The sequence below is a fragment of the Paucibacter hankyongi genome (assembly GCF_037482915.1).
In the GTDB taxonomy this organism is placed as follows: Bacteria; Pseudomonadota; Gammaproteobacteria; order Burkholderiales; family Burkholderiaceae_C; genus Paucibacter_A; species Paucibacter_A hankyongi.
Map to the genome: position 1 here is coordinate 1 of NZ_JBBHJX010000021.1, position 57,671 is coordinate 57,671.

Here is a 57,671-nt window from a genome sequence, read left to right on the forward strand (position 1 = left end):
TGCCGCCGCTGACCCGCGCAGTGAGCAAGGAGGGGAGTCGGCTCGCCAGAGCCGACCCGGGCACCATGAGCACGGCGGCGGGACGGGCCGCCGGAGCCCGAAAAAAGGGTTTAAACCTCCGTCAAACGACGCGCCCCCGCACCCGGCAAGACCGCCAGCGAGCGGCCGATGCTGGTTTCGTAAGTCTTGGACTTGACGGTGCTGACGTAGTGCCAGTCGCAGCGGCATTGCTGGGTGGTGGCGGTGACCACCATGAAGCCGCGTTGGTGAGTGTTGGCGTACTTCAAGGGGCCAATGATTTGCTCGAGTCCACCGGCAACCGCCAGGGGGTTCTCGTTCGGGAAGTACTCTTCAAAACCGGGCGAGCTGACGCCGGGGGTGGCGAACTCCACGCCGACTTGATTACCTTGGTAGTCCTGCAAATCGCTGGCCCAGGCATTGTGGGTGTCGCCGGCCAGCACCACCAGGTTCTTGTTCAGGGCGCGGGCGGTGCCCAGCACGGTTTCGCGGGCAACAGCGTAGCCGTCCCAGGCATCGAGGTTGTAGGGGATGGCGGGCTGCGCAAGGATGGCTTTTTGCGTCGGCGTCAGCGCGGCCGGGTTGCTTTGCGCCAGAGCCAGCAAGGCCACATAGTCAGAGAAGCTGATCTGACCCAGCACCAGCGGCGCGGGGATGTTCATGCGCGCCATCAAGACCTGTTGGCCCAGCACCTGCCAAGTGGCGCTGCTGGCGGCCAGGCGGCCTTGCAACCACTGCGATTGCAGGCTGCCCAGCAACTGGCGCGCCGGGTTGCCCATATCGGTGGCGAACTGCTGCGCGTTGAAGCCGTTAGCGCCCATGTAGTTGCTGTAGCTGAGTTGCTTATCGCGTGCCAAGGCGCGGGTGTCCAGCATGTGCAAGTCCAGCACATTGCCGAATTTGAAGGAGCGAAAAATGATTTCCGGGTGGGATGCATCGCTGCGAATGGGCATCCACTCGTGATAGGCCTTCATGGCAGCGGCGCGACGCAGGGCAAAGTCGCCCTCGGTTTCGGGCGTATGGTTCTCTGCGCCATCCTTCCAGGTGTCGTTCGCGAACTCATGGTCGTCCCAAACGCAGATGAAGGGCAGGGCGGCGTGCACGTCTTGCAAGTCCACATCGCTGCGGTACTGGGCATAACGCTGGCGATAATCGGCTAGGCTCAGCAACTCGTTGACCGGGAGGGACTCTCGGCCCATCTGTTCGGCTTCACCGGAGGCATAGCCACCGCGTGGGTATTCGTAGATGTAGTCGCCCAAATGAACGGCGGCGTCGAGGTCGGCCATCTTGGCGGCTTCGGCATAGACGTTGAAGTAGCCGGCCGGATAGTTGGAGCAGGAGAAAACGGCCAACTTGACGGCGTTCAGACCCGATGCAGCCAGCGTGCGGGTGCGCCCGGTACGCGAGACCTGACCGTTGACCACAAAGCGATAGAACAAGCTCTTGCCGCTCGGCAGCCCCAGGGCATCGACCTTCACCGTGTGGTCGCGCTCCGCCAGCGCCTGGGCGCGACCGCGGCGCAGGACTTGTGTGAAGCCGTCGTCGCTGGCCACTTCCCAGGTCACCGCCACCGCGCTGCCCAGGGCCGGGCTGACGCGCGTCCAGAGCATCACCCGATCGGCGAGCGGGTCACCGCTAGCAATGCCGTGGGTGAAGGCGCTGTTGATCGTGCTGCTATTGGTCGCGGCGCGTGCCACTGCTGGGGCGGCCAAGCTGACCACGCTGACGTCGCGCAGGAAGGCGCGGCGATTGAAAGAGTTGCTGCTGTTGTGGGACATGACGGAACCTTGCGCTGGGTGAAATTGGCTTGCCTGACCCATCAAGGCCCGGCATGGCGCCGCAGCATAGGGACGGCCTGTGACAAGCGCGGGCTGGTCAAGCGGGCAGATCTGGGCCGATTGGCTCTCGGTCCGTTTGGCAGGGGTGCTGTGACCGAAGGCAGTCACGCCGGCTGTCTAAGCTTGCCGCCATGAGAGCTGCTAGAAGCGCTCTCACCTGCTGCCGCCCAGTAGCCCGCCCCGGGGCAGGCGAGTGGCAGTACCGATTCAAGCAGCACGCATGAGGAAGCAGTCCGTGAGCAGTTCCAAATTTCCGAAGCAAGCCCTGATGGCCCAACTGAGCGCTGCGTTGCTCTTGAGTCTGGCGTCCCTGGGTTCGGCACAGGCCTTGAGTTTGAAATCACAGTCGCTCAATGGCGCTGTGTTGGACAGCAGTTTTTCAACGCCGGATTTACTCGCCTTGGATCTGAGCTTTTTTGGCATGCAGCCGGTCAGCCTCGAATTTGAGGTCGAGGCTGCCGATGTGGGTCGCACAAAAGGCTTCAACGCGGTGCTGAAGGCGGTAGCCGGCGCCGATTTTTTGAGCGAGCTGCACCTGCAACTTTTTGGTGGCGCGAGCTGGGCGCCCGGCAGTGCATACACGCTCACGGCTCAAGACCTGACAGTGTCGCCGGTGAATGGTGACGCTGGCCATGTCAGCCTGCGCAGCGCCGGCTTGAATGAAATGTATCTCGGCGACCCATTTGCCGAGGGCAAGAACGACTGGCAATTGCAGCTCGGCAGCATGCAGCAGGGCGAGCGTTTGGTCCTGAACATCAGCCAAGTCAGCGCCGTGCCGGAGCCGGCAACGGCGGCCATCCTGGCCTTGGGGCTGGCGGGTCTGTACCTGCTCGGCCGCATGCGCGCGAAGCGCTGAAGCCGCGCATTCGCTGAGGCCGGGGCTCTTCGGCCCCGATTGGTGCCGCCGAATGCCGCCTCTCTCAGCGACTGTGTGAGGTCAGCCGGGCCAAAGGCGAGGCCATGCTGACGCCGGGCGCGGTGCGACTGCTCGTTGGTGTTTGCGGGTCGGCATTGCCCGTTGTATCTTGCGAGGCCGGTGGCAGCAAGTCCACACCATCCGGGTTGCGCCGCATCGCCACGCCGACCGCCAAGATGTCGATCACCAGCAGATGCAGGATGCGGCTGACCATGGGCACATGGGTGGCCACATCTTCTTGGTGATCGACGATCAAGGCCACGTCTGCCTTGCGCGCCAGCGGTGATTGGCCCGCGGTGATGGCGATCACAAAGGCGCCGCGTGCGTGGGCCGTCTCCATCACCTCCAGCAGTTCGGGCAAGCGTCCGCTATTGCTGATGACCACGGCCACATCGCCGGGCTTCAAAACATTGGCGGCCAGCACCTGCAGGCGCGGATCGGTGTAAGCCGAACTGGGCATGCCGAAGCGCAGGAACTTGAATTCCGCGTCCTGCGCCACCACGCCGTAGTGCCCGAGAGCGTAGAACTCGATGCGGCCGGCATGCAACAACAGTTCCACCGCGCGCGCGATCATGTCGCGGTTCAGCTGGCTGCGCACCTGCAAAATGGCCGAGGCGGTATTGCCCAGCACCTTGGCGCCCAGCTCCAGCATGGAATCATCACGGTTGACCTGGGTGTGGGTCACCGGCACGGTGCCGGTCAGGCCCGAGGCCAGGCGCAGCTTGAAGTCCGACAAGCCTTCGCAACCGAGCGTGCGGCAAAAGCGGATCACGGTCGGCTGGCTGACATTCGCAGCGCGGGAAATCGTTGCAATCGGGTCATTGAGCGCCGAGCGCGGATGCGCCAGCACATATTCGGCTACCCGCAACTCGGCCGGCGACAACTCGCCTCGTGCGCGCCGGATCTGACCCAGCAGGCCCGAGCCGGGCTGGGTTTGCAGCGTGCGTAGCTGCGCCTCAAGAATGGCCGAGGCGCCCTTGAAGGTGGCGTGCTCCGCGGTGATGACAAAGGTGGGGATGCCGGCCACATAGTCGCTGAAGCGGCCCTTGTCCTCGAAGCGGGTGCGAAACGGAGAGCGATCAAAAGCGGCGCCCAGGCGCGGCACGATGCCGCCGCCAATATAGATGCCGCCCAGGGCTCCCAAGGTGACCGCCAAATTGGCGGCCGCTGTGCCCAGCAGGGCGCAGAACACCTCCAGCGTCTCGACGCAAATCGGGTCTTCTTGGTCGAGAGCGCGCTGCGTGATGTCGGGTGCGCCGAGGTCCTCGGCTGGTGCTTTGCGATAGTCGGCCAGGGCGCGGTAAATCAACTCCAGACCGGGGCCCGACAGCAGGCGCTCGAAAGACACATGCGGGAACTGCCGCCAGGCGTGCCTGAGGATGGCGATTTCGCGCTCGTCGCGCGGTGCGAAATTGGTGTGGCCCCCTTCGGTGCCGAGCGCAATCCATCCATCCCCGGCCGGAATCAGCCCCGACACACCCAGGCCCGAGCCCGAACCCAAGAGACCGATGACGCTGGGCATGCGAGCTTCGCCGCCGCCGATCTGACGCACCTCATGAGCCGACAAGCGTGGCAAGGCCATGGCCAGGGCGGTGAAATCGTTGACCACCACCAAGGTGTCCAGACCGAGCCGAACCCTCATCTCTTCGATCGAAAACTGCCAGTGGTAATTGGTCATGCGCACTTGGTCGCCCTCGACCGGGTTGGCAATGGCGATGGCGGCGTGGGCGATCTGTTGCACATCCGGGGCTTCGGCCACCGCGCTCAAGCTGGTCAGATAGCTCCTGACGGCGGCATGAAAGTCTGCATGGTCGGCGCAGCGCAAGGACGCAATGTGGCTGAACTCGCCGGGGCTTTTTTCGAGGGCAAAGCGCGCGTAGGTGCCGCCGATGTCGGCGATCAAACGGGGGCTGTCAAAGCTTGACATAGATGGGGCGGTGCGGGCGGTGGTGGCGGGGATGGGCGTCAGCGTCGATAGAACGCACGGCTGCGAGTCGTTATTTGAGCGACATCGCCCTCAAACGAACACCTAGAGCTTGTTGCCGATTGCCTCGGGCTTGCGGCCTTGGCGCTGCATTATGAGGCAGATCGACGGGCCCTTGAGGCAGGGTCGCCCCGGGGGCGGATGCCCAAAAGGCGATGTAGTCCAGTGTCATTTTTCCGATGACTCATCGTGAATGTAGCTCGACTACATTGTGTTTACTCTGTCTAAGCCGGCGTTGTTTCAGGCGAATTGCTGCGCTCTACAGAGTTGATTCAGTGGTGAATGGTCACAAAGGTGAAGCTGATTGTTGAAAAAAGACGTGAACTTAGCCTAGGCTTGGGTAATCTGCTATTGCGGTGTGCGTGTAGTTTTGCTACCTTTCGTGCCTCTGGGTGTGAATAGCCAGGGTGTGCGAAGTCGGCTCGTGTGGCTGTGAATTGCGGGCGAAAGCCGGCTTCGCGTCGAGATCAATGAAGCGTTGCGGGTCGGGGAGGCTTGCGGCGCGAAAGGTTAAGAGTCGGAGGCTTGAGAACAATCGTGCAAGTTGCTTGCTTTGCTTGGAAAAACGCCGCCCCTCGCCGTGGCCTTGTGCTTGCGTGGGCTTGTGTGGAGGTGTTGGCATGAGTGCGACTTACCCCTGTCTGGTGGCTGATGTGGGGGGGACCAATGCCCGCTTCGGCTGGGTTGTGGCGGCCGGCGCGCCGGTTGCGCATATCGCGGTCTTGCCGGTGCATCAGCACGCGGGGCCCTTGGCGGCGACGCGGGCGTATCTGTTGGGCTTGCAGTCGAGTTTGGGTTCGGACTTTGCGGCGCCGCGCCGCGCTGCATTTGCGGTGGCGACGGCGGTTGCGGGTGATCGGGTTGACTTAACCAATGGGCATTGGAGCTTTTCTAGGCGGGAGCTCCAACAGGGCTTGGGTCTGGAGTCGCTCTTGGTGTTGAATGACTTTGAGGCGCTGGCTTTGTCTTTGCCGCGTTTGCAGTCCTCGCAGTTGCGGTCTTGGTCTTTGCTGGAGGCGGCGGCCGGGAGTGCCAAGCCTTGGCAGCCCTTGAGACCTGCTAAGTCAGATGCGTGCACCTTGGCGGTGATTGGGCCGGGCACCGGTTTGGGTGTTGCGGGGGTGACCTGGGTACGGGGCGATTGGGTTCCGCTGCCGGGTGAGGGTGGACATATGACGCTGGCGCCGGCCGATGACTTTGAAAGTGAACTGCTGGCCTATATGCGTCGCAGTTTTGAGCATGTCTCGGCCGAGCGTTTGTTGTCGGGCATTGGTTTGCCCTTGCTCTATGGCGCGGTGGCGGCTGTGCGGGGCCAGGGGGTGGCGCCGGCCCTGAGTTCCGAGTCAATCGTTGAGCGCGGCCTGGCTGGTGGTGACGCCTTATGCGTGCAGACGCTGGATGTCTTTTGCGCCTTGCTGGGTGGCTTTGCTGGCAATGTGGCCCTGGCTTTGGGTGCGCGCTCGGGGGTCTATATCGGTGGGGGCATCGTGCCTCGGCTGGGTGAGTTCTTCTTTGCCTCGCGCTTTCGAGATCGCTTCGAGGCCAAGGGGCGCTTTCATGCTTATCTGAATGCGATTCCGACGGCCCTGATCACTGACACCTTGGTGGCTTTGGGTGGTGCTGCCTTGGCGCTTGAGCAGGAACACGATTGAATTTTGGTGCTGGTTTGTTGTTGTAGTTTTGATAAGCACTGAATGTAGTGCGGCTACATAACCCGCCTGGATTTGGTCTTGAATTGGTCTTGTTTGGCGCAAAACCCTGTTTTCATGAGTGTTAACCCTTGTGAATTCTAGGAAATTCGCGAAAAAAATGAAGTAACAAAGCAACATTTAGGGTTTGTGCTTGTATGAGGTAAATCTAGTTTTGGTACAAATACGTTGTTAGACGTTGGGTTCAAGGACCCTGCGGCAGTGAACCGAAAAGCTGCCATGGGTTGTGTTGTTGGGTTTGGCTTGAGGAGACATTGAATGAATACTTCCGTAGAGAAGCGCAAGCAGTCCAAGGCTGTGAAGCGCGAAATTTTTAGCATCAAACCGGTGGCCCTGGGCTGCGGTTTGTTGATGTTGGCCACCGGTGCTGCTTATGCGCAGCAGGCCTCGGAAAAGCTGGACACAGTCACTGTGACCGGCATTCGAAAAGGCATTGAAGCGGCCATTTCGGTCAAGAAGAATTCGGATTCCATCGTCGAGGCCGTGTCGGCCGAAGACATTGGCAAGCTGCCGGACAACAGCATCGCCGAGTCGATCGCTCGCTTGCCTGGCTTGTCGGCCCAGCGTGTGGCCGGTCGTGCCCAGGTGATCAGCGTGCGCGGCTTGTCGCCCGACTTCGCCACCACCTTGCTGAACGGCCGCGAGCTGGTCAGCACCAGCGACAACCGCAGCGTTGAGTTCGACCAGTACCCTTCGGAACTGCTGTCCGGCGTGACCGTGTTCAAGACGCCTGACGCCGGTCTGGTGGGTCAGGGCCTGTCGGGTACCCTGGACATGCAATCGGTGCGTCCGCTGAACTTCGGCAGCCGTGTCGTGACTTTCAATCTGCGCGGCTCCAACAACTCCTTGGGCTCGGCCGCTAACGCCAGCGGCACCGGCAATCGCCTGAGCGCCAGCTACATCGACCAGTTCAACAACCGCACCCTGGGTATCGCGATTGGCTTCGCGCACCAGGAAACGCCGGTGGCTGAAAACCAGACCGGTACCTACGAACCTTACTTCGCCAACCCCACGACGACGGCAAAAGATGACCGTCATCGCCCTGGCGTGGCTGACGGTGTCTTCATGACCGACGGTGTCAAGGCCCTGCGCCGCAGCGGCTTCACCAAGCGTGATGGCGTGATGGCCACGGTCGAGTGGAAGCCCACCAGCGACTGGACCAGCACCCTGGACCTGTTCAGCTCCAAGACCAAGCAGACCGACACCGCCAACCAGTTCGAGTCGCATCTGTATTACAACGGCGACTATCCGTGCCAGCCCGCCTGTACCTGGACCAACCCGGTGGTGAATTCCAGCGGCACCCTGGTCGGTGGCACTGTGGCCAGCGTCTATCCGCTGGTGCGCGGCCAGTACAACCGCCGTGAAGACAAGATCAACGCCATCGGCTGGAACAATGCCTTCAAGCTGGCAGGTGTGGCTCTGTCGGCCGATGCCAGCTACTCCAAGGCCAATCGCGACGAGACCAATCTGGAAGTCAACACCCAGTTGGTGCCGGCCAAGCAATTGGACAGCCTGACCTTGTTGTTCCCCAACAATGGCTTCGTCACCATGAACCCGGGCCGCGACTACTCGGACCCGAGCAAGCTCTTCCTGCGTGACAGTATTTACGGCTCGGGCTATGCCCGCATCCAAAACATCGAAGATGAACTGGGCAGCCTGAAGTTGCTGGCCAAGGTGCCGGCACCAGACTCGATGGGCAGCTGGTTTGCCGACTTCGATCTGGGCCTGAACTATGTGGACCGCAAGAAGTCCAAGCACCAGCCTGAAGGCCCGATCACGCTGAAGGGCACCGAAGCGCCGATCTCGTCCGATCTGATCTACAAATCGGTCAACCTGGACTTTGCCGGTTCCAACCTGAGCTCCATCCCGTCCTTCAATGTGCCCGGCATTGTCGACAAGTACATGAACCTCTCGCCCAGCGAGACCGATGCCGCCTACAAGATCCCCGGTGCCTGGACCGCCAAGGAAAAGATCACCACCGGTTTCTTGAAGGCCAATATCGACTCCAACTGGGGTGGTGTGTCGGTGCGCGGCAACTTCGGCGTGCAAGTGCAGGCAGTGAACCAGTCTTCGCAAGCCAACTACTGGGACGCTGCAGCGCCCGCCGGCCAGAACGTCAAGCCCGTGGACGACGGCAAGACCTACACCGATGTGCTGCCTAGCCTGAACCTGGCTTTCGGCCTGGGCAATGACCAGACCGTGCGCTTTGCGCTGGCTCAGCAAGTGGCCCGTCCGCGTGTGGACCAACTGCGTGCCGCCATCAACTTCGGCGTGGACCAGTCCACCGGCAAGCCTGGCGCCAGCGGTGGCAACCCCCGCCTGGACCCCTGGCGCGCTGACGCCGTGGACATCTCTTACGAGAAGTACTTCGGCAACAAGGCCTACTTTGCGGCTGCAGCTTTCTACAAAAAGCTCAACAGCTACATCTACACGCAAAGCAATGCCTATGACTTCTCGAAGTTCATTGCCGGCTATGTGCCGCCCGCAGGCTCGCCCCCAGCACAAACCACCGGTCAGTTCGAGGCGCCTTACAACGGCCAAGGCGGCAATCTGAGCGGTTTGGAGCTGTCGGTGTCCTTGCCCTTCGCGCAGTTCTCGCCCATGTTGAACGGCTTCGGCTTGATCGCCAGCACCAGCATGACGAACAGCAGCATCAAGATCAAGGCCGACCCGAACAGCCAGTCTTCGGTGGGTGCTGCCGACATCTCGCTGCCAGGCTTGTCCAAGACCGTCAGCAACCTGACGTTCTACTATGAGAACAGTGGCTTCGAGGCCCGTATCAGCCAGCGTCGTCGCTCTGACTTCATCGGCGAAATCAAGAACTTCGATGCCTCGCGTTCTTTGCGTTATGTGGTGGGTGAGAACATCACCGACGCACAGATCGGCTACAACTTCAACGGTGGCAGCATGAAGGGCCTGGGCCTGACCTTGCAGGTGAACAACCTGACCGACTCGGCCTTCCGCACCTACTTCGGCACCAAGGATCGTCCGGGCGAGTACATCAAGTGGGGCCGCACCGTGATGCTGGGCGCCAGCTACAAGTTCTGATCTGACTCGCGTTTTCGAGCGCGGAATACGTCAAACTGAAGGACCCCTGCAGGCCGCAATGCCCGCAGGGGTCTTTTTCAATTTCGGCTCAGCTCTTGCGAGCGACGATCAATACAAAGACAAGTGGAGGAAGGACAAAATGACTAACAAGAAAAATGCGCGGCGTTCACAAGGCTTGAGTCGGCGCAGCGTTTTGGGCCTGAGTTTGCAGGCGGCCTTGCCGCTGCTCGGTGCAGCCCAAGTGCAGAGCGCAATGGCGGCGGACGCTGCTGCTCGAGCCCAGGCGGGAAAGCTGGACGGCAAAATCAGCGCCGAGAACTTTTTCCGCGCCCCCCAAATGACCGGCGCAGTGCTGTCGCCCGATGGCAAGCGCCTGGCCATGCGCACACTCGGCCCCGACAGCGTAAAAGGCCGCATGATCCTGACCGTTCTGACGCTGGAGAGCATGAGCCCGCAGGTGGTTTACAGCTCGGACGCGGCAGACATGAACAACTTCGTCTGGGTCAATAACGAGCGCCTGGCTTTTGATTTGACCGACCGCGAGACTCCGGCTGGCAAGATCGATGCCGCACCGGGCCTGTTTGGAGTCAACGCAGATGGCTCGGCCTTTAAACAACTGGTGGAGCGCCAGCGGGTCTGGGCCCGCAATGGCAATGACACCCAAAGCCTCGCCCCTTGGAACACCTTTTTGCTGAATGGCGAAACGCAGCGCCAGGGTGACGCGGTGCTGGCCGTGCGACCTGAAAGTTATGACGACAAAGGCGTGGGCTTCATCAAACTCTTGCGCCTGAACACCCGCAATGGCCGCAGCGAAGAGATCGAAGGGCCGCTTCACGCGGAGGGCTGGTGGGCCGACCCGCAGGGCAATCAGCGGGTGGCCCAGACCCGCGAGGGCGCCAAGGGCGCGATTCGTTGGCGTGACCCTGCCAGCGGCGACTGGCGGGTTTTGGCCGAGTTCGACGCCTTCACTGGCGGCGACTTGTCCGTCAGTGCGGTTGGCGGTGACGGCAAGTTGTATGTGAACGCCCGGCGTGGCCGCGATAAGCAAGCGATGTGGCTGCTCGACCCGAGCACCGGCGCCTGGTCGAGCGAGCCCCTGGCCGAGTCGCCGCAGTTTGATGTGCAGGCCGAGGTGATTGCCCGTCAGGACAAGGTCTTGGGCCTGCGCTTTCGCATCGATGCCGAAGTGACGCAATGGCTGGACGGGGAGATGCGGGGCCTGCAAGCGCAGATCGACAAGGTGCTGCCGCGTACCGTCAATCGTCTCAGCGTGCCTTGGCAAGGGGCATCGCCCTGGGTCTTGGTGGAGGCCTTTGCCGACATCCAGCCCACGCTGTATTTCCTGTTCAATCGCGAGACCAAAAAGTTCACCCGCCTCGGCGCCGAGCGCCCCGACATCGTGGCCAAGAACCAGGCCGGCAGCGATATGGTGCGCTTCAAGGCGCGTGACGGTCTGGAGATCCCGGCATGGTTGACGCTGCCGCCGGGCCTGGATGCGGCGTCCGCCAAGCAATTGCCTTTGGTGGTCTTGGTGCATGGCGGCCCCTTTGTGCGCGGGCCGGAGTGGCGCTGGGATGCCGAGGTTCAGCTCCTTGCGGCGCGCGGTTATGCCGTCTTGCAGCCACAGTTCCGCGGCACCCTGGGCTTTGGCTTGGCGCATCACCAGGCCGGCTGGCGCCAGTGGGGCAAGGCCATGCAGACCGATCTGGCCGATGCGGCGAACTGGGCCGTTGCCCAAGGCTTGGCTGACCCCAAACGCATGGCGATTGCCGGCGCCAGCTATGGCGGCTATGCAGCGCTGATGGGGGTCTTGCGCAATCCGGAGCTGTTCCGCTGCGCAATTTCTTGGGTGGGGGTGACCGATCTGGACCTGCTCTACAGCACCAACTGGGATGATGTTTCGAATGTCTACAAGATGCATGGCATGCCCAAAGTGCTCGGTGATCGGGTGCAAGACGCCGCCGACCTGAAGGCCAACTCACCCTTGACTCACGTCGCCGCCATCAAGCAGCCGGTACTCCTGGCCTATGGCAGTGCCGACCGTCGTGTGCCGCTGGTGCATGGCGAGAGCTTCCACAAGGCCTTGAAGGTTAACAACTCACAGGTGGAGTACATCGTCTATCAAGACGAGGGCCATGGCTGGCGTGTGCCGGCCAATCAGCTGGACTTCTGGAACCGCAGCCTGCGCTTCCTGGATCGCCATCTGGCCAAGGCCTGAGCCCTGAGCGCGAGCTCCGATGGCTCGGGCCTCAGTCGCTGATCAAGACCCGCCCACCCAAGGGCGGCACCTTGATTTGCAGCAGGCCCGGCGCGCCCAGTGATTTGAGCTTCTTTCCGGTTAGCGCGTCTTGCCAGCGCAGGCGCTGCAATCCGCTCAGATGCGGTGCTAGCTTCACCGCCAGGGTCTGGCTGCTGTCGCTATTGTTCAGCGCCGTCAGCGCCCAGCGCTTGCCGTCTTTGCGCAGCAGCACGATCACATGTTCGTCCAGATGCAGCGGTGCCTCGATGGAACCATGGCGCAGCACCCGGTGCTTCTGGCGCATCTGCGTCATGGCCTGCACGTCTTTGAGCAAGGCCTGATCGGGCTTGCCGCCCTGGTCTGCCCAAGGGTAGGGCGCCCGGTTGTAGGGGTCTTCGCCGCCGGCCACCCCAACCTCATCGCCGTAGTAGATGGACGGCGAACCCGGGAAGATCATCTGAAACAGAATCGCCAGGCGCAGGCGCTGCTTGGCCAGGGTCAGGTTTTGACCGTCCTCCTGATAGCCCAGGGCATGCAGGGCGCGTGCCTGGTCATGCGAAGACAGCAGATTCATCAGCGCATAAAAGGCTTGCGGCGGATAGGCCTCGCGCATCAGTTCGATATTGGCGTAGAGCTTGCGGGCGTCGCCGCCGGCGGCATAGTCCAGCACCGTGTTGCGGAAGATGTAATTCATGGCCGAGTCAAAGCTGTCGCCCAGGAAATACTTGCTGGCATCAAACCAAGTCTCGGCGACCGTCAGCGCATCGGGCTTGTGGGCCTTGATGGCAGCGCGCCACTCGCGCCAGAAGTCATCCGGCACCCAGGGCGCCACATCCATGCGCCAGCCGGCGGCGCCGCGGTCCAGCCAGAGTTTCATCACCGAGTCCGGTGCGCCATAGGCAAAGCGGCGAAAGGACGCTGAGCTCTTGTCGATCTCGGGCAGATCCTTGACGCCCACCCAGCCTTGGTACTGGTCTTCAGGCTTGGCCTGGCTGGGGTCGAGCTTGAACCAGCTGGCGTAGCTTGATGCCGGGTTCAGATGCCCATCGTCAAAAGCCCCGCCGGCCGGGTAGTTGCCAAAGCGGTTGAAGTAGGGCGAGTCGCTGCCCACATGGTTCAACGAGGTGTCGGGAATGACGCGGATGCCACGCTTGGCGGCCTCTTGGCTCAGGCGGACAAAGTCTTCATTGCGGCCAAAAGCGGGATCGACTTCTTTGTAGTCGGCGGTGTCGTATTTGTGATTGCTGGCGGCGCGGAAGACCGGCGTCATGTAAATCGTGTTGGCGCCGAGCTGCTGGATGTAGTCGAGCTTGTCGATGATGCCGGCCAGGTCGCCGCCGTAGAAGTCGTTGTTGTAGACCTCGTCGGAGCCGTCTGAGGTGCCAGGTTTCCAGGGCTTGTCCAGCCAGTTCCGGTGGAACTCCACATCCTGGTTTTGATAGTGGTCGCGGCCGGGGCGCGGGTCATTGTCCGGGTCGCCATTGCGAAAGCGGTCGGGGAAGATGGCGTAGTAGACCGCGTCCTTGGCCCAGTCGGGGACCTTGAAGTCGGCGGCGTAAACGGTCTGGCGATAGCGGCGGATTTTTTTCTCTGCCTCGGGCTTAGGCTCGATCTCGCCCGGCCCCATGCTGCCTTTTTCACGCGTCCAGAAGACGGTGTCGCGGTTGTTGTGCAGCACCAAGGTCTGGCCCTTGATCTGCAGCTCGAAGTGGTAGCCGTAGATGGCGGGCGAGTCAAAGCGGTGGCTGGCGCTCCAACGCTCGGCCTTGTCCTCTTTGGCCTTGTTCATGGGCAGGCGCGCCAGCTCGGTGTAGCTCAGCACCTCTTGATTGCCCTCGAGGCGGCGCTTGGCGATGACCAGCGTTGCTTTCTCCACGCCGGGCAGGGCGCTGAAGGAAAAACGCAGCGGCGTGTTCGGGGTGACCGCTCCAAAAGGGCTTTTGTCTGCGAGTTGGCGCGAATCAAATCGCACGCTCAAGGCGACACGATCGCTGATCTGTGGCGCGCTCGCCCGCTTCGGGATCTCGCCGGTATAGGGCTTGATGCTCAGCTGCGGCGCACCTGCGTCGGGCAAGTGCAGCAGCACTTGGCTCAGGCCGCCAAAGCGCTCGCTCAGGGCGCCGCCCTTGAGCACCAGCGCTGCGGCGCTGCCGCCAAAGTCGGCATCCGGCGACCAGTCTTCATCGGCGATTTTGAAGCTTTGCTCGCCTGTGATCTTGGCGTAGAGCTCATAACGGTCACACACATAGACGAAGCGATGCTCATCGGTGGCGCTCCAGTTGTTGAAAGTGCCGCGCAAAAACAATTCGCGGCTGCCGAGTGGGCTGGGCTTGCAGTTGCCTGGTTCTGCCTGAGCTGCCTGCCCGGCGCTCGCCAATAGCAAGGCCGCAGCCAGCAGCGGCCTCAAGTTCGCCGAGCGCTTCATCCTCAACCTTTCACACCGCCGGCCGTCAAGCCCGAGACGATCCAGCGCTGTGCCAGCAAAAACACCAGGGTGATGGGCAGGCCCGACAGCACCGCCGCAGCGGCAAAGTCGCCCCATAAAAAACGCTGGTCGTGCAAGAAGTATTTGGAGCCCACGGCCAGGGTCAGATTGCCTTCCTCGCGCAGCAGCACCGAGGCCACCGGGTACTCGATGATGGTGCCGATAAAGGCCAGCACAAACACCACCATCAGAATCGGCACCGCCATCGGCAGCAGCACGCGGCGGAAGGCCTGCCAATGGCTGGCGCCATCGACCTTGGCGCATTCCTCGATCTCGACCGGGATGGTTTCAAAGTAGCCCTTGATGGTCCAGATATGTGTGGCCACGCCGCCCAAGTACGCCAGCACCAGGCCGCCGTGGGTCTCGATGCCCAGCGCGGGAATGAAGTTGCCAATCGTCTCAAAAATGGCATAGATGGCCACCAGGGCCAAGACCGGCGGGAACATCTGCAGCAGCAGCATGCTGTTGAGAATGGGCGCCTTGAAGCGGAACCTCAGCCGCGCAAAACCGTAGGCCGCGGTGGTGGAAATCGCCACGATCAAGAAGGCCGAAATGGTGGCGACCTTGATCGAGTTCCACAGCCAGGTCAGCACCGGGAAGGGCGGTGCTACCCAGCTGCCATCGGCCGCTTGGTAGGGGATGCCAAGGGCCAGTTGCCAATGTTCCAGGCTGATTTGCGTGGGAATGATGCTGCCGGTGGCGAAGTTGCCGGGCCGCAGCGAGATGCTGACGATGGCCAGCAGCGGGAACAGCGTCAGCGCCAGAAACACCCACATCAGCGCATGCGCCGCCCAGATTCGCCAACGTGCTTGTTTGCCTCGAACGATTGCCATGGTGTTCTCTCGGTCCTCAATCAGTTGGACTGTGCTTTTTTCATCAAGCGCAGATTGATCAGCGACATGGCCGCGACCAGGAAGAAGATCAGCGTCGAGATCGCCGCTGCCAGGCCAAAGTCCGAGCCCGAATCCTTGAAGGCGATGCGATAGGTGTAAGACACCAGGATGTCGGTCTGCCCGGCGGGGATCTTGGTGCTCAGGTAATCGGGCCGGCCATCGGTCAGCAAGGCGATCAAGACAAAGTTATTGAAGTTGAAGGCAAAGGCGCTGACCAAGAGCGGTGCTAGCGGCTTGATGATCAGAGGCGCGGTGATCTTGAAAAAATTTGTCAGCGGCCCGGCGCCGGCAATGGCCGAGGCTTCGTACAAGTCCGATGGAATCGACTTCAAGAGGCCGGCGCACAAAATCATGATGTAGGGGTAGCCTAGCCAAACGTTGACGATCAGTAGCATCACTTTGGCCAACAGCGGGTCGGCAAACCAGGCCGGCTTGACGCCGAAGAGCGCATCCAAGATGGCATTGATCTCGCCGAAGTTCTGGTTGAACAAGCCCTTGAAGACCAGGATGGAAATGAAGCCTGGCACCGCATAGGGCAAGAACAGCAGGGTGCGATAGGTGGTGCGGAACTTCAGGTCCTCCCAGTTCAGCATCACCGCCAGCAGCATGCCCACGGCGGTGGCAATCGCCACCGTCAGCGCCGAGAACATCACCGTCCAGCTGAAGATCGAGAGGAAGGGGCCGCGGAACTCGGCGTCCATCACCATGCGGCGGTAGTTCTCCCAGCCCACCGTCACCTTGAAGCCGGGCTGTTGCACCTCGCCGGCGGCGCTCTCGAAATAGCCGGTTTTCAGATTGGGGCTGAAGACGGTTTGATCGCTCAAGCGCGTCAGGCTGCCATCGGCTTGGGCCTGCCAGTGGCGGGTGATGGGGCCGAACTCACGCAGCCCCAAATAGCGCAGCTCGCGCTCGGCGGCGCTGCGCCCCTCTTCGGGCGGCAGCTGCAGCTTCAGCCGCATCAAGGCCGCGCGGTGCTGGATCAACTCGCGCAAGGACAGGGCGCTTTGCAGCGGGGCGGCAAAGCTCTGGTTGGGCGATTGATTGGCCTGCGTGGCGCTGAGCATCTCCACGCTGAGTTCAGCCTTGGAGGGCTTCAGGGCCAGTGGCGGCGAGATCCAACTGGGCGCGCCGTCCTCGCTGCGCAGCACCAGGCGGAACTCAGGGCCATCGGCATGCAGGGTGAAGGGCTGGATCTGCGCTTGCACCGCTTCATGCTGGTCCAGCAAATACTCGCGCACCCGCTCTTGGCTCAGCAAATGAGCCGAGGAATAGTTGGTGAAGCCAATTTGCGCGGTGTAGATCAGCGGAAAGGCGATGAAGACCAACATGCCCGCAATGCCGGGGAAGAGGTAGCGGTAGGCAAAACCGGCGTTGCTGACATAAACGTAAAACGCAGCGGACAGCAAGGCCAGCACGCCCATGGCCCAGGCCGCTTGGCCGGCTGCATAGATCATGAAGACCAGATAGAGCGAGGCCAGCATGGCCAGGCCGGTCAGGGGCCAGCGCAGTTGGCGGGCGATGCGTTCCAGCGGCGTGGCGGGCAGCTTGCTGTAGGCGCTCAATGCGCCCAAGGACGCAGAGGAACCCAAGGAGGGTGAATGGCTTGCACTCATGAGTTTGGCTTCTTCATCGTCACTTGTTCAGCAGCATGCGGGCGGCGGCGCCGTCCAGTGCGTCTTTGGGGCTTTGCAAGCCATTGGTGATGGCCTCCAGAGCCGCGTCCATGGCGGTCCAGAAGCGCCCCACCTCGGGGATGTTGGGGATGGCTTCGCCGAGGCGGGCGTTCTCCATGCTGGCGCGGATCAAGGGGTTGACCGACAGCTCGGCGTAGAAGGCTTTGTTGGCGGGCACGCCGATGGGCACATCCGCGTCCAGCACCTTCAAGGCTTCGGGGCGCATCAAGTGGTTCTCGATGAATTCGCGGGCGATGTCTTTTTGCTGGCTGGGGGCGGCGATCATGCAGCCGAGCACGCCGACAAAAGGCTTGGAGGGCTTGCCCGCGACCACGGCCGGAATCGGCGCCACGCCGAAATCGATCTTGGCCTTTTTGGCGTTCTCCCAGGCCCAGGGGCCAGAGATCATCATCGCCACCTCGCCCTTGGCGAAGCCGCTTTCCATCTCGGCGTAGCGCGCGCCCTTGGGCATATGGCCGCCTTGCAAAAGCCGGGCAATCATTTCGGCGCCAGCCAGGGCGCCGGCATTGTTGACGCCCACCTGGCCGGCATCAAACTCGCCCTTGGCATCGCGGCCAAAGATCTGCCCGCCCGCGCCTGCCAAGAGCGCCCAGCTGAAAAAGCTCTTGTTGTAGTCCCACAAAACCGCATGCTTGCGGCCGCCGGATTCGGCTTGCAGTTTTTTGTCCAGCGCGATCAGCTCTTCAAAACTGGCCGGGGGCTTGGGCACCAGGGCTTTGTTGTAGATCAGGCCGGTGGTTTCGATGGCGATGGGGTAGCCCCAGAGCTTGCCCTGGTAGGCAAAGGCCTTCCAGGCCGTGTCTTCCACTTCGGCGTAGAGCTTTTTGCTAGGGCGCAGCGGCGTCAGCAGGCCGGACTTGGCCCATTCGCCGACGCGGTCATGCGGCCAGCAAAAAATGTCGGGGCCTTTGCCGGCGCCGGCGGCTTGCTGGAACTTGTCGGTGGCGTCCACCGGGTGCTCCACCACCACCTTGACGCCGGAGGCTTGCTCAAAGGCATTGCCGACTTTTTGCAGGCCGTTGTAGGCCTTGTCGCCGTTGATCCAAACCAAGAGCTTGTGCGGTGTGGCAGCATGTGCTGCCCAACTGGCGCCCAGGCTCAGCAGCAGCGCCGCCCCAAGTTGAGTCGGCCTCATGCCGGCACCCCGGCCAAGCGAGTGAAGGCCAGGCCCGCCGCATCGAACACATAGCAGGCCTCGGGCGGCATGCTCAGGCGAATGTCTTGGCCGGCCTTGATGCGGGTGCGGCCGTCGAACTCGCAGGTGAGCGCATCTTCCACGCCGGGGTAGGCGCAGTAAGCATGGGTGGCGCTGCCCAGCGACTCGACAAAAGTCACCGTGCATTGAATCGGGTTGACTTCGCCGCCGACCACAAAATGCTCAGGCCGCAGGCCCAAGGTGACCTTGTCGCCAGGCTTGCCGCGCGCGGCGTTGACGGCGGCGTGCACAACCGCGCCGCTGGCTAGGCGCAGGCTGGCACCTTCGGCGCTGGCTTCCACCAACTCGGCCTGCAAGAAGTTCATCTTGGGCGAGCCGATGAAGCCGGCCACAAAGAGATTGATCGGGTGCTCGTACAGCTCCAGCGGTGTGCCGACCTGCTCGATCTTGCCGGCCGACAAGACCACGATGCGGTCCGCCAGCGTCATCGCCTCCACTTGGTCGTGGGTGACGTAGACCATGGTGGTCTTCAAGTCTTCATGCAGCTTGGCGAACTCATAGCGCATGCGCACCCGCAGCGCCGCGTCCAGATTGGAGAGCGGCTCGTCGAACAAAAACACCTCGGGTTTGCGCACGATGGCGCGGCCAATCGCCACGCGCTGGCGTTGGCCGCCGGAGAGGTCTTTGGGCTTGCGGTCCAAGAGATGTTCGATGTGCAAGATCTTGGCCGCGCTCTTCACGGCGGCGTCGATCTCGGCCGGCGGCACCTTGGCCAGCTTCAGGCCAAAGGCCATGTTGTCGTACAGATTCATATGCGGGTAGAGCGCATAACTCTGAAACACCATGGCAATACCGCGCTCGGCCGGCGGCACCTCATTGACCAGGCGGCCGCCGATGCGCAGCTCGCCGCCAGTGATTTCTTCCAGGCCGGCAATGGTGCGCAAGAGGGTGGACTTGCCGCAGCCCGAGGGGCCCACGAAGACCATGAATTCGCCATCGCGGATTTCAAGGTCGATCCCGTGCAAGATCTTGACGTCGCCATAGGCTTTGGCCACGCCGCTCAGCTGAACATCTGCCACATCTGTCTCCGTGCGAAGGCGCGGGCGCTTTCGCTTACTGGTGATTCTTGTTGACTTCTTGGGCACTCTGACTTGCGGTCTGGGTGCCTAATTTGTAGAGAATATACAGCTGAAAATGTAGTTCAACAACAGATCTATCACCTAGATTTTTGGCTGGTTTGCTGATAAATCAAGGGCTTGCAATAAACTTAGGGCTTTCCCGATGTAGTGAAACTACACAAAACTTCGGGACTCAGCGATACTTTGTGCAGTTTTGAATGACGAGCCTCCGTCGCGAGGCGCGAGTCCAATTTTTCAGCCCATCCATTGACGCCCGACCATGTTGACAGCACTTGCAAAAAAAATGGCCACAGCAATGACTCCGCAATCTCCCTCCGCCCAGCCCGACGCGGCACAGCAAGCCTTGGTGGCGCAGTTCGAGTCCGCCTATCGGCTTGAGTTGGCACAGTCGGCCCCGGCTCAAGGCTCGGCCTCGGCGGCTGCGGCCCTGCGCGCAGCGGCCACGGCCGCCCGCTCCTTGCTGGCCGAGCGTTGGGCGCAAACCCAGGCCGAAGATGCGGCCCGTGGCAGCGCGCACCCGGTGCGGCGGGTGCACTATCTGTCGATGGAGTTCTTGATGGGCCGCGCCTTGTCCAATGCCTTGGCTGCACTGGGCCTGGAAGCCGACTTGAGTCGTGTCTTGGCGGCTCAAGGCCAAAGCCTCGGCCAGGTGCTGGAGCGCGAGCCCGATGCGGCCTTGGGCAATGGCGGCTTGGGCCGCTTGGCCGCTTGCTTCTTGGATTCATTCGCGGAACTGGGTCTGCCGTCTTTTGGTTACGGCCTGCGTTACCAGTACGGCATGTTTGCCCAGGCGATTCAAGACGGGCGCCAGGTCGAGGCGCCCGATGACTGGATGCGCCATGGCGCCCCTTGGGAAGTGCCGCGCGTTGAAGTGCGCTACAGCGTGGGCTTCGGTGGCCGCGTGCAGGTGGACGAGGGTGGCCAGCGCCGCTGGTTGCCCAGCGAAATGTTGGAGGCGCAGGCCTATGACTTCATCGTGCCGGCGCATCACAGCCAGCGGGTCTCGACCCTGCGCCAATGGCATGCCAGCGCGGCCCAGCCGATTGACTTCAAGGCCTTCTGCCAAGGTGACTATGCCGCCGCAGCCCGGCACCGCGTTACAGCCGATGCCTTGAATTGGGTTTTGTACCCCGACGACAGCAGCGAAGCCGGCCGCGAGTTGCGCTTGAAGCAAGAGGCCTTCTTGGTCAGCGCCTCCTTGCAAGACGTGATTGCGCGCCATCTGCGCGAGGCTGGCAGCCTGCAAGGCCTGGGCTTGGGCAATGCCATCCATTTAAACGACACCCATCCGGCCTTGGCGCCGGCTGAGCTGATGCGCTTGCTGATGGACGAACAGGGCCTGGGCTGGGATGAGGCCTGGACCATCACCCGTCAAGCGGTGTCCTACACCAATCACACCCTGATGCCCGAGGCGCTGGAGACTTGGCCGGTGCGCATGTTCGAGGCCTTGCTGCCGCGTCATTTGGAAATCATTTACGAGATCAACAGCCGCTTCCTGGCCGAGGTTCGCGCCAAGTTCCCGGGCGACGATGCGCTGCTCTCGCGTGTGTCTTTGATCGATGAGGGTCAGCAATATGGAGGCGAGCGTCGAGTCCGCATGGCCGCCTTGTCCATCGTGGCTTCACACCGCGTCAACGGCGTGGCCGCGCTGCACTCCGAGCTGATGGTGCAAACCATTTTTGCCGACTACGCCGCCATCTTCCCGGGCCGTTTCCATAACGTCACCAATGGTGTGACGCCGCGCCGCTGGCTGGCCCAGGCGAACCCGCAGCTGGCCAGCCTCTTGGATGCACGCATTGGCCAGGGCTGGCGCCAGGATTTGTCGGAGCTGCGCCAGCTGACGCCGGCCGCTGCGGACGCCGCTTTTCAGCAGCAGTTCAGCGCCGTCAAGCGCGCCAACAAGCAGCGACTGGCGGACTTGATCCGCCGTGAGCTGGGCATTCAGGTGAATGTGGACAGTCTCTTCGATGTGCAGATCAAGCGCATTCACGAGTACAAGCGCCAGCTGCTCAATATCTTGCATGTGGTGGCACGCTACCAGGCCATTGTTGCCAATCCGGATGGCGTGGACGGCAAGCCCTGGGTGCCGCGCACCGTCATCATCGCGGGCAAGGCGGCCTCGGCCTACCTCACGGCCAAGTCCATCATTCAGCTGGCTCATGATGTGGCGCGCGTGGTCAACAGCGACCCGCGTGTGGGCGACAAGCTCAAGCTGGTCTATCTGCCGAACTATGGCGTCTCGCTGGCCGAGGTGATCATTCCTGCGGCTGATTTGTCGGAGCAGATTTCCACCGCCGGCACCGAGGCCTCCGGCACCGGCAATATGAAGTTCGCCCTCAACGGTGCGCTGACCATCGGCACTTGGGACGGCGCCAATATCGAGATGGCCCAGGCCATGGGCGTGGAGAATATGTTTGTCTTCGGCCTGCGCACCGAAGCGGTGGCGCGGGTCTTGGCCTTGGGCTACGACCCGCGCCTGTATGTGGAGCAGAACGCGCAGCTGCAGCGCGTCATTCAAAGCATTGCCGAAGGCGAGTTCTCCTCCGGTGATGTGCAGCGTTATCGCGCGTTGACCGAGATGCTTTTGAACCGCGATGCCTACCTGCTGATGGCCGACTTTGCGGCCTATGTGGACAAGCAAGCTGAGGTGGATGCGCTCTATCGCCAGCCCGAGGCTTGGCTGCAGCGCGCGGTCTTGAATGTCGCCGGCATGGGCGACTTCTCCAGCGACCGCACCATCGCCGAGTATGTCGAACGCGTCTGGTCTGTGAAGAGCTTGGGCCTGAATCAGCCGCGCGCCTGAACCCCATGTTGAGCTCGGCCGAAGTCGATGCGCTGTTGGCGGCGCGGCACGCAGATCCCTTCTCGGTCTTGGGTCTGCATGCCGATGCGGCCGGCCGCCTGTGGCTGCGCGCTTTGCTGCCGGGTGCCTTGTCGGTTGAGGTGATCGACGCCGCCAGCTGCAAGCCCGTCGCAGCCTTGACGCTTCGTCATGCCGAGGGCTTGTTCGAAGCGCCCATGGGACGTCGTCGCAAGCGTTTTGACTATCGGTTGGCGGTGCGCTGGTCGGCCGATCATGCGGAGCAGATCCTTGCAGACGCGTACGCCTTCGGCCCGCAATTGTCGGAGCCAGATCTGCAGCGCTTTGCCCAAGGCCAGCATCCGCGCTCCTTCGAGCTGCTGGGTGCACATCCGCTGACGCAGACCGATGCCGGCGGTGATGTGGCCGGTGTGCGCTTTGCTGTCTGGGCGCCGCATGCGCAGCGGGTCAGCGTGGTCGGCAGCTTCAATGTCTGGGATGGCCGCCGCCACCCGATGCGCAAGCGCCATGAGGCGGGTGTGTGGGAGATCTTTGTGCCGCAGGCGGCCATGGGCGATCTCTACAAATTCGAGCTGCTAGGCCCGGCCGGTGAGTTGTTGCCGCTGAAGGCCGACCCCTATGCCCGCGCCGCCCAGCTGCGGCCCGAGACGGCCAGCATCGTGGCTGCGCCCCTGAATCCGCCGGTGCGCCTGCCGGACGAGCGCGCGCAGGCGAATGCGCGCCGGGCGCCGGTGTCTATTTACGAGGTACATGCCGCCTCTTGGCGGCGCGGCGCCGCGCAGTTCCCCACATGGGATGAACTCGCGGCCGAGCTGCCCGACTATGCGGCGGATCTGGGCTTTACCCATGTGCAGCTGATGCCCATCAGCGAGCATCCTTTTGATGGCTCCTGGGGCTATCAAACCCTGGGCCTGTTTGCGCCGAGTGCTCGCTTCGGCCCGCCCGAGGGCTTTGCGCGTTTAGTGCAGGCCTGCCATCAGCGTGGCTTGGGCCTGCTGCTGGACTGGGTGCCGGCGCACTTCCCCAGCGACGCCCATGGCTTGGCGCGCTTCGATGGCACGCCGCTGTTTGAATACGCCGACCCGCGCGAAGGCTTTCATCGCGACTGGAACACGCTGATCTACAACTTTGCCCAGCCGCAAGTACGCCAATTTCTGGCGGGCAATGCCCTCTACTGGGCCGAGCGCTGGGGCGTGGACGGCCTGCGGGTCGATGCAGTGGCCTCGATGCTGTACCGCGACTATTCGCGCCCGGCCGGGGAGTGGGTGCCGAATGTGCATGGCGGCAATCACAACCTGGAAGCCATCTCGCTGATGCAGCGCATCAATGAGCAACTCGGCCTGGATGCGCCGGGTGCCATCACCGTGGCGGAGGAGTCAACCAGCTTCCCCGGCGTGTCGGCGCCGACCTCGGCGGGCGGCCTGGGCTTTCACTACAAATGGAATATGGGCTGGATGAACGACACCCTGCGCTATATGCAGGAGGACCCGATTCATCGGCGCTGGCATCATGACAAGATGACGTTTGGCCTGGTCTATGCCTTCAGCGAGAACTTTGTGCTGCCGATCTCGCATGACGAGGTGGTGCATGGCAAGGGCTCCATGCTGGGCAAGATGCGCGGCCCGGCGGACGATGTCAGCCAGTGGCAGCAATTCGCCAATCTGCGCGCCTACTACGGCTTTATGTGGGGCCACCCCGGCAAGAAGCTCTTGTTCATGGGCCAAGAGTTCGCGCAACGCAGCGAATGGAATCATGACGCCGAGCTGCCCTGGTCTTTGCTGGACGACCCGCGCCACGCCGGCGTGCAGCGCCTGATTCGTGACCTCAACCAGCTCTATCGCGCGCAGCCTGCCTTGCATCGGCTCGACTGCGAGGCTGCCGGCTTTGAATGGCTGGAAGCAAGCGACGCCGAACAATCGGTGTTGGCCTGGTTGCGCAAGGATGAACAACACGGAGAAGATTCCGCGGCTCCCGTGCTGGTGGTCTGCAACTTCACACCGGTGCCGCGCATCGGCTACCGCCTGGGCGTTCCCCTGACGCCGGGCCAGGGTTGGAAAGAAGTTTTGAACACCGACTCCGCTCACTATGGCGGCAGCAATCTGGGCAATCCGGATCAGGTCTTGCAGCCCGAGGCGGTGGCAGCGCAGGGCCATGCTCAGTCCATCAGCCTGAATCTGCCGCCGCTGGCTTGCCTGTTCTTGATGCCTACTGCTTTGAATCTCTGACCATGCCCACCGATTCACTTTTGCCTGCTTCACTGGCGCCGGGTCGCCATGAACCCTTAGGCGCCACGCCGCGCGACGGCGGCGTGAACTTCGCCGTCTTCTCCGAATCGGCGACCGCCATCGACTTGTGCATTTTTGATGGCTCCGGCCAGCGAGAACTGCGCCGCTATGCCTTGCAAGGGCCCGATGATGGGGTCTTCCACGGCTTTCTACCCGGCTTGGGCGCGGGCCTGGTTTACGGTCTGCGGGCCCATGGGCCGTACAGCCCCGAGCATGGCCATCGCTTCAATGCCCACAAGCTCTTGCTCGACCCCTATGCCCGCGAGATCGTCGGCCACTTCGCCTGGGCGCCAGAGCAACATGGCTATGAGCTGGGCCATCCGGATGGGCCGCGCTCCTTCGACACCCGCGACAACGCCTTGCAAGCACTGAAGGCGAGGGTGGCGCAAGCCTTGCCGGCCGACAGCAGCCCGCGCCTGAATGCGCCGCGCCACGCCACCGCTGACCTGGTGCTTTACGAGGTGCATGTGAAGGGCTTCTCGCAGCAGCTGCAAGCGGTGCCCGAGGCCCTACGTGGCAGCTACGCCGGCCTCGCGCATCCGGCCTCGGCCGCGCATTTCAAGGCCTTGGGCGTGACGACCTTGTCTTTGCTGCCGGTGCACTTTCATATCGATGAACCGCATCTGGCCGATCTGGGCAAACCGAACTACTGGGGCTATAACACCCTGGGATTTTTCAGCCCCGACCCGCGTCTGGCGCAGCGCGCGCATCGCGAGGACCCGGCCGCCGTGCGCGAGGAGTTCCGCGCCATGGTGCGCGAGTTGCATGCGCAAGGCCTGGAGGTGGTGCTGGATGTGGTCTACAACCACACGCCCGAGGGCAATGAGTTTGGCCCCACGCTGAGCTTCAGAGGCCTGGACAACCGCAGCTACTACCGCCTGGTTTCTGACGATAAAAGCCGTTATGAAAACGTCAGCGCTTGCGGCAACACTTTGAATTGCGCTCACCCGCGCGTGGCTCAGCTGGTGCTGGACTCGCTGCGCTATTGGGTCAGCGAGATGGGCGTGGATGGCTTTCGCTTCGATCTGGCGCCGGTGTTGGGACGCACGCATCATGGCTTTGATCCGCAAGCCGCTTTCTTCGCCGCCTTGCGCCAAGACCCGGTCTTGGCCCAGGTGCATTTGATCTCCGAGCCCTGGGACGCCGGCCATGAGGGCTACCAAGTCGGCCGCTTCCCTGGGCGCTTTTTGGATTGGAACGACAAGTTCCGCGATGCGGTGCGCGGCTATTGGCTGCGCTCGCAGCAGCCCAGCGTCGGCCGCGGCGAGTTGGCGCGGCGCTTCATGGCCTCCAGCGACTTATTCCACCATGGCTCGCGTCGGCCCACCGCCTCGGTGAATTTTGTCTCTGTGCATGACGGTTATGTGCTGGCCGATGTGGTGAGTTATTCCACCAAGCACAACCATGCCAATGGCGAGAACAACCGCGACGGCCGCGACGGCGAGCTCTGCGCCAACTTCGGCCATGAGGGGCCGAGCGAAGACGCCGCCATTCGCGCCACGCGCCTGCGGGTGCGCCGCGCCATGCTGGCCACCTTGGCTCTGGCCCAGGGCACGCCCATGCTGTGCGCCGGTGACGAGATCGGTAACAGCCAAGGCGGCAATAACAATGCCTACTGCCAAGACAATGCCATCACCTGGCTGGACTGGGCGCAGGCTGAAAGCGACACGCAAGCCTTTGTCGCTGCGCTGCTGGCGCTGCGCCGCGCCGAGCCCTTGCTGCGGCATGAGCAGTGGTTTGCCGCTGCTTCTGCAGACGCGGCTGAGGCCTCGGCGCCCAGCTTACGCTGGTTCTCGCCGCGCGGCGCGGAGATGCAGCAGCACGACTGGTTCGATGCTTCGCAGTCGGCCTTTGCGGCGGTGTTTTTTGAAGCGCGCAAGCCTGCGGAGGCGGCCGCTGCGCCGCGCCTGATGGTCTTGTTCAACCCCGAGCCCGAGGCTCAGGCTTTTTCCTTTAGCCTGGGGGCTTGGCGCCTGGTTTTGGACAGCAGCGGCGACTTGCTGCCTGACACGATGGTTCAGTCCGATTCACCCGCTGTCACCCATTTGAATGTTCCCGCGCGCAGCCTCCTGGTGCTGCGCCATGTTTGAGAAGAAAGCTCTGAGACGATGAACCTCAATCAACGCTCCGCCGGTGTGCTCTTGCACATCACTTCGCTGCCTGGCCCGCATGGCATGGGTGACTTCGGGCCCGAGGCCTTTCACTTTGTCGATTGGCTGGCCTCGGCCGGTCAAAAGATCTGGCAATTGCTGCCGACCACGCCCATCGGCCCCGGCGACAGCCCTTATCAAGGCGTCTCGGCCTTCGCGGGCAGCCAGTGGATGGTGGCCCTGGAGCCTTTGATCGCAAAGGGTTGGCTGGCCGCGCCGAGCGCCGCTGATTTGGCTGGCTTTGACGCCAAGCAGGTGAACTACGGCCAGGTCTTGCCCTGGCGGGAAAAGCAGCTGCGCGCAGCGGCGGCAGGCTTCTTCGCAAAGGCCAGCGTGGCCGATCAAGAGGCTTTTGCCGCCTGGTGCGCGGATCAGGCCAGCTGGCTGGATGACTACGCCTTGTTCATGGCGATCCGCTCGCCGCTTGGCGGCCAAGCCTGGTGGACCTGGGCGCCAGCCCTGGCTCGCCGTGAGCCTGCCGCCCTGGCGCAAGCGCGTGTGACGCATGCCGAGGAATATCGCTTCTGGCAGTTTGTGCAATGGCAGTTCGATGTGCAAAGCGCGGCCCTGAAGGCTTACGCCAATAGCAAGGGCGTGGCGCTGATGGGCGATTTGCCGATCTTTGTGGCGCATGACAGCGCGGATTGCTGGAGCCGGCCGGACCTGTATGAGCTGGACGATCAGTTCCAGACCGCGGTGGTCGCCGGAGTGCCGCCGGATGCGATGTCGGTGGCCGGCCAGCGCTGGGGTAACCCCTTATACAACTGGGCCCGCATGGCGGGTGAGAACTATGCGTGGTGGACGGCGCGGGTCAAGCGCGCATTGAGCCAGGCCGATGTGTTCCGCATCGACCATTTCCGTGGCTTTGCCGGCTACTTTGAGATTCCCGGCAGCAGCCCGGATGCACGCCAGGGCCAATGGCGCACCGGCCCCGGCAAGGCCTTGTTTGACGCGATTGAGAAGGCCTTGGGTCAATTGCCCATCGTGGCCGAAGACCTGGGCTTCATCACCGACGATGTGCATGCGCTGCGCGATGGCTGCGGCTTCCCGGGCATGAAGATTTTGCAATTCGCCTTCGGTGTGGACGGCGCGCAAGTGGCGCAGGGTGCGGTGGCCGACCATGAGTTCCTGCCGCATATGTGGCCGCGCAACTGTGTCGCTTACACCGGCACTCATGACAACGACACGGTGCGCGGCTGGTGGGACAGCGCCTCGCCGCAAGAGCGCTCTTTCGCGGGCTCTTACTTGGCTTGCGGCGCGCACGATGTGCACTGGGCCATGATCCGCGCTTGCTGCAACTCGGTGGCGAATATGGCGGTGTTCCCGCTGCAAGACGTCCTGGGCTTGGGCAGTGCTCACCGCATGAATGTGCCGGGGGTGTTGGGCGGCAACTGGGGCTGGCGTTTCAGCTGGGACATGGTGGGCGCTGAGCCGACTCGGGTGCTGGCCTTGATCACCGCCGCGAGCGGGAGAGCCCCAATGGCGATGATGCAATTGCCGCGCTGAATTTGGCGAGTACATAATCCGCGCAGTTTTGTAGCCAAGGGCGATGCCGGTGTTGGCCGGCGTCGCCCTTTTTTCTTGCCCGATCTGAAGCGCGATGAACACCACCGAGATTTTCTTGATTGCCATGCTGCTCATCCTCAGCGTGCCGTATCTGATTTGGCGACTGTGCCGTACCGACTACTTCGCGCCCTTGGTGGTGGTGCAAATCATTACTGGCATCTTGTTGGGCCCAGGCGTCTTGGGGGCGGCGTTTCCGAGCTATTACGAGTTCGTCTTCAATCCGTCCGTGATCCAGTGCCTGAATGGCATTGCCTGGTGGGCGGTGATGCTGTTTGTCTGGATTGCCGGCATTGAACTTGATCTGAAGGCCGCCTGGCAGCACCGGCGTGAGAGCGGGATCACTGCTGGCCTGGCCTTGGGCATGCCCTTGGTCTTGGGCTGTGGCGCCGCGATGGTGATGCTGAGCTCCTCGCAAGGCGGCGGCTGGATGGGGCCCAAGGCCTTGACCTGGCAGTTTGTGTTGGGCGTGGGCATGTCTTGCGCGGTGACGGCCTTGCCGATCTTGATCCTGTTGATGGAAAAGCTCGACATCTTGCGTCGGCCGCTGGGTCAGCGGGTGCTGCGTTATGCCAGCGTGGACGATGTGGCGATCTGGGGCGTCTTGGCGCTGATCTTGATGGATTGGCACCGGGTGGGGCGCCAAGCGGCTTTCATCCTCGCCTTTGTGGTGGTGGGCGTCTTGTTCCGCCGCTTGATGCAGCGCCTGTCACAGAGCGACCGTTGGTTTGTGGGCCTGATCTGGTTGACGGCCTGCGCATTCGGGGCCGATTGGTCGGGCCTGCATTACATGGTGGGCGCCTTCCTGGCGGGCGCCATCATCGATGCCGATTGGTTTGAACAAAAGCAACTCGACAGCCTGCGCCATCAAGTCTTGCTGGTCATCATGCCGGTGTTTTTCCTCAGTACCGGTCTTCGCACGCAGTGGAATGTGGGCGGTGCGGCGGTTTTCATTGCAGCTGCCTGGCTGTTGCTGGCCTCGGTGGCCGGCAAGCTGATCGGCGTGCATATGGCGGGCCGGATCCTGGGTTGGCAAAAAGGCGAGGCCAGCCTGATCGGTTGGCTGCTGCAGACCAAGGCTCTGATCATGATCATCTTTGCCAATATCTTGCTGGACAAGCAGATCATCACCAACGAAACCTTCACCGCGCTCTTGTTGATGGCGGTGGTCAGCACCATGCTGACCACGCCCATCGTGAAGCCGATGCTGCGCCGCATGGGCGATCTGCTGGGGCGCAGCGCCTGAGGTGATGGTGCAGGGTGTGAGCTTTAGGGTTTGAACAGCCAGAGCACGCCCTGTTCAAACTCACTGGCCCAGAAAGCCTCGTTGTGGCTGGCGCCGGGCGTCACCTTGATCGAAAGGTTGTTGGCCGGGTGGCCGGCTTTCAAAAGGCTTGCGTGCACGGTCTGCATGTTGTCCACCATATCGCGGCCTTCTTGGTCGCCCGACAGCAGGTAAAGCCGCGCATCGGGCGCCGCCGGGTGCTGGGCAAAGTAGTCGAGCGCGCTGCGCTGGCCGATCCAGTAAGACGGTGAAATAACGCCAGCGCGGCCGAAGACGCCAGGGTATTGGGTGATGGCGTAGTGCGAGATCAGGCCGCCCATGGAGCTGCCCATGATGGCGGTGTTGCTCGGCTCGGGCAGGCTGCGGTAGTCGCGGTCGATGGTGGGCTTGATCACCTTGACGATGAAGTTCAGATAGGCCTGGGCTTCGGACTTGCCAAACTTCGGGTTGTCCCAAGGGTTGAGCTCGCTCATGCGCTTGTCTTGGCCGTTATCAATGCCGACCACGATCAGCTCCAGCTTGCCGGCGCGAGCCAAGGCATTCAGGGTCTCGTCCACCTTCCATTCGCCAGCGTAGGCGGTGGCGTCGTCAAAGAGGTTTTGGCCGTCGTGCATGTACAGCACCGGATAGCGCTTGCTAGAGCTGGCATAGCCCGGCGGTAGGTAAAGGCGCACTTGGCGAAGCCGTGCTAGGCCCGGAATCTCCAGCAACTGCGGCAGCACCGAGACATTGGCTTGTGCGCTGCTGGGGCGCTGCTCGGTCGGCCGGGCTGCTTCAGCGCTGGGGGTCTTGCTGCAGGCGCTGAATGTCAACGTCAGCGTCAAAGTGAGCAGCAAAGCCAGGGTGCGACTTATCCAGGAAACTTGGGGCATGGGCTTCATGGCAAGACCTCGTAGACCTGGACCGATCGTGCGCTCACGGTGATGCGGGCTTGGCCGTTCGCATCGGCGCTTGTTCCTGGTTTTCCCTTTGATTGGGGTGGCGGCTTGGGGAATGCGGCCTTGAGTTGCGCGCGCCTGGGCAAGGCCGGGATCGTCATCAATTGCTCGGTCTCGCCGTAGTTGATCAAGACCACGTTGTGCGCTTTGGCATTCAAGCGGCGCTGAAAACTCAGCGTTTGTCCTTGAACCTGTGGGTGGAGATAGGCTCCAGTTGCAATGGCGGGAAGGCTGTTCCGCAGCTTCAGCATGGCTTTGTAGAAATTCAGGATCGAGCCCGAGTCGCGCTGCTGTGCCTGGGCGTTATGGCTTGCAGCATTGGGGGAGATCGGGCGATAGGCTTCGGCCTTGGGTGTAAAGCCAGAAAGCTCAGGGGTCCAAGACATCGGCGCGCGCAACGGCTCGTCGCCGGGCAGGCCTTTGACGCCGGCCATGCCGATTTCTTCGCCGTAGTAGATGAAGGGCGTGCCGGGCAACAACAGATAGGTGGCGGCGGCCAGCTTGTAGCGAGTCTCGTCGCCGGCCAGTTGGTCCCAGATCCGCTCGCCGGCAAAGATGTCGTGGTTGGCCAGCATGGTGGCCATGCTGGGCGGCGCCGTCACGAAGTAGTCGGCCACTTGTTGGATGGCGGCAGCCTCGCCCTTGGCGGCCTTCAGTATCTGTTGCTCCAGGCCAAAGGCAAAGGCACTGCCGCAGACCTCGGGCGCGGCATAGGCTTTGGGTTCGGCGGTGGCTTCGCAGACCGTGTAGCGCTGCGGGTAGCTTTTGATCAGGTCTTGAAAATCCTTGGTCAGGCGGCGGCTCTCGGGCTGATCGTTCCAGTTCACCGCATCGTTCTCGATCATGTGCGGCACCGCGTCGAGCCGAAAGCCGTCGAGCCCGCGATTTAGCCAATAGCGCAAGCTGCTGCGGTGGTAGTCCACCACATCGGGCTTGCGCAGATTGAAGTCCGGCATATGCGGACCGAAGGTGGCGAAGTAATGGCTGGAGTTGTTTTCGGCGCCAGGGTACCAAGGGTTCTTGCCCCAGATGTCCCAGCCGCTGGGGGCCGGGTCTTGCCAGACAAACCAGTCGCGGTAGGGGCTGCTCTTGCCCTGCAAAGCCGACTGGAACAGCGGGTGTTGCGAGGCGCTGTGGTTGAGGATGTAGTCGATGATGATGCCGATGCCGCGCCGGTGGGCTTGCCGAATCAACTCGTCAAAATCGGCCAAGCTGCCGTATTGCGGCTCAATCGTTCGAAAGTCGGTGGTGGCATAACCATGATCACGGTCGGCGCTGGCGGTGATGGGCATCAACCAGATGCCTGTGATGCCCAAGTCCTTCAAGTAGTCCAGTCTTTGGATCAGGCCGCGCAAGTCGCCGATACCGTCGCCATCGCTGTCCTGATAGCCGCGTACAAAGATCTCCATGAAGGCGCCGTGCAGCCAGTGGTCGCGCAAGGTGCTGCTTGCTTTCTTTTGCGATTCGATATGACGCAGGTCTGGTGCTGCTAGGGCGGCATCGGCGCCAGCCAAACCGGTCCAGAGCGCCAGACAGAGAGCAAGGCGCGCTAAGCCTGATTGTTGGGGTTTGCAGAGTAATGTGTGTAGCAAAATTACGCTCTCTGGATGGGTTTCTCGCTTGAGCATAGGTTAATGCAGTTGATTATGGAATACCTGCAAACCATTTGCGTGTAGTTTTGCTACTATCTTCGCGTCGAATAGGAGAAGCTGGATGATGCGGTTGAAGCAGGTTTGCAAGCGAGTCAAAGGGCCATTGCATCGCTTGCCGTGCCTTGTGCGGGTGTTGCTGCTGCTCGGGGCGCAGGCCGGTTTTTCGCTTTGCGCCGCAGCGCAAGAAAGAGCGCCGACGCCGGCTGCGGTGCAGCCCGCATCGAAGAGCTTGGAGGCCTCGCGTGAGGACTGTGATCGTCCCGAGCCTCAGCGGCTCTTGCATGCGGCCGCCATGCAAGGCGCAAGCGCCGTGGATGCGCGGGCCTACTGGTTGAGCAGTCGTTTGATTCAGTGGCCGCAAGCTGCGGGCGCTACGCAGCCGGCCGATGTGCATTACAAGCTCTATTACTCCGCCCGCGGGGACTTGCTGTATCGGCCGGGGCTGGCCATCGCCTCAGCCGATCAAGAGGTGACGCTGCAGCGGTCCGATGCGGCCTTGCCGGCCGCGGTGCAGGCGCGCTTCAAGTTCATTGCAGACGGCCCGCGACTGCAGGTGCCCGAGGCACAGGCCGCGCAGTTGGGGCATTGGTTGCAGGGACAGGTCTTGCTCGTCAAGGAAGACGCCTCTGGGCGTGTCTTGGACGCCACCGCCTTACAGACGCCCGGTGCTTTGGATGATTTGTACGCCGCGGCGCAGGGTGAGTCCGAGCTGGGTGTTGCCTTGCTCAGCGCGCCGCGTAAGCGGCCCAAGGCGGCCAAGCTGACCCAATTCAAACTTTGGGCGCCGACGGCCCAGGCCGTCTCGCTGTGTCGTTATGCCAATGGGCATAGCCGCTCTGTGGCGCCGGCCCAGGCGCTGAGTCGCGACGATGCCAGCGGCGTTTGGCGTTTGGGCATGGCGGAGGATTTGAGCGGGCAGTACTACAGCTATTTGGTCGATGTGTGGGTGCCGGGCGTCGGTGTGGTGCGCAACCGTGTGACCGATCCCTATTCGCTCAGCTTGACGACCGATTCCAAGCGCAGCTATGTGGCCGATCTGAACGCGGCGCCCTTGAAGCCGGCGGGTTGGGACCGAAGCCCTCGACCCGATCGCGTTCGGGCGCAGACCGATATGGTCATTTATGAGTTGCATGTGCGTGACTTCTCCATCAATGACGCCTCGGTCAGTGCGCCCCATCGCGGCAAGTACCTGGCCTTCACCGAGCCGCAATCGCAGGGCATGCGGCATCTGCGCGCTTTGTCATCGGCCGGCTTGACGGACGTTCACCTCCTGCCCATCTTTGATTTGGCTTCGGTACCCGAGGCCGCCTGTGTGTCGCCCACGGTGCCCGCTGCCGCGGCCGACAGCGAGCATCAGCAAGCCGCGGTAACGGCGGTGGCGGCTCTTGACTGCTTCAACTGGGGCTACGACCCCTTCCATTACAACGCCCCCGAGGGCAGCTATGCCAGCGATGCCGGTGACGGCGCGCGCCGTATTTTGGAGTTGCGCCAGATGGTGCAAGCGCTGCACCGTGAAGGGCTACGGGTCGGCATGGATGTGGTCTACAACCACACGGCCGCAGCCGGTCAGCATCCGCAGTCGGTGCTGGATCGCATCGTGCCGGGCTATTACCAGCGTCTGGACGCCAAGGGCAGGATTGAGCGCTCCACCTGCTGCGACAACACCGCCACCGAGCACGCCATGATGGCTAAGCTGATGATCGACTCGGTGGCCTTGTGGGCGCGCGAGTACCGGCTTGATTCCTTTCGCTTCGACCTGATGGCGCATCAGCCGCGCGCGGTGATGGAGGCTTTGCAACAGCGCGTCAATGCGGCGGCGGGGCGGCCGGTGCAGTTGATCGGCGAGGGCTGGAATTTTGGCGAGGTGGCCAACGGCGCGCGTTTTCTCCAGGCTTCGCAGCTGTCGCTGAACGGATCCGGCATAGGCACTTTCAGTGACCGGGGGCGCGATGCCGCGCGCGGCGGTAGCGCTGGCGACAGCGGTGACGCGATCATTCAAAACCAGGGCTGGTTGAACGGCTTGGTCTATGCGCCGAATGCGCTGGCGCCCCAGCGTCCGATGTCTGATTTGATGCAGGCGGCTGATTTGATTCGCGTTGGCTTGGCTGGTTCGTTGCGGGACTACCGCATGCAAACTTGGCGCGGTGAGCAGCGCCGCTTGGCCGAGATCGCCTATGGCGATCAGCCGGCCGGCTATGTCTCGCAGCCCGGCGAGGTGGTCAATTATGTGGAGAACCACGACAACCAAACCTTGTTTGACAGCCATGCGCTGAAGTTGCCGCGGGACACCTCGCGCCATGATCGCGCCCGGGTGCAGCTGCTGGGCGCGGCCTTGACCGCATTCAGCCAAGGAGTGGCCTACTTTCATGCCGGCCAGGATGTGTTGCGCTCCAAGTCCTTGGACCGCAACAGTTACGACTCGGGAGATTGGTTCAACCGGCTCGACTGGAGCTACCAAGACAATCACTTTGGCAGCGGCTTGCCGCCCAAGATCGACAACGGCGAGATGTACCCGCGCCTGCGCGAGTTCTTGGCCGACCCGTCCATCAAGCCTGGCCCGGCCGACATCGCCTGGAGCCGGGATGCGTTTCGTGATGTGTTGAAAATCCGCGCCAGCTCCACCTTGTTCAGGCTGCGCAGCGCCGCCGAGGTGCAAAAGCGGCTGCACTTCCTGAACACCGGCCCGAACCAAAACCCAGTGCTGGTGGCCGGCTTGTTGGAGGGGGCGGATCTGCCTGGGGCGGGATTCAAGCGCCTGCTCTATGTGATCAATGTGGCGCCCAGCGCGCAGGCGCTGCAGTTGCCGCAGGACTTGGGGCCTGACTGGGCTTTGCACCCGGTGCATCTGGCTCCCGAGGCGGCCGACAAGCGCCCGGCGCAGGAGGCGCGATGGGACCGAAACAGCCTGCTTTTGCGCGTGCCGGCGCGTACGGCCTTGGTGCTGGTCCAGCCCTAAGTTCTGGCCGCACGGTTTCGTGTGATGAACGGTGGGAATAGGGTGGCCAAACGCATGGCGCCGAAAGGTGGCCCGCAGTAGGATCAGATGCAGGTCAAGCCCGCGCTGCATGGTGCATTCGGTGCAGCCCGGTGTTTGTTGCTCATGTCCCTGACTGTTGTTCACCGCAAGGAGTTGCCATGAAATCTTGGTGCACCTCGCTGATCGGTGTGTTGCTGAGCCTGTTGCTGTTCGGCTGTGCTTCCGGGCCCCCAGGCCTTGTGGCGAAGCCGGTTCAGCTCTTCCATGACGAGCTGTTCAAACCGCTCGCTGCTCCGATCGATCCGGCGCGGGTTTTTGCCCTCAGCCCGGCGATGGAGGAGTATCTGGATTTCGACATTGCCCGCGCCTCGCGAGGCAAGGGCTCGCGCCAGGGGCTGCTGGACGCGCTTTACAACAAGAGTCTGCTGCAGCTGGAGTACGACGACAGCATGACGCGCGACGCTGCGCAGGCCTTCGCCGAGCGACGCGGCAATTGCCTCTCGCTGGTCATCATGACGGGGGCGTTTGCCAAGCGCCTGGGCTTGCCGGTGCGCTACCAGAGCGTCTATGTCGAAGAGGTCTGGAGCCGCAACTCGGACATGTATTTCTTGTCCGGCCATGTCAATCTCAGCTTGGGGCGGCGCGTTGCCGACACCAATTTCACGACCTTGGGCAGTGAGATGTTGACGGTCGACTTCATGCCGCCGGAGCGCGGCAAGATGCAGCACACGCGCGAGATCAGTGAAGAGGCGGTGATGGCCCTGTTCATGAACAACCGCGCTGCCGAGAGTTTGAAAGAAGGGCAGGTGGACGAGGCCTATTGGTGGGCTCGCGAGGCCTTGTCGGTGGACCCCAAACAGCTGGCGGCCTACAACACGCTGGCCGTCATCTATCGCCGCAAGGGGCACCCCAACTTGGGCGAGCCGGCGCTGCGCCATGTCTTGCACGAGGAACCGGCCAACACGCAGGCGATGTCGAATTTGGTCTTGGTGATGGGGGATTTGGGGCGGCCCCAAGAGGCGCAAGCCTATGCCAAGCGACTGGCTGAGTTGCAGCCCTATCCGCCCTACAAATACTTCAATCTGGGCATTGAGGCGATGAAGGTGGCCGACTACGCCAAGGCCCGCGAACTGTTTGGCAAAGAGATCGAGCGCTCAGCCTATTTCCATGAGTTCCATTTTTGGTCGGCGCTGGCCAACTACGGCCTGGGCGATTGGGTGGCGGCGCGGCAGCAAATGGCGTTGGCGATGGAGAACAGCACCACCGCGCGGGACCGCGAGCGCTACAGCTCCAAGCTGGATTTACTCAAGCTCAAGCGCAAGCCTTTTCCTTGAGGCTTTCCTTGAGTCTTACCGTGAGCCATTCCTGAGTCGGGCCGCCGGGGTCGCTGGCCGAATCGACTTAGCCCAGTGGAGCCAGGCCATGCCGGGCGCGTGCACGGGCGCAGGCCTCGTCACCAATGCCCATCGGCGCACGCAGGCCAAACTCACGGCAGGGTGCCGGTCGCCATTCATAGATGCCGCAACCGGCCTTGACACCAACTTGGCCCACCAGGGCGGCGCAGCGTGGCTGCGCATGGTCGGTGCCGCGCATGCGGGCCAGGCTGTCGGTCAGCTCAACCGTCAGCCCGTCGGGGACGCAGCCGCCTTCGCTCAGCAATTCTTGGCGCGCGAAGTCGACCCTAAAGCTGGCGCAGCAGGCGCCACAGCGCACACAGGGGTTGTCGGCTTCACTCATCTGGGTGGCCTTCAGGTATTGCGGCTGGCTTCGCGTACCACGGTCACGCTGCAGACCGACTGGGTCACCACTTGAGCCGAGACGCTGCCCAAATAGCGCCGCAGGGTGGACGCGCCGCGGGCGCCCATGACGATGTGATCGGCGCCGTTCTTGCCTGCGAATTCGATGATGGCGTCGGCCGCGTCGGGGGCCTCCAGCACATGAAAAGTCAGACGGCCGTCCTCCAGATTCAGCGCTCGGCTGATCGGTCGGGCCCAATGGCGCAGCGCGATCAGTTGCTTGACGTGCACGCTCTTGCCTTCCTTGTCGGTCAACTCATCCATGCCAATGCGGTTGGTTTTCATCACGCTGACGCAGGCCAGTCGCGCGCCCGGTTCGGTCTGCACGATGCGGCGCACCGTCTCGCGCAATTGTTCGAGCAGGGCCGGGGTGGCGTGTTGGATGTCCACCGCTGCCATGATGATGGGGCTGCGCGCCACTTGTTCGGTGGCGGTGGCCTGTGCCACCGGTTCGGTGCCAAGGGCAAAGAACCAGCGCTTCAAGGTTCGCAGGCTGCCGCTGGTGCTGACTTTTTGCGCCCTGGCGGTCAGAGCCACGCCTTCGGGGTGCTGCAGATCCAGCGCCAGTTGCGCCGCGCTTTGGTAGCGGCGCTCGGGCTTGACCTCCAGGCAATGCAGCACGATCTCTTGGAACCAGGGCGGCAAGTCTGCATCGATGGCGCGCGGCGGCACCGGTTCGACATACAAACGCCGGCGCAACCCGCGCACCGAAGAGGGCTGGCCAAAGGGGCGTTCACCGGTGGCCAGGTGATAAAGCATCACGCCGAGCGCAAACAGATCGCTGCGCGGGTCGTTGCGCACAAACTGCACCTGCTCGGGTGACATATAGGGCCCGGTGCCCATCGGCAGCGAGAACTCCTCTTCCAGCAGATCGGGCAGGTGGTCGTGTCTGGAAAGTCCGAAGTCGACCAGCACGGCGGTGCCGTCGGGCCGGAACATGATGTTGCTGGGCTTGATGTCCAGATGGACCACATGTTGGCGGTGTAGGTCCTGCAAGGCGGTGGCCACCTTGATGCCGATGTCGATGACCTCATCCAGCGGCAACGGCGCCTCATCCAGGCGCGGGCGCAGCGAATGGCCTTCGATACGCTCCATCACGATATAGGCCTGCCTTGTCCAGTCGCCACGGGCCACAAACTTTGGGACATGCGGGCCATTCAGGGCCGGCATCAGCATCTGCTCGACCTCGAAACCGACGATGGTGGCAGGGTCTTCGCCGCCCTTGATGCGCGGCACCTTCATGATCAAAGGGTGGTTCTCGCCCTCGATTGGTTCGAGTCGGGTGACCCGCCACAGATTGGCCATGCCACCCTGGTGCATGCGCTCCTCAAGCTGGAAGCCATCCAGCACCAGACCCGGCTCCAGGCTGGCGATCGGGGATGGCAGGGTACTGGCAGGTCCGGCGTCCGTGTGGGGCATGGGCAAATTCCTGATCGGAAGTAAAGGCAAGCTCAGGGGGCAAGACCTGGCACCATTGATCCTACTCGCCCTTCAGCAGGCGCAGGGCTAGGCGCTCTGGCAGGCCTGCCGCGCGAATACTGGCCGCCGCCGCTTCGACGTCGTAGGGCACGCGCTGAAAGCTCAGCTCGGCGCTCACGCTGTCAAAAATGGCGTAGCAGGCGGCGGGGTTGCCGTCACGCGGTTGGCCGCAGGAGCCAGGTATGGTCAGCCACTGGCGGTTGGGCAGCAAGGGAATCGTCACGCCGGGTGCCGGCGTGAATTCTCCGGCCTTGCCCGTGCCCGAGAGGTGGTAGAGCATCGGCTCATGCATATGGCCGCAAAAGGTAAAACGGGCCTCGGTGGCATGCAGGCTGCGCATCGCTTCGATACGGCCTTGGATGTACTCCCAGCCGCTCGGGTCAAAGGCATTGGCATGCACGAATAGGCGGTCTTCGCGGCTGACGGTGAGCGGCAACTGGGCCAGAAAGCTCAGGTGCGCCGAGCTCAGGCGTGCATGGGTCCATTCGACCGCCGCGCGGGCATCCTCTCGCATCGTCGGGGCCACCCCCTTGGCCACGGCAGCATCGTGGTTGCCCAGCACGGCCACCGCGCCGGCGGCCACCAAGGCCATCACCTTGTCCAGCACCCAGGCCGGGTCGCCGCCATAGCCGACAAAGTCGCCCAGCAGTGCGTAGTCGGTAACGCCGTGAGCCTGAGCATGCTCAAGCACGGCGGAGAAAGCTTGAGCGTTGGCGTGCAGATCGGTGATGAGGGCAATTTTCATGGCAGGCGGAGCATGCCATGTTTGCCTGACGTCGGGCTGATGCCGGCGTCAGGCGCTTCCCCATCTTCCCTCAGGGATTTCCTTAGGGGCGTTCGGCTCAATCAGACGCTGCGAGCGTGCATGCGCTTGTTGCGAGCCACCAGGCCCAGCAGACCTAGGCCGGCCAGCAGCAGGGCGTAGCTCTCGGGTTCAGGCACCGGGGCGTTGATCGACAGGGCGACGAACTGGGTGAACTGGTTGCCGCCGAAATTGTTGTCCGACACCAGCATCAGCGTTTGCTTGCCGTCCACCACGGGGCCCAGGGTGATGCCTTCGATATTGTCCAGCGCCAAGGTGGAACCGTCATCGTTCTTCAGCGTCGACAGGTCCAGCAGCAATTCCTTGCTCATGGCGGTGAAGTTCTGGCCCTGCAGCGAGTCCAGGCTTGACACATCGGTGGCTTGGCGGGCATCGGCGTAATACAGGCGGATGGTGTTGCCGGTGGGCTTGCCATCGGTAGTAGCGGCCACGCCTGGTGTGGCGGCGCCAACGCCAAATGAGCGCTCGATGGCGATGAACTGGCGGTCGCCGACGGCGATCAGGTCGGTCAAGCCATTGGTGGCAAATTGGCCGGGCACCGGCGGCAGCACCACGGGAGCGACTTGGTATACATACTCGGCGCCGGACTTGCCGGTATTCAAATCAAAAGAGAGCAGGCGCGAGTTGCTGCCGTTGTTGACGGTGGCGGGCAGATCGTCCTGGCTCAGCGCGTTCTCGGTGGCGGTCCACAAGGTCTTGCCGTCTTGCGACAAGGTCAGGCTCTCAAAGGCCAGGTTGTTGTAGATGCCGCGGTCACCGGCGCTCAGCCCACCGTTCGAGCCGGCCGGCTTGAAGCGGTCGGGTACGCTGAATTCACCGGCATAGCTGCCGTTCAGGTTCATGCTGCGCACGGTCGGGTCTTGGAAACCGGCGGCTGCGCGCTGACCTTCGTTGGTCCAGTAGATCCGGTTGCGAGCGGCATCAAGGCGCAGGCTCTCTGGGTCGACCTGATTGGTGCCGAAGGCGCTGCCATCGGCCTTCAGGATGGTGGTCACAGCATTGAAGCTGACGCCTGCACTGTTGGCGGTGGCGCTGCGCTGGAACTTGCTGATGTCCAGGCTCAACTCATAAAAGCGAGCGGGGTTCAGCGCGCTGCGGTCATCGCTGATGGCCAGGTAACGACCGGTGGCCGCGTTGTAGTCGATGCCCGAGAGGCCGCCGACGGTGGTGCCGGCATAGCTGCGGCCGGTTTCGACGATTTGCTGGCCGAGGTAGCTGAGCGAGATGGTTTCAGCTTGGGCAGCGCCGAGGCTGAGCAGGGCAGAGGTGAGGGCGATGAGTTTGTTCATGGCGTGAGGTCTGGGTGTCAATCTCAGGCCCGGAATGGGCTTGATATGACACTCAGCCTAACGGCGCAAAGTGACAGACTGTGTTTGCGCTTTTGCGGGCAAGTGATCCGTTTGGATCGGTGCTTGCGTGCCCTAGCTGTTCAGCCGATGCGGCCGAGCAAAAGGTACTCCATGAGTGCCTTTTGAACATGCATGCGATTGTGGTCTTGGCCGCGCCTTTAGGCGCTTCACTTTGCGGGGCAAAGTGAGCCAAGCCCAAACAGAATGCGCCCTTGCGGGCTCGTCTCGGCCTTCAGCCGATCCGCCCGAGCAGAAGGTACTCCATGAGTGCCTTCTGCACGTGCATTCTGTTTTCAGCCTCATCCCAGACGACGGATTGGGGGCCGTCGATGACTTCGGCGCTGACCTCTTCACCACGGTGGGCGGGCAGGCAGTGCATGAAGAGTGCATCGGGCTTGGCCACGCCCATCATCTCGGCATCGACGCACCAATCGGCAAAAGCCTCGCGGCGTTTGTCGTTCTCGGCCTCGTAGCCCATGCTGGTCCAGACATCGGTGGTCACCAGGTCGGCGTCGCGGCAGGCGTCCAAGGGGTTCTTGAAGACCTTGTAGCAGTCACTGTTCTGGATACCGGCCACGGCTGGATCGATCTCGTAGCCGCTCGGCGTGCTGACATGCACGGTGAAGCCCAGGATCTCGGCCGCTTGCAGCCAGGTGTTGGCCATATTGTTGCCGTCGCCGACCCAGGCCACCACGCGGCCCTTCAGGCAGTCCACATCAACGATGCCGCGCTGGTTCATGCCGCGCGCTTCGATGAAGGTGAATAAGTCGGCCAAGATCTGGCAGGGGTGGTACTCGTTGGTCAGGCCGTTGATGACCGGCACGCGCGAGTGCGCGGCAAAGCGCTCGAGCTTGGTGTGCTCGAAGGTGCGGATCATCACCAAGTCAACCATACGGCTGATGACGCGAGCGCTGTCCTCGATCGGCTCGGCGCGGCCCAACTGGCTGTCGCCGGTGGTCAGGTGCACCACCGAACCGCCCATCTGGTACATGCCGGCCTCAAAGCTGACCCGAGTCCGGGTGCTGGCTTTTTCGAAAATCATGGCCAGTGAGCGATCGGCCAGTGGCTGGTAGCGCTCGTAGTTCTTGAAGCGGCGCTTGATGATGGCGGCGCGTTCGAACAGATGCGCGTACTCCTCGGCGCGGAAGTCTTTGAATTGCAGGTAATGGCGCATCAGGCCCGCTCCGGGCTTCATGCTTGAGGCTCCGACAAGAAGGCCTTGATCAGCGGGCACAAGATGGCGGCAATCTGAGCAGCCTCGTCGCTGCTGAGAATCAGCGCCGGCACCAGGCGAACCACCCGGTCGGCCGTCACGCTGATCATCAAACCGGCCTCGGCCGCCTTCAGCAGCAAGGCGCCGCAGGGGCGATCCAACTCAATGCCCAGCATCAGGCCCTGGCCGCGCACTTCCACGACGCCAGCCACACCGGCCAAGCCGGCCTGCAGGGCGGTCTTCAATTCAGCGCCGACCTTCTCGGCATTCGCCAGCAGGCCATCCTCGGTCATGATCTTCAGCGTCTCAACGCCGGCGCGCATGGCCAGCGGGTTGCCGCCGAAGGTGGTGCCGTGGTTGCCGGGCTGCATGACCTTGGCGGCACGCGGGCCGCAAACCACAGCACCGATCGGAACGCCCGAGCCCAGGCCCTTGGCCAGGGGCATCACATCGGGTTGAATGCCGGCCCACTGGTGCGCGAACCATTTGCCGGTGCGGCCGATGCCGCATTGCACCTCATCCAGCATCAGCAGGATGTCGTGCTCGTCGCAAACCTGGCGCAAGGCTTGCAGGAATTCGATCCGCGCCGGGTTGACGCCGCCTTCGCCCTGGATGGTTTCCAGGAACACGGCGGTGATGTTCGGATGCTCGGCCAAGGCGGCGCGCACGGCCTCGATATTGTTCAAGGGCACGCGCACAAAGCCGGGCACCAGCGGGCCGAAGCCCGCATGGATCTTTGGGTTTGCGGTGGCCGACAGGGTGGCGATCGAACGGCCGTGGAAGGCGCCTTCAAACACCATCACCTCGGGCTTGTGGTTGCCGCGGTCATGGCCAAACTTGCGGGCAATCTTCAGCGCCGCTTCATTCGCCTCCAGGCCGCTATTGCAGAAGAAAGCATTGGTCAGACCGGATAACTCACAAAGCCGGCTGGCCAATTCCTCTTGCAGCGGCACATGGTAGTAATTGCTGGTGTGAATCAGCTTGGCCACTTGTTCCTGCAGCGCCGGCACCAGGCGCGGGTGTGCGTGGCCCAGGGTGTTGACCGCAATGCCGCCCAGTCCGTCGAGATATCGTCGGCCCTTGACGTCCCAGACCCAGCAACCTTGGCCATGCGACAGCGCGATCGGCAGGCGGCCATAGGTTTGCATCACATGCGGTTCGGACGGCAAATCAGACGGAACTACGGGGGCGTTCATCAACTCTCCATATCGAGCGGGGTGGAAAAACCGGTGCGTCGGCCCCTGTTGACCGGGGCCGGATGTGTCGGCGCATTCTAAGGGGCGAGAACCCTGCTGCTTCTGACAGGGGGCTGACGCGTGCGAATGTCCTGTCTTGGTAACTGAGCGGCGCTGCGGCGCTGCTCAAGCAAGGCACAATACGGCCTGTCCAAAACCGTTGTTCTTGCCTCCAATCTGCCCAGCCAAGGTCAGAATTGGGCCTGCAAGGACGTGAGTCATCTTCCCTCAGCATGAGTCAGCCTCCAACCAAACCGCGTGAAGTTTTCATCCAAGGTGTCACGTTGGCTGGCCGTACTTTTCGCCCCAGTGACTGGGCCGAACGTTTGGCGGGGGCCATGTCTTGCTTCCGCCCCGGCGGCACGCGTGGAGGCATTGGCGCCTATATCGGTTATTCGCCCTTGTGTGTGCCCCGTGTCATCAACGGGATCAAGTGCGTGATCGTCAACGAAGAGCTGAAAAAGCTTGAGCCGATGGCCTGGGACTTTGTGATGAACTTCGCCCGCGACAACGAGTTGCAGGTGGCCGAAGCTTGTTTGCTGCCGGACCCAGCTTCGGGTAACAAGCCCGCGGCTTGATCAGGCGGCTCGGTCCCGGCGCGCGCGCAGCAGCGCCAGCAGTTCAACCATGCCCACGAACAAACCGCCTGCCATCGCCAAACGCGAGCGCAGCGTGGGTTTGAATTGCAGGTGTGTGTTGCTTGACATGGTGTTGTGGGCGAGCGGTTTTTGCTGAGCTTATTGCTTGCCTGTGACGAAGAGATGTCAGAGGCGCAAGCGCCTAAGTTCTCAAGTCCCCCGGTAACTCAGTGCTCACGGTAGTTCGCCCCTTGCATCTGCGGCTATGCTCGCGCCCTTGGGAGAATGGGCGTCGACGGCCACAACAAGGGGCGAGAGGTGGAGCAAGTGCCGGCCATGGCCGAATACGCAGAGCTTGAGCGTTTGCTGGAGGAAGGGTCGCCCTTTTTGCAGCGCCAACAGCTGTGCGAAATACGCGTCGCCGATCAACGTCTGCCGGTGCACGCGTTTTCTATGGGTAACGCCGATCCTGCCGTGCCCGCGGTAGGATTTTTTGGCGGCGTCCACGGGCTTGAGCGCATCGGTGCCGAGTTGGTGGTTGCTTTTCTGGCCAGTCTGGTGTCTCGGCTGCGTTGGGACAGCAGTCTGCATCAGATGTTGGCGTCGGTGCGTCTTGTCTTTGTGCCCATGGTCAACCCGGGAGGCTTATGGTTAGGGACCCGCGCTAACCCGCAGGGGGTGGATTTGATGCGCAACGCGCCGGTCGATGCCGGGGCGGCGGCCCCGCCTTTTTTAGGTGGGCAAAGATTCAGCCCCAAACTGCCTTGGTACCGCGGTGCGGCGGATGCCCCAATGGAGTTGGAAAGTCTGGCCTTGGTTGATTTTGTGGAGCGAGAATTGCTGAGTCATGCGCACTCGATTTCGGTCGATTGCCATTCGGGCTTTGGCTTGGCCGATCGAATTTGGTTTCCGTTTGCGCACACGGCCAAGCCGATTGCGCATCTGGCCGAAATGCATGCGCTGTGCCAAATCCTCGACCAAACCCATGCGCAGCACCGTTATGTGTTCGAGCCGCAAAGCCGCCAATACCTGACGCATGGCGATCTGTGGGATCACCTCTATCAGCGGGCTTGCGCGCGCGGAGCTTGCATGCTGCTGCCTTTGACCTTGGAGATGGGGTCTTGGATTTGGGTTAAGAAAAACCCGCGCCAATTGTTTTCACGGCGAGGCATGTTCAACCCCTTGATCGAGCATAGGCAGCAGCGCGTGTTGCGCCGCCATATGGCTTGGTTGGACTTTGTGATGCGGGCGGCGGCCGGTATGCAGCGCTGGCTGCCGACGCAGGCGCAGCGTGCCTGGCATGAGGAGAGGGCCTTGAATCGTTGGTATCGACACGGGGTGCTCGCGGCATGACGGCGCCTGCGACCTGGGTCTTGTTGCGCGGGCTTGCGCGAGAGAGTGGCCATTGGGGCGTGTTTCCTGAGCATTTGCGGGCGCAAATCGAATCGGAGCAAGGCGGCGTGCGCTTATTGATGCTGGACTTGCCGGGCAATGGCTTGCTGCATGCCGAGGCCAGCCCCGTGCACGTCTCGGGCATGGTGGAGTCGTGTAGGGAGCGTTTGCTCAAGATGGGTGTGACCGGCCCGGTGCATCTTTTGGCCATGTCCTTGGGTGCCATGGTGGCCAGTGACTGGGTGGCGCGCTATCCGCAGGAGGTCAGTGCGGCGGTCTTGATCAATACCAGCTTGCGCCCCTTCAGTCCGTTTTACCGCCGCTTGCGGCCGCTCAATTACCTGAAATTCCTGCTGCTGAGTCTGTCGAACTTGAGTCGGCGTCAGCGCGAGGCGAAGGTGCTGCGCATGACCACCAATTTGCAGGCCCGCCCCGAGGAGGTCTTGGACCATTGGGTGGCGCTGCAGGCGGTGCATCCGGTGAGCTTGCTTAATACTGCGCGTCAGTTGCGGGCGGCGGCGCGTTTCAAGGTCGGCGTGCTCAGGCCCAAAGCGCCGGTGCTGCTCTTGTGCAGCAAGGCCGATCACTTGGTGGATTGGCGTTGCTCGCAGGCCATCAGCCGGGCTTGGGGTGCGCCCTTGCGGTTGCATCTCAAGGCTGGGCACGACCTGCCTTTGGATGATCCGGCCTGGGTGGCTCAGGCGGTGGGTGACTGGCTGCGGATGCGCACTATGCAGGGCCTGGCCAGCGGTAAGTGGCATTGAGCCGCGCCTGTTGCTGCAAGCCACAAATTGGCGCAGAAACAAAAAAGCCCGCTTTGCAGCGGGCTTCATCTTTGCACCAGAACTGGTATTTAGGCGGCCAGGGCCTTGATTTTTGCCGACAGGCGGCTCTTGTGGCGAGCGGCCTTGTTCTTGTGGAAGATGCCCTTGTCAGCGACCGAGTCGATGACGACTTGAGCAGTCTTGAACAACTCAGCTGCCTTGGCCTTGTCGCCGGTCAGGACAGCTTTTTGCACGTTCTTGATGACCGTGCGGAATTTGGAGCGCAAAGCCGTGTTGGCTGCGTTCAGTTTGATGTCCTGGCGAGCGCGCTTGAGGCCCGATGCCGAACGGACGGTCTTCTTAACTTTTGAAGAGGATGCCATGCTGTGATTCTACCCAGTTGGTGCAAAGACCGCGAGTATAGCACTTAAATCTTGATGATTCAAATTGCTTGCGCGGTTCGAATGCATTGCTGTAATGCACTGCCATGATAATGCGCCCCCTGCGCTTTGATCAATCCACGCCTATCTCCGCCAGACTTGCTCTGGTTCAACTTGTCCAAGCTGCCAACCTCCCCCATGAATCTGCTTCGTGCTGCGTCCTTCATTTCGATACTGACCTTGGCATCGCGCATTACAGGGTTGATGCGCGAGCAAATGCAAGCCGGTCTGTTCGGTGCTGGTGCCATGTCGGATGCCTTTTTGGTGGCATTCCGCATCCCCAATATGTTGCGGCGCTTGTTCGCCGAGGGTGCGTTTTCTCAGGCCTTTGTGCCGGTGCTGGCGGCGACGCATGCTAAGGACGGCGAACAGGCCACGCATGATCTGATCGATGCGGTGGGCACCGTTCTCCTGTGGGCCTTGTTATTGACCTGCGTGATCGGCGTGGTCGGGGCCCCGGTCTTGGTCTGGTTGCTCGGCTCGGGCATGCCGGGGGAGGGGCGGGACGCGGCCGTGGTGATGACGCGTTGGATGTTTCCCTATATCGGCTGCATGTCGATGGTGGCCTTGTCTGCCGGCATTTTGAATACATGGAAGCGTTTTTTGGTACCGGCCGCAACACCGGTCTTGTTGAATATGTCGGTGCTTGCCGCCGGTTGGTGGCTCACGCCCTATATGGAGCGCTGGGGCTACCCGGGCATTTATGCCATGGCGCTGGGCGTGATGCTGGGGGGATTGCTGCAATTGGCGATTCAGATTCCCGTCTTGCGCCGTATCGGCGTCAAGCCGCGCTTGGGTTTCACGCCGGCGCGGCTGCGTGAGTCGGCGGCGCATCCTGGCGTCGGGCGTGTGCTCAAGCAAATGGGGCCGGCTTTGCTGGGCGTCGGTGTGGCGCAGTTGTCCTTGTTGATCAATACGCAGATTTCCAGTCACATTGCCGTCGGGGCGACATCGTGGTTGAACTACGCCGACCGCTTGATGGAATTCCCGATGGCCCTGCTCGGTGTGGCCTTGGGCGCGGTGTTGACGCCGCAGTTGTCTGCGGCCCAGGCCAAGGGTGACCAGGCACAGTACTCGGACATGCTGGACTGGGGGCTGCGCATGGTGCTGTTGTTTGGCCTGCCTTGCGCTGCGGCACTGCTGCTGTTTGCCGACCCATTGGTGGCCGTGCTCTATCACCGCAAGGCCTTCATGGCCTCGGATGTGCTGCAGACCGGGCGGGCCGTCATGGGCTGGGGCGTTGGCTTGCTTGGGCTGTTGGCGGTCAAGGTGTTGGCGCCGGGTTTTTATGCGCGCCAAGAAACCCGCACGCCAGTGCGTATCGCCATTGCGGTGCTGGGTTTAACGCAGCTCCTGAATTTGCTGTTTGTGCCTCTGGTGGGGGTGGCGGGCTTGGCCCTGTCGATTGGGGTTGGCGCGCTCGTCAATGCGTTTTGGCTGATGCGTGGTTTGCGCAAACTGGGGAGCTACACGCCTTCGCCCGGCTGGGCAAGCTTCAGTCTGAAGGTTGTGCTGGCCAGTGCGGCCTTGGGTGCTCTGCTTCAGCAGCTCGCCTGGCGCATTGACTGGATCGCGCTGGGGGCGACCGAAGTTCAGCGCGCCTTGGCGATGGCAGCCAGCCTGGGGGCGGCGGCCTTGCTGTATTTTTCGCTGTTGGCGGTGATGGGCTTGCGGCTGCGTCAGTTCATCAGACGGGTTTGATGTTTGAGCGCTTGTTGCCACCCTAAACTTCAGCCATGAGCCATTCCTTGCGTCTGCAACTGCCCACGCCACTTGAGTATTTTTCGAGCTTGGTGGCGGAGGATGCGGGCCTGAATCTGCTCGAGGCGGCAGCGTCGATTGCTCAAGATGAGTTTCCGGCCCTGGACGTACAGTCGGTTTTGGCCGAGCTCGATGGCTTGGCGCAGCGTTTGCGTCAGCGGCTGCCGGCTGATGCGTCGGCGCGCCATAAATTGCAGGCCCTGCTGCGGTTTCTGTATCAGGAACTGGGTTTCGAGGGCAATCTCAACAACTATTACGAGCGCGGTAACAGCTTTGTTCACCATGTGTTGGCGACTCGCCGCGGCATTCCCATCACCCTGGCCGTTATTTTTCTTGAACTGGCCGCGCAACTGGGCCTGCGCGCCCAGGGCGTGGCGTTTCCCGGGCATTTCTTGGTCAAGCTGGCGATGGGCAATGCGGAGGTGGTACTCGATCCTTTGACCGGCGACTCACTGTCGCGCACTCGGTTGGACGAGTATTTGCAGGGCTTTCGCCAGAGCGCGGGACTCGAGGGCGAGGTGGACTTGCCGGTGGAGTTGTTTTTGCATGCGGCAACGCCGCGCGATGTGTTGGCCCGAATGTTGCGCAATTTGAAGGAAATTCACCGTGCGGCGGCGGATTGGCCGCGGCTATTGGCGGTGCAGCAGCGCTTGGTGGTGCTGTTGCCTGGAGACGCCGGTGAGCGGCGCGATCGCGGCTTGGTGCTTGAATCCTTGGAACACTGGCGGGCCGCGGCCGATGACTTGGCGTTTTATCTTGAGCAAGCGCCCGAGGCGGCCGATGCGCGGGCCTTGCGGCTGCGCGTGTCGGCCTTGCGTGAGCGTGGTGCGCCGCCGCTGCATTGAAAGCCCTGGTGATGTTGCCCACTAGAATCGCGCCCGCTGTGGCGAGCATGCTAGTTGCTATTGATGGGGTTGGCGCGGGCATCGATGCTGCGGCCATGGCCGACAGCTTGCGTGTATCTGGGAAGTTTTGGTTTTGAAGCAAATACCGCTTGCGATTGGTCCCGAGCCAATCTTTACCTTTGAAAATTTTTTACCTGGCGCCAATAGCGCGGCCTTGGCGCATGTGCAGGCGCTCAAGCCCGGAGGCGCAGGTGAGCCGCCGGTGTTCCTGTGGGGGCCGCCTGGCTCGGGCAAGACCCATGTGCTGCGCGCTTTGGCCCAGCATTGGCAGGACGGCGGGGCCCAAGTGGCTTGGTACGACGCCGATACTTGCCTGCCCTGGGAGTTGCCCAGTCAGCCCAGCCTCTTGATTCTGGATGACTGTGAGCGCTTCGATGCCGGCCAGCAGCATGCGGCCTTCGCCTTGTTCGTCGAGGCCGCCACCGAGGGCTTGGCCGTGGTGGCCACCGGCAGTGCGCCGCCGACCGACTTGGTGCTGCGTGAAGACCTGCGCACGCGTTTGGGCTGGGGGCCGACATTTGCTTTGCAGCCGCTGTCCGAGGAAGAGACCCGATCGGCCCTGCGCCGTGAGGCCGATCGACGCGGTATTTTGTTGGGCGATGAGGTGATCGATTACCTGCTGACCCGGTTTGCGCGCGACCTCAAGCACCTGATGCGCTTGCTTGACCGTTTAGATGAATTTGCACTCGCCGCCAAGCGCGCGGTGACGGTGCCCCTGCTGCGCCAGATGTTGGCCGATGAAGGACTTGTTGGATGAATTTGACTCTTTTTGATCTTGACGGCACCTTGATTCCGAATGACTCGGATCACGCTTTTGGTGCTTTTATGGTCGATATCGGCTGGGCCGATGGCGAGCAGTGGCGCCAGCGCAATGACGAGTTCTATGCCCAGTACCAGGCCGGCCGTCTGGATCTGGATGGCTATATTGATTTCGCCACCGCGGTCTGGCGCAGCCGCCCCTTGGCCGAGGCTCATGCGGCCCGCGAGCGCTTCATGCAAGAAGTGATGGCGCCCATGTTGCAAGAGAAGGCGCGTGCCTTGGTGCGCCAGCATTTGGATGCCGGTGACTTGGTCGCCATCGTCACTGCGACCAATGAATTTGTCACCGAGCCGATCGCGCGCGCATTTGAGGTGGAGCATCTGTTGGCAGTGCAGTTGCAGCGTGACGCTGCGGGAGCGTATACCGGCGTCGTGCAAGGTGTGCCGTCCTATCAAGCTGGCAAGATCAGTCGGGTGAAAGACTGGCTGGCGGACTTGGGGCGACAATGGCAGGATTTCGAGCGCATCACCTTCTACAGTGATTCGGTCAATGACTTGCCTCTTCTGGATCTGGTCAGCCACCCGGTGGCCACCAATCCGACCCCGGCCTTGGCGGACATCGCGTCCGCCCGCGGCTGGCCCATTCTGAATCTGTTCGCATGATCAAAAAATTCATAGACAAGTTGCTGGGCAAGCCCTCGCTGGCCAAAGTTGCCAAGGTGGCCAAGTCCGCAGCGCCTGGCAAAACCGCTCTGGGCAAGCGGGTCGAGGTGCAGGTGGCCGAGCATGGCATCGACCCCAGCCTGTTGGACGAGCGTGCCGTGCGCGTGGTACAGACCTTGACCGATGCGGGCTACGAGGCCTATATCGTCGGTGGGGCGGTGCGCGACTTGTTGCTGGGCATGCGACCCAAGGATTTCGATGTGGCCACCAATGCCACGCCGGAGCAGGTCAAGGGCTTGTTCCGCCGGGCCTTCATCATCGGCCGGCGCTTTCGCATCGTCCATGTGGTGTACGGGCGTGGCCGTGAGCACGAGGTGATCGAGGTCTCGACCTTCCGGGCCTTGCTGGTCAATGAGGGTGCCGATCAGGTTGCCGGCAACGAGAAGACCTCGAAGGAAGAGTTGGCGGGCAAGTCCCATGTGGTGGACGCTGCTGGCCGGGTGCTGCGCGACAACGTCTGGGGCCCGCAGGTCGAAGACGCGGCGCGGCGCGATTTCACCGTCAATGCCTTGTATTACGACCCGCAGCGACAGTTGGTGGTCGACTATCACGGCGGTCTGGCCGATGCCAAGAAACGCGTGCTGCGCATGATTGGTGACCCCGAAACGCGCTACCGCGAAGACCCGGTGCGCATCGTGCGTGCGGTGCGCTTCGCTGCCAAGCTGGGCTTTGAGCTCGAAGCCAAGACCCGTGCGCCAATCAAGGTGATGTCGGAGTTGCTGGCCAATGTGCCGGCCTCGCGTCTGTTTGACGAAATGATCAAGCTTTTGCAGACCGGGCACTCGCTGGCCAGTCTGGAAGAGTTGCGCAAGCAGGGTCTGGCGCGCGGCGTTTTCCCGATTCTTGATGCGATGCTGGATGAAGAAGGCAAGTTGGCCGAGGGCGTGCGTGGCAAGTTCGTGCGTCAGGCCTTCGAAGACACCGATCTGCGCGTCTCCGAGGGGCGTGGGGTGTCGCCAAGCTTCATGTTGGCCTGCATGTTGTGGTTTGAGGTTCTGGAGCGCTGGACGCGCAACCGTGAGGCCGGTGAGCCGGCCATCCCGGCCTTGCAGCAAGCCATTGATACGGTGTTCGATGCCCGCATCGGCGACATCTCCGGTCGCGGCAAGCTGGCCACCGATATGCGCGAAATCTGGATGATGCAGCCGCGCTTTGAGCGGCGCACCGGCAGTGGCGTCTACACCTTGGTGGATCAGCCGCGCTACCGAGCTGGTTTCGATTTCCTGCGTTTGCGCGCCGATGCCGGTGAGATCGATTCGGCCCTGGCCGATTGGTGGGAAGACTTTGCGTTGGGCACCGACGATGAGCGCGAGGCCTTGTTGGATGAGGCGCGCGAAGCCGACAAACAACAGCGCCGCAGCGGCAAAGTGCACCAGTTGCCACGCAAACCGAAAGCTGAAACGGCGCCAGGGGCGGCCGCAGATTCGGCCGGGCCCGATGACCACGCGGCGGCCGGTGCATCGGTCGGGGGCGATGGCGCTCCGGCCAAGAAGCGCCGCCGTCGGCGCAAGCCTTGCGGCGCCAAGCCCGCCAGCGCGGCCGATTCCGTGTCCTGAATGGCCGCCGGCCCGGTCCTGGCCTATATCGGGCTGGGCGCCAATCTTGGTGATTTGGCGCTGACGCTTCGATGCGCGTTGCAGGCCATGGCGGCCATGCCGCAGACCCGTTTGTTGGCGGTGTCCACTGCCTATCGCAGCGCGCCGATCGAGGCGGGTGGCCCTGATTATTTGAACGCCGTGGCGGCACTCGAGACCGGCTTGCCGGCCGAGTTGTTGCTGCAGGGTTTGCAGGCGATCGAGTTGCAGCATGGGCGCGAACGACCCTATGTCAATGCGCCTCGGACGCTTGATCTGGATGTGTTGCTGTACGGTCAGCAGCAGATCGATACCGCGAGCTTGAGCGTGCCGCATCCCCGCCTCAGTCAGCGGGCCTTTGTGCTGCTGCCTTTGCTGGAGTTGGCACCTGCACTTCAGGCGCCGGGTCTGGGTGATTTGCGTACCTATTTGCCGGGTGTCGCGGCACAGCCCATCGAGCGGCTGGATATGGTCTTGATCAACGTTTGAGGCCTTTGCTGCGGCGCTGCAACTACACTTCATGTATTGCTGTTTATGACGCAGCGATGACAAACACATGAATTGCGCGTTGATTTGACGAGAAACTCCTCGTCGCGCGTCCCCGGAGACCCCTGAAAATGTTTTTCAGCAAACTACTGCCCCGCGAGGGCAATTTTTTCGAACTGTTCAATGAGCATGGTGGCCAGATCACCGAAGGCGCGCGCGCCTTCATGCAGATGCTGCACAACTACAACGACACCGAGCTGCGCGAAAAATTCGCGGCCGAGGTCGATGCCGCCGAACATCAAGCCGATCGCGTCACCGCCGAGGTGAACCGCCAGTTGCATCGCACCTTCATCACGCCGATTGATCGCGAGCAGATTCACGGTTTGATCAATGCGATGGATGACATCCTCGATCTGCTGCAAGACGCGAGCGAAACCCTTTCGCTCTACGACGTGCGCAAGATTCCCAACGATGTGATTCGATTGGGTGAGCTGAGCGCCAAGTGCTGCGAACGGGTTCAGCATGCGGTTTCGCTGCTGCCGAAGCTGAGTGAGCCTGCCACGGCCGAAGCCGCCATCAAGACCTGCGAAGAGATCGACAAACTGGAGTCGGATGCCGACCGAGTGATGCGTTCGGCGATGTCGAGTCTGTTCCGCGAAGAGCCGGATGTGCGAGAGTTGATCAAGCTGAAGGCGATCTACGAACAGTTGGAGTCAATCTCTGACCGTTGTGAGGATGTGGCCAATCTGATCGAGGGCATCGTCCTCGAAAACTCCTGAGTCGCCCGCGATGGAATCGGTGCAGGTAGCCTTTTGGGTCGTCGCCTTGCTAGTTGTTTTGGCGATCCTGTTCGACTTCATGAACGGGTTTCATGATGCGGCCAATTCGATTGCAACGGTGGTCTCGACCGGCGTTTTGAAACCGCAGCAGGCGGTGTTGTTTGCGGCGTTTTTCAATGTCTTGGCGATCAGCTTTTTCCAGCTTAAGGTGGCGGCCACGATTGGCAAGGGGATCGTGGACCCCGGCATCGTGGATCATCATGTGATCTTTGGTGCGCTGATCGGTGCAATCACCTGGAACGTCATCACCTGGTGGTACGGCATCCCGTCGAGTTCGTCTCACGCCTTGATCGGCGGCATAGTTGGTGCCGTGGTGGCCAAGAGCGGCCCTGGAGCGCTGGTGGCGGGTGGCGTGATGAAGACCGTGCTCTTCATCTTCGTCTCGCCCTTGTTGGGATTCTTGCTGGGCTCACTGTTGATGGTGATCGTGGCCTGGTTGTTCCGGCGTAGTTCGCCCTTGCGGGTGGATAACTGGTTCAGGCGCTTGCAACTGGTGTCTGCCGGCCTCTACAGCTTGGGTCATGGCGGCAATGATGCGCAAAAAACCATCGGTCTGATCTGGATGCTGCTGGTGGCTTCGGGCTATATGGCGGCCCAGGATAAGAGTCCGCCCAACTGGGTCATCTACGCCTGTTACATCGCCATTGGTATGGGCACGATGTTCGGCGGCTGGCGCATCGTGCGCACCATGGGTCAGAAGATCACCAAGCTGAAGCCAGTCGGTGGTTTTTGCGCCGAAACGGGTGGGGCAATCACGCTGTTTTTGGCCACCGCCTTGGGCATCCCGGTCTCAACAACACACACGATCACCGGTGCCATCGTTGGCGTAGGCTCGGTGCAGCGCGCTTCGTCGGTGCGTTGGGGTGTGGCCGGCAATATCGTTTGGGCCTGGATTTTCACCATCCCTGCCTCGGCCTTTGTGGCGGGCGTCTGCTATTGGCTCAGCTTCGTGCTGTTCTGAATCTTTGGCGGAGTAGGGGCGAGCGCCCGCAAAGAAAATGGGCCCGAGGGCCCATTTTTATTTGCCGCTCGCTGCAGCGGGTCTTGCCTTGGCCTCGGCCGGTTTGTCTTGCGGGGCTTCAACCTGGCTTTCAAAGTAGCGCTGGGCGCTGAAGGCGATCGTCGACATCAGGCTGATGCCGCCGATCATCACGCAGGCAATCACCGCGATGATCACTGCCCAGCCACTCGGACGGATGGTTTGACCTGGGTTGTGCTTGGCGTTCCAGTCGGCGTCTGATGTGAGTCCGTAGACGATGCCGCTTATCGTCGCATTCACCAGCATCAGGCCCAGTACCGGAATCAACACCCAGGCTAGACGGTCGTCCTGTCCGAGTTGATCCATGCGCTGGACGCCGTAAAGTCCGATCAAGGTCGGCCAGGGGTGCAGCCAGCCGAGCTTGTCTCCAAATCCGTGCAGATAGAACCGGTGCAGGCCAAAGCTGCCCAGCAGCAAGGCCAGCCAGGCGGTCACGGTTTTTGATTTGTAGGGGTGCGAGTCGCCGTTCGCGTTGCCGCTCAGGGCCTCGTTCATTGCGGCGCTCATTCCGGGCTGCCCTGGTCGCCCAGGCCCAGCGTGCGCTGCATCATCACCACATCAAGCCAGCGACCGAATTTCCATCCTGCACTGTGCAAAACGCCGGAGTCCTGAAAGCCCAGTGCCTGATGCAGGCCAATCGAGCCCTTGTTGTTGGAGTCGCCAATGACGGCCAGCATTTGCCGGGCGCCGGCCTGTTCGCAACGGGCGATCAATTCGGCCAGAAGCAAGCGGCCCAACCCTTTGCCTTGCTGGCCGGGATGCAAATAGATCGAATCTTCAACGCAGAAGCGATAGGCAAGGCGAGGTCTGAAAAAATTCGCGTAGGCATAGCCCAGGATTTCACCCTCTGCTTCGGCGACCAGCCAAGGTAGCTTGCGTTCCAGCACCTCGTTGCGACGCCTAGACATTTCATCCAGACTCGGGGCCTCGGTTTCAAAGGTGCCGGTGCCATGCGCCACGGCATGGGCATAAATGGCTTGGATGGCCGCCAAATCGCTGTCGCGACAGGGGCGAATCAGCATTTGGCTTGGGATTTTGGAATTTTCTCTGTTCATGTCTGTGCCGAGTTGAATGTCCGAGTTTATAATGCTGGGTTTTGGCGCTGGTCGAATAGGCTTTGATTCTGCTGATGAAGCGGGGGCGGGAAGATTCGGCGTATCTACAGTGTCAACCACGGCGGCTGCGGTTTGAGTGCTTGTTTGTCCATTGCTTTTGGTGATGTACACAAGGTTTGAGCTTCGGCGCTACCCCCGATCTATTCGCCCTGAGTGTCTCCTGGTGCGATGGATGCAATAGATTCATAGGAAACATCATGGTTGTAATTCGTCTGGCTCGCGGCGGCTCCAAGAAGCGCCCCTTCTACAACATCGTCGTGGCAAACAGCCAAATGCGCCGTGACGGCCGTTTCATCGAGCGCGTGGGTTTCTACAACCCCGTGGCTTCCGGTGCTGCTGAGCCGCTGCGCGTCGCGATGGACCGCGTCAACTACTGGATCGGTGTCGGCGCCCAGTTGTCGCCCACCGTCGAGCGTCTGGTGACCCAGGCCAAGAAGGCTGCCGTCTAAGTCGACGTCAGACATTCTGCAATGACAAGATCACCCGCCGATATCCGCTCCGTGTCTGCTGCCTCTGACGAGTTGGCTTGGCCCGAGGATGCGATTGAAGTCGGGTGCATTCTTGATGCCTGGGGCGTCAAGGGCTGGTTCAAGGTGCAAGCCTATTCCAGCGACGCCCAGGCGCTGTTTTCCTCGCGGCGCTGGTTTCTCCGTGCGCCCGAGGGTAACGGCCCCGTCGTGGCACGCGCCAAGCCGCTGCCTCGAGTGTTGAAAGTTTTGTCGGTGCGCGAGCATGGCGAAGGCATTGTGGCCAACGCCCAAGATGTCGCGGACCGCAACGCGGCTGAAGCCCTGCGCGGAGCGCGCATCTTCATTTCGCGTTCGGCCTTCCCCAACGCAAACCCTGATGAGTATTACTGGGTCGATTTGATTGGCCTGACGGTCATCAATCGTCAAGGTGAGACCTTGGGCGTGGTTGAAGGTCTGATTGATGCAGGCCCCCACAGTGTGCTGCGCATCACCCCTCCGGGCCTGGATGCGCCGGTAAAACCGGACCAAGAGCGTCTGGTGCCTTTTGTGTCGGCCTTTGTTGACGATGTGGATCTGGAGCAGCGCCAGATCACCGTTGACTGGGGTCTGGACTACTGATTCGGGCCGAACTTCTTTCGGTTCAGCGCAGCATGCGCTTTGACGTCATCACCCTTTTTCCGGAGCTATTCGGGCCGCATTTGAGCCAGGGCGTGACACGCCGGGCCTATGAGTCCGGGCAGGTGGATGTGAAGCTCTGGCAATTGCGCGACTTTGCCGATGACAACTATCGCCGCGTCGACGATCGACCTTATGGCGGTGGCCCGGGCATGGTGATGCTTGTGGAGCCGCTGGAGCGGGCCCTTGCTGCAGCCAAAGCGGCCCGGCAGGAGGCTCGGGCCGACACTGGCGCGCCGGCCATCATTCATTTCAGCCCGACCGGGCTTCCCATTACCCAGGGCTTGATCGAGCAATTGGCGCAAGGGCAGGGTGGCGTGCTGCTGTGTGGCCGCTACGAGGGCATGGATCAACGTTTTCTTGATCGGCATGTCACGCTCGAATTGAGCTTGGGCGACTTTGTCTTGTCGGGCGGGGAGCTGCCGGCGCTGGCGCTTTTGGATGCGGTGGCGCGGCTGCAAGACGGGGTGCTCAATGACGCGCAGTCGCATCAGCAGGACAGTTTTTCGGATGGCCTGTTGGACTGCCCGCATTACAGCCGGCCCGAAGTCTTGAATGGCATGCCGGGGCAGACGGAGTCCTTGCCGGTTCCCGAGGTTTTGCTGTCTGGGCATCACGCCAAGATTGCCCGCTGGCGTCGTGAGCGCTCTTTGGCGATTACCGCCCAACGCCGGCCGGAGTTAATTGCCGCGGCGCGTGCGGCCGGACGTTTGAGCAAGGCAGATGAGCGCTTTTTGCTTGGCTTGGCTGCGGTAGCGGCTGAGGTACCGCCGGAAGGCTAGGCGAAACGCTCAATTCGGGCTATACTTGCGGGCTGTCCGATCCTCTGGTGGGTGGGTTTTGAGTCGAAGTTTTTGGCTCATGTGCTTTTTTGATTCCCGTGTTGGTGAATCAAAGCCCGCGCCGCCATGATCACTAGGAGAACTCTGTGGACTTGATCCAAACCCTTGAGCAAGAAGAAATTGCTCGTCTGAACAAGACATTCCCGACTTACTGCCCAGGCGACACGGTCATCGTGAGCGTCAACGTCGTTGAAGGCACACGCAAGCGCGTGCAAGCTTTTGAAGGCGTGGTGATCGCCAAGCGCAACCGTGGTCTGAACTCCAGCTTCATCGTGCGCAAGATCTCCAACGGCGAAGGCGTGGAGCGTACGTTCCAGCTGTACAGCCCGCTGATCGCTTCGATCGAAGTCAAGCGTCGTGGTGATGTTCGCCGCGCCAAGCTGTACTATCTGCGCGACCGTTCGGGCAAGTCGGCTCGAATCAAGGAAAAATTGGGCTGATCACTGCGATCTCCCTGATGGCACCCCGGTGCCATCACTGCTGGCACTGTGCATTTCATGTCATTGCCAGCCTGCGCAAGCAAGCAAAGCCGCCCTCGGGCGGCTTTGTCCTTTTTGGGTCCCAACGAGGCGCGCTCAGTGCGCATGTGGCATGGCCGCTGCCTCGCTCATTTGCCTCTATGCT

45 protein-coding genes are annotated in these 57,671 nt (G+C 62.1%); 26 read left to right on the forward strand and 19 right to left on the reverse strand.

Features of this window, described 5'->3' with window-relative positions:
- Window positions 1-110: 110 nt before the first annotated feature.
- Window positions 111-1,796, reverse strand: coding sequence for an alkaline phosphatase D family protein (locus WG899_RS20335; protein ID WP_339597487.1), 1,686 nt, complete (start codon window positions 1,794-1,796; stop codon window positions 111-113).
- Between the two features lie 280 nt (window positions 1,797-2,076).
- On the opposite strand from WG899_RS20335, the gene WG899_RS20340 reads away from it, so the two are divergent.
- Window positions 2,077-2,712: a PEP-CTERM sorting domain-containing protein gene (locus WG899_RS20340; protein ID WP_339597488.1), complete on the forward strand. Its 636-nt coding sequence runs from the start codon at window positions 2,077-2,079 to the stop codon at window positions 2,710-2,712.
- Between the two features lie 64 nt (window positions 2,713-2,776).
- Here WG899_RS20340 and WG899_RS20345 read toward each other — a convergent pair whose 3' ends face one another.
- Window positions 2,777-4,699: a glucokinase gene (locus tag WG899_RS20345; RefSeq protein WP_339597489.1), complete on the reverse strand. Its 1,923-nt coding sequence runs from the start codon at window positions 4,697-4,699 to the stop codon at window positions 2,777-2,779.
- 677 nt (window positions 4,700-5,376) lie between these two features.
- On the opposite strand from WG899_RS20345, the gene glk reads away from it, so the two are divergent.
- From glk to WG899_RS20360, 3 genes are all read left to right on the forward strand, one after another.
- A complete protein-coding gene (gene glk, locus WG899_RS20350) occupies window positions 5,377-6,408 on the forward strand; it encodes a glucokinase (protein WP_339597490.1) in 1,032 nt (343 codons plus the stop codon).
- Between the two features lie 315 nt (window positions 6,409-6,723).
- A complete protein-coding gene (locus tag WG899_RS20355) occupies window positions 6,724-9,513 on the forward strand; it encodes a TonB-dependent receptor (RefSeq protein ID WP_339597491.1) in 2,790 nt (929 codons plus the stop codon).
- Between the two features lie 139 nt (window positions 9,514-9,652).
- Window positions 9,653-11,731 (forward strand): S9 family peptidase, encoded by a 2,079-nt coding sequence (locus WG899_RS20360; protein WP_339597492.1) that lies wholly within the window; start codon window positions 9,653-9,655, stop codon window positions 11,729-11,731.
- Between the two features lie 31 nt (window positions 11,732-11,762).
- Here the strand turns inward: WG899_RS20360 and WG899_RS20365 are convergent, their stop codons facing one another.
- Genes WG899_RS20365 through WG899_RS20385 form a run of 5 tightly spaced genes read right to left on the reverse strand, consistent with a single transcriptional unit; the run spans window position 11,763 to window position 19,059 of the window.
- Complete coding sequence (locus WG899_RS20365) at window positions 11,763-14,177, reverse strand: alpha-amylase family glycosyl hydrolase (RefSeq protein WP_339597493.1); 2,415 nt, start codon at window positions 14,175-14,177, stop codon at window positions 11,763-11,765.
- Between the two features lie 2 nt (window positions 14,178-14,179).
- The gene (gene malG / locus WG899_RS20370; RefSeq protein ID WP_339597494.1) at window positions 14,180-15,070 is read right to left on the reverse strand and encodes a maltose ABC transporter permease MalG; all 891 of its coding nucleotides are present in this window, start codon (window positions 15,068-15,070) and stop codon (window positions 14,180-14,182) included.
- A 20-nt stretch (window positions 15,071-15,090) separates the two neighbouring features.
- On the reverse strand, window positions 15,091-16,743 hold the full coding sequence (gene malF, locus WG899_RS20375) for a maltose ABC transporter permease MalF (protein WP_339597495.1): 1,653 nt from the start codon (window positions 16,741-16,743) through the stop codon (window positions 15,091-15,093).
- 19 nt (window positions 16,744-16,762) lie between these two features.
- Window positions 16,763-17,959 (reverse strand): maltose/maltodextrin ABC transporter substrate-binding protein MalE, encoded by a 1,197-nt coding sequence (malE, locus tag WG899_RS20380; RefSeq protein WP_339597496.1) that lies wholly within the window; start codon window positions 17,957-17,959, stop codon window positions 16,763-16,765.
- Complete coding sequence (locus WG899_RS20385; RefSeq protein WP_339597497.1) at window positions 17,956-19,059, reverse strand: ABC transporter ATP-binding protein; 1,104 nt, start codon at window positions 19,057-19,059, stop codon at window positions 17,956-17,958. The genes malE and WG899_RS20385 overlap by 4 nt, the downstream gene beginning before the upstream one ends.
- Window positions 19,060-19,414: 355 nt before the next feature.
- On the opposite strand from WG899_RS20385, the gene WG899_RS20390 reads away from it, so the two are divergent.
- From WG899_RS20390 to WG899_RS20410, 5 genes are all read left to right on the forward strand, one after another.
- Window positions 19,415-21,922 carry a glycogen/starch/alpha-glucan phosphorylase gene (locus WG899_RS20390; RefSeq protein WP_339597498.1) on the forward strand — a complete coding sequence of 836 codons (2,508 nt, stop codon included), beginning with the start codon at window positions 19,415-19,417 and terminating at the stop codon, window positions 21,920-21,922.
- A 5-nt stretch (window positions 21,923-21,927) separates the two neighbouring features.
- Window positions 21,928-24,165 (forward strand): 1,4-alpha-glucan branching protein GlgB, encoded by a 2,238-nt coding sequence (gene glgB / locus WG899_RS20395; RefSeq protein ID WP_339597499.1) that lies wholly within the window; start codon window positions 21,928-21,930, stop codon window positions 24,163-24,165.
- A 2-nt stretch (window positions 24,166-24,167) separates the two neighbouring features.
- On the forward strand, window positions 24,168-26,315 hold the full coding sequence (gene glgX / locus WG899_RS20400) for a glycogen debranching protein GlgX (protein WP_339597500.1): 2,148 nt from the start codon (window positions 24,168-24,170) through the stop codon (window positions 26,313-26,315).
- A gap of 18 nt (window positions 26,316-26,333) precedes the next feature.
- Entirely contained in the window at window positions 26,334-27,881 is a 1,548-nt protein-coding gene (gene malQ / locus WG899_RS20405) for a 4-alpha-glucanotransferase (RefSeq protein ID WP_339597501.1), read from the forward strand.
- Window positions 27,882-27,975: 94 nt separating this feature from the next.
- The gene (locus WG899_RS20410; RefSeq protein WP_339597502.1) at window positions 27,976-29,184 is read left to right on the forward strand and encodes a cation:proton antiporter; all 1,209 of its coding nucleotides are present in this window, start codon (window positions 27,976-27,978) and stop codon (window positions 29,182-29,184) included.
- 23 nt (window positions 29,185-29,207) lie between these two features.
- On the opposite strand, the gene WG899_RS20415 is transcribed toward WG899_RS20410, so the two are convergent.
- Together WG899_RS20415 and WG899_RS20420 are read right to left on the reverse strand one after the other, a co-directional pair.
- Window positions 29,208-30,095, reverse strand: coding sequence for an alpha/beta hydrolase (locus tag WG899_RS20415; protein ID WP_339597503.1), 888 nt, complete (start codon window positions 30,093-30,095; stop codon window positions 29,208-29,210).
- A 5-nt stretch (window positions 30,096-30,100) separates the two neighbouring features.
- A complete protein-coding gene (locus tag WG899_RS20420) occupies window positions 30,101-31,600 on the reverse strand; it encodes an alpha-amylase family glycosyl hydrolase (protein WP_339597504.1) in 1,500 nt (499 codons plus the stop codon).
- 325 nt (window positions 31,601-31,925) lie between these two features.
- On the opposite strand from WG899_RS20420, the gene WG899_RS20425 reads away from it, so the two are divergent.
- Window positions 31,926-34,769: an alpha-1,6-glucosidase domain-containing protein gene (locus tag WG899_RS20425; RefSeq protein ID WP_339597505.1), complete on the forward strand. Its 2,844-nt coding sequence runs from the start codon at window positions 31,926-31,928 to the stop codon at window positions 34,767-34,769.
- Window positions 34,770-34,948: 179 nt separating this feature from the next.
- Window positions 34,949-36,124, forward strand: coding sequence for a tetratricopeptide repeat protein (locus tag WG899_RS20430; RefSeq protein WP_339597506.1), 1,176 nt, complete (start codon window positions 34,949-34,951; stop codon window positions 36,122-36,124).
- 67 nt (window positions 36,125-36,191) lie between these two features.
- Here the strand turns inward: WG899_RS20430 and WG899_RS20435 are convergent, their stop codons facing one another.
- From WG899_RS20435 to WG899_RS20460, 6 genes are all read right to left on the reverse strand, one after another.
- Window positions 36,192-36,527, reverse strand: coding sequence for a YkgJ family cysteine cluster protein (locus WG899_RS20435; protein ID WP_339597507.1), 336 nt, complete (start codon window positions 36,525-36,527; stop codon window positions 36,192-36,194).
- Between the two features lie 11 nt (window positions 36,528-36,538).
- Window positions 36,539-38,005, reverse strand: a complete 1,467-nt coding sequence (locus WG899_RS20440) for a protein kinase domain-containing protein (protein WP_339597508.1) — start codon at window positions 38,003-38,005, stop codon at window positions 36,539-36,541.
- Between the two features lie 61 nt (window positions 38,006-38,066).
- Window positions 38,067-38,810 (reverse strand): metallophosphoesterase family protein, encoded by a 744-nt coding sequence (locus WG899_RS20445; protein WP_339597509.1) that lies wholly within the window; start codon window positions 38,808-38,810, stop codon window positions 38,067-38,069.
- 101 nt (window positions 38,811-38,911) lie between these two features.
- A complete protein-coding gene (locus WG899_RS20450) occupies window positions 38,912-40,177 on the reverse strand; it encodes an esterase-like activity of phytase family protein (protein WP_339597510.1) in 1,266 nt (421 codons plus the stop codon).
- A 292-nt stretch (window positions 40,178-40,469) separates the two neighbouring features.
- Window positions 40,470-41,432: an ornithine carbamoyltransferase gene (argF, locus tag WG899_RS20455; RefSeq protein WP_339597511.1), complete on the reverse strand. Its 963-nt coding sequence runs from the start codon at window positions 41,430-41,432 to the stop codon at window positions 40,470-40,472.
- On the reverse strand, window positions 41,429-42,646 hold the full coding sequence (locus WG899_RS20460) for an aspartate aminotransferase family protein (RefSeq protein ID WP_339597512.1): 1,218 nt from the start codon (window positions 42,644-42,646) through the stop codon (window positions 41,429-41,431). Before WG899_RS20460 ends, argF begins: the two co-directional genes overlap by 4 nt.
- Window positions 42,647-42,918: 272 nt before the next feature.
- Here WG899_RS20460 and WG899_RS20465 point away from each other — a divergent pair, with 272 nt between their 5' ends.
- Window positions 42,919-43,263 (forward strand): DUF3579 domain-containing protein, encoded by a 345-nt coding sequence (locus WG899_RS20465; RefSeq protein ID WP_339597513.1) that lies wholly within the window; start codon window positions 42,919-42,921, stop codon window positions 43,261-43,263.
- Here WG899_RS20465 and WG899_RS20470 read toward each other — a convergent pair whose 3' ends face one another.
- A complete protein-coding gene (locus WG899_RS20470) occupies window positions 43,264-43,392 on the reverse strand; it encodes a hypothetical protein (protein WP_339597514.1) in 129 nt (42 codons plus the stop codon).
- A gap of 207 nt (window positions 43,393-43,599) precedes the next feature.
- Between WG899_RS20470 and WG899_RS20475 the strand changes: the two genes are divergently transcribed.
- Complete coding sequence (locus WG899_RS20475) at window positions 43,600-44,616, forward strand: M14 family zinc carboxypeptidase (protein ID WP_339597515.1); 1,017 nt, start codon at window positions 43,600-43,602, stop codon at window positions 44,614-44,616.
- Window positions 44,613-45,419, forward strand: coding sequence for an alpha/beta fold hydrolase (locus tag WG899_RS20480; RefSeq protein ID WP_339597516.1), 807 nt, complete (start codon window positions 44,613-44,615; stop codon window positions 45,417-45,419). Before WG899_RS20475 ends, WG899_RS20480 begins: the two co-directional genes overlap by 4 nt.
- Window positions 45,420-45,508: 89 nt before the next feature.
- Here the strand turns inward: WG899_RS20480 and rpsT are convergent, their stop codons facing one another.
- A complete protein-coding gene (rpsT, locus tag WG899_RS20485) occupies window positions 45,509-45,802 on the reverse strand; it encodes a 30S ribosomal protein S20 (RefSeq protein ID WP_339597517.1) in 294 nt (97 codons plus the stop codon).
- Between the two features lie 195 nt (window positions 45,803-45,997).
- Here rpsT and murJ point away from each other — a divergent pair, with 195 nt between their 5' ends.
- The 8 genes from murJ to WG899_RS20525 all read left to right on the forward strand — a co-directional run bounded on the left by murJ (window position 45,998) and on the right by WG899_RS20525 (window position 53,867).
- On the forward strand, window positions 45,998-47,560 hold the full coding sequence (murJ, locus tag WG899_RS20490) for a murein biosynthesis integral membrane protein MurJ (protein ID WP_339597518.1): 1,563 nt from the start codon (window positions 45,998-46,000) through the stop codon (window positions 47,558-47,560).
- A 35-nt stretch (window positions 47,561-47,595) separates the two neighbouring features.
- Window positions 47,596-48,465: a SirB1 family protein gene (locus tag WG899_RS20495; protein WP_339597519.1), complete on the forward strand. Its 870-nt coding sequence runs from the start codon at window positions 47,596-47,598 to the stop codon at window positions 48,463-48,465.
- 133 nt (window positions 48,466-48,598) lie between these two features.
- Complete coding sequence (hda, locus tag WG899_RS20500) at window positions 48,599-49,282, forward strand: DnaA regulatory inactivator Hda (RefSeq protein WP_339597520.1); 684 nt, start codon at window positions 48,599-48,601, stop codon at window positions 49,280-49,282.
- Window positions 49,279-49,947 carry a histidinol-phosphatase gene (locus WG899_RS20505; RefSeq protein ID WP_339597521.1) on the forward strand — a complete coding sequence of 223 codons (669 nt, stop codon included), beginning with the start codon at window positions 49,279-49,281 and terminating at the stop codon, window positions 49,945-49,947. Before hda ends, WG899_RS20505 begins: the two co-directional genes overlap by 4 nt.
- The gene (gene pcnB, locus WG899_RS20510; RefSeq protein WP_339597522.1) at window positions 49,944-51,563 is read left to right on the forward strand and encodes a polynucleotide adenylyltransferase PcnB; all 1,620 of its coding nucleotides are present in this window, start codon (window positions 49,944-49,946) and stop codon (window positions 51,561-51,563) included. Before WG899_RS20505 ends, pcnB begins: the two co-directional genes overlap by 4 nt.
- On the forward strand, window positions 51,564-52,070 hold the full coding sequence (gene folK / locus WG899_RS20515) for a 2-amino-4-hydroxy-6-hydroxymethyldihydropteridine diphosphokinase (protein WP_339597523.1): 507 nt from the start codon (window positions 51,564-51,566) through the stop codon (window positions 52,068-52,070).
- A 128-nt stretch (window positions 52,071-52,198) separates the two neighbouring features.
- Entirely contained in the window at window positions 52,199-52,846 is a 648-nt protein-coding gene (locus tag WG899_RS20520; protein ID WP_339597524.1) for a DUF47 domain-containing protein, read from the forward strand.
- A 10-nt stretch (window positions 52,847-52,856) separates the two neighbouring features.
- Complete coding sequence (locus WG899_RS20525) at window positions 52,857-53,867, forward strand: inorganic phosphate transporter (RefSeq protein ID WP_339597525.1); 1,011 nt, start codon at window positions 52,857-52,859, stop codon at window positions 53,865-53,867.
- 57 nt (window positions 53,868-53,924) lie between these two features.
- On the opposite strand, the gene WG899_RS20530 is transcribed toward WG899_RS20525, so the two are convergent.
- Both WG899_RS20530 and WG899_RS20535 read right to left on the reverse strand, forming a co-directional pair.
- Window positions 53,925-54,440 (reverse strand): NINE protein, encoded by a 516-nt coding sequence (locus WG899_RS20530; protein WP_339597526.1) that lies wholly within the window; start codon window positions 54,438-54,440, stop codon window positions 53,925-53,927.
- An 8-nt stretch (window positions 54,441-54,448) separates the two neighbouring features.
- Window positions 54,449-54,967, reverse strand: a complete 519-nt coding sequence (locus tag WG899_RS20535) for a GNAT family N-acetyltransferase (RefSeq protein ID WP_339597527.1) — start codon at window positions 54,965-54,967, stop codon at window positions 54,449-54,451.
- Between the two features lie 290 nt (window positions 54,968-55,257).
- On the opposite strand from WG899_RS20535, the gene rpsP reads away from it, so the two are divergent.
- The 4 genes from rpsP (at window position 55,258) to rplS (ending at window position 57,487) form a co-directional block, all read left to right on the forward strand.
- Window positions 55,258-55,509 (forward strand): 30S ribosomal protein S16, encoded by a 252-nt coding sequence (gene rpsP / locus WG899_RS20540; protein ID WP_263540094.1) that lies wholly within the window; start codon window positions 55,258-55,260, stop codon window positions 55,507-55,509.
- Window positions 55,510-55,530: 21 nt separating this feature from the next.
- Window positions 55,531-56,148, forward strand: a complete 618-nt coding sequence (rimM, locus tag WG899_RS20545; RefSeq protein ID WP_339597528.1) for a ribosome maturation factor RimM — start codon at window positions 55,531-55,533, stop codon at window positions 56,146-56,148.
- Between the two features lie 32 nt (window positions 56,149-56,180).
- On the forward strand, window positions 56,181-56,987 hold the full coding sequence (gene trmD / locus WG899_RS20550; RefSeq protein ID WP_339597529.1) for a tRNA (guanosine(37)-N1)-methyltransferase TrmD: 807 nt from the start codon (window positions 56,181-56,183) through the stop codon (window positions 56,985-56,987).
- Between the two features lie 146 nt (window positions 56,988-57,133).
- Window positions 57,134-57,487, forward strand: coding sequence for a 50S ribosomal protein L19 (gene rplS, locus WG899_RS20555; protein WP_263517580.1), 354 nt, complete (start codon window positions 57,134-57,136; stop codon window positions 57,485-57,487).
- The last annotated feature ends 184 nt before the right edge of the window (window positions 57,488-57,671 follow it).

Coding starts and splice junctions, on each gene's coding strand:
- WG899_RS20335 (WP_339597487.1), bottom strand. CDS start 1,796: ATGTCCCACAACAGCAGCAACTCTTTCAATCGCCGCGCCTTCCTGCGC.
- WG899_RS20465 (WP_339597513.1), top strand. CDS start 42,919: ATGAGTCAGCCTCCAACCAAACCGCGTGAAGTTTTCATCCAAGGTGTC.
- WG899_RS20390 (WP_339597498.1), top strand. CDS start 19,415: ATGACTCCGCAATCTCCCTCCGCCCAGCCCGACGCGGCACAGCAAGCC.
- WG899_RS20505 (WP_339597521.1), top strand. CDS start 49,279: ATGAATTTGACTCTTTTTGATCTTGACGGCACCTTGATTCCGAATGAC.
- WG899_RS20355 (WP_339597491.1), top strand. CDS start 6,724: ATGAATACTTCCGTAGAGAAGCGCAAGCAGTCCAAGGCTGTGAAGCGC.
- argF (WP_339597511.1), bottom strand. CDS start 41,432: ATGAAGCCCGGAGCGGGCCTGATGCGCCATTACCTGCAATTCAAAGAC.
- glgX (WP_339597500.1), top strand. CDS start 24,168: ATGCCCACCGATTCACTTTTGCCTGCTTCACTGGCGCCGGGTCGCCAT.
- WG899_RS20530 (WP_339597526.1), bottom strand. CDS start 54,440: ATGAACGAGGCCCTGAGCGGCAACGCGAACGGCGACTCGCACCCCTAC.
- rimM (WP_339597528.1), top strand. CDS start 55,531: ATGACAAGATCACCCGCCGATATCCGCTCCGTGTCTGCTGCCTCTGAC.
- malE (WP_339597496.1), bottom strand. CDS start 17,959: ATGAGGCCGACTCAACTTGGGGCGGCGCTGCTGCTGAGCCTGGGCGCC.
- malG (WP_339597494.1), bottom strand. CDS start 15,070: ATGGCAATCGTTCGAGGCAAACAAGCACGTTGGCGAATCTGGGCGGCG.
- WG899_RS20435 (WP_339597507.1), bottom strand. CDS start 36,527: ATGAGTGAAGCCGACAACCCCTGTGTGCGCTGTGGCGCCTGCTGCGCC.
- glgB (WP_339597499.1), top strand. CDS start 21,928: ATGTTGAGCTCGGCCGAAGTCGATGCGCTGTTGGCGGCGCGGCACGCA.
- folK (WP_339597523.1), top strand. CDS start 51,564: ATGGCCGCCGGCCCGGTCCTGGCCTATATCGGGCTGGGCGCCAATCTT.
- WG899_RS20415 (WP_339597503.1), bottom strand. CDS start 30,095: ATGCCCCAAGTTTCCTGGATAAGTCGCACCCTGGCTTTGCTGCTCACT.
- WG899_RS20360 (WP_339597492.1), top strand. CDS start 9,653: ATGACTAACAAGAAAAATGCGCGGCGTTCACAAGGCTTGAGTCGGCGC.
- WG899_RS20525 (WP_339597525.1), top strand. CDS start 52,857: ATGGAATCGGTGCAGGTAGCCTTTTGGGTCGTCGCCTTGCTAGTTGTT.
- WG899_RS20340 (WP_339597488.1), top strand. CDS start 2,077: ATGAGGAAGCAGTCCGTGAGCAGTTCCAAATTTCCGAAGCAAGCCCTG.
- WG899_RS20450 (WP_339597510.1), bottom strand. CDS start 40,177: ATGAACAAACTCATCGCCCTCACCTCTGCCCTGCTCAGCCTCGGCGCT.
- pcnB (WP_339597522.1), top strand. CDS start 49,944: ATGATCAAAAAATTCATAGACAAGTTGCTGGGCAAGCCCTCGCTGGCC.
- glk (WP_339597490.1), top strand. CDS start 5,377: ATGAGTGCGACTTACCCCTGTCTGGTGGCTGATGTGGGGGGGACCAAT.
- rpsT (WP_339597517.1), bottom strand. CDS start 45,802: ATGGCATCCTCTTCAAAAGTTAAGAAGACCGTCCGTTCGGCATCGGGC.
- malF (WP_339597495.1), bottom strand. CDS start 16,743: ATGAGTGCAAGCCATTCACCCTCCTTGGGTTCCTCTGCGTCCTTGGGC.
- WG899_RS20480 (WP_339597516.1), top strand. CDS start 44,613: ATGACGGCGCCTGCGACCTGGGTCTTGTTGCGCGGGCTTGCGCGAGAG.
- WG899_RS20470 (WP_339597514.1), bottom strand. CDS start 43,392: ATGTCAAGCAACACACACCTGCAATTCAAACCCACGCTGCGCTCGCGT.
- WG899_RS20445 (WP_339597509.1), bottom strand. CDS start 38,810: ATGAAAATTGCCCTCATCACCGATCTGCACGCCAACGCTCAAGCTTTC.
- WG899_RS20495 (WP_339597519.1), top strand. CDS start 47,596: ATGAGCCATTCCTTGCGTCTGCAACTGCCCACGCCACTTGAGTATTTT.
- WG899_RS20440 (WP_339597508.1), bottom strand. CDS start 38,005: ATGCCCCACACGGACGCCGGACCTGCCAGTACCCTGCCATCCCCGATC.
- WG899_RS20345 (WP_339597489.1), bottom strand. CDS start 4,699: ATGTCAAGCTTTGACAGCCCCCGTTTGATCGCCGACATCGGCGGCACC.
- WG899_RS20410 (WP_339597502.1), top strand. CDS start 27,976: ATGAACACCACCGAGATTTTCTTGATTGCCATGCTGCTCATCCTCAGC.
- murJ (WP_339597518.1), top strand. CDS start 45,998: ATGAATCTGCTTCGTGCTGCGTCCTTCATTTCGATACTGACCTTGGCA.
- WG899_RS20365 (WP_339597493.1), bottom strand. CDS start 14,177: ATGAAGCGCTCGGCGAACTTGAGGCCGCTGCTGGCTGCGGCCTTGCTA.
- WG899_RS20535 (WP_339597527.1), bottom strand. CDS start 54,967: ATGCTGATTCGCCCCTGTCGCGACAGCGATTTGGCGGCCATCCAAGCC.
- rpsP (WP_263540094.1), top strand. CDS start 55,258: ATGGTTGTAATTCGTCTGGCTCGCGGCGGCTCCAAGAAGCGCCCCTTC.
- trmD (WP_339597529.1), top strand. CDS start 56,181: ATGCGCTTTGACGTCATCACCCTTTTTCCGGAGCTATTCGGGCCGCAT.
- WG899_RS20475 (WP_339597515.1), top strand. CDS start 43,600: ATGGCCGAATACGCAGAGCTTGAGCGTTTGCTGGAGGAAGGGTCGCCC.
- WG899_RS20460 (WP_339597512.1), bottom strand. CDS start 42,646: ATGAACGCCCCCGTAGTTCCGTCTGATTTGCCGTCCGAACCGCATGTG.
- WG899_RS20520 (WP_339597524.1), top strand. CDS start 52,199: ATGTTTTTCAGCAAACTACTGCCCCGCGAGGGCAATTTTTTCGAACTG.
- malQ (WP_339597501.1), top strand. CDS start 26,334: ATGAACCTCAATCAACGCTCCGCCGGTGTGCTCTTGCACATCACTTCG.
- WG899_RS20430 (WP_339597506.1), top strand. CDS start 34,949: ATGAAATCTTGGTGCACCTCGCTGATCGGTGTGTTGCTGAGCCTGTTG.